This window comes from Kitasatospora sp. NPDC034533, assembly GCF_055575155.1.
In genome coordinates this window covers 1-56,341 of the sequence record NZ_JBVITE010000048.1, presented here as the reverse complement: position 1 = coordinate 56,341, position 56,341 = coordinate 1, and the positions used below count along the sequence as shown (strand labels likewise).

General features: G+C 72.2%; 54 protein-coding genes (1 of these 54 cut by a window edge). 35 read left to right on the top strand and 19 right to left on the bottom strand.

Going from position 1 to position 56,341, the window contains the following annotated elements:
- From ACZ55U_RS27820 to ACZ55U_RS27725, 20 genes are all read left to right on the top strand, one after another.
- A protein-coding gene (locus tag ACZ55U_RS27820; RefSeq protein ID WP_465530173.1) for an LCP family protein crosses the window boundary here: on the top strand, positions 1-1,065 show its 3' portion. It extends 84 nt beyond the left edge of the window; 1,065 of the gene's 1,149 nt are visible here — the last part of the coding sequence; the start codon falls outside the window, past its left edge; its stop codon occupies positions 1,063-1,065.
- A 139-nt stretch (positions 1,066-1,204) separates the two neighbouring features.
- A complete protein-coding gene (rpmE, locus tag ACZ55U_RS27815) occupies positions 1,205-1,426 on the top strand; it encodes a 50S ribosomal protein L31 (RefSeq protein WP_030057539.1) in 222 nt (73 codons plus the stop codon).
- 154 nt (positions 1,427-1,580) lie between these two features.
- A complete protein-coding gene (gene prfA / locus ACZ55U_RS27810; RefSeq protein WP_465530171.1) occupies positions 1,581-2,660 on the top strand; it encodes a peptide chain release factor 1 in 1,080 nt (359 codons plus the stop codon).
- A 58-nt stretch (positions 2,661-2,718) separates the two neighbouring features.
- A complete protein-coding gene (prmC, locus tag ACZ55U_RS27805) occupies positions 2,719-3,585 on the top strand; it encodes a peptide chain release factor N(5)-glutamine methyltransferase (RefSeq protein ID WP_465530169.1) in 867 nt (288 codons plus the stop codon).
- On the top strand, positions 3,582-3,710 hold the full coding sequence (locus ACZ55U_RS27800; protein WP_465530167.1) for a hypothetical protein: 129 nt from the start codon (positions 3,582-3,584) through the stop codon (positions 3,708-3,710). The genes prmC and ACZ55U_RS27800 overlap by 4 nt, the downstream gene beginning before the upstream one ends.
- 43 nt (positions 3,711-3,753) lie before the next feature.
- Complete coding sequence (locus ACZ55U_RS27795) at positions 3,754-4,401, top strand: L-threonylcarbamoyladenylate synthase (RefSeq protein ID WP_465530165.1); 648 nt, start codon at positions 3,754-3,756, stop codon at positions 4,399-4,401.
- A 32-nt stretch (positions 4,402-4,433) separates the two neighbouring features.
- Positions 4,434-5,075 carry an arsenate reductase/protein-tyrosine-phosphatase family protein gene (locus ACZ55U_RS27790; RefSeq protein WP_465530197.1) on the top strand — a complete coding sequence of 214 codons (642 nt, stop codon included), beginning with the start codon at positions 4,434-4,436 and terminating at the stop codon, positions 5,073-5,075.
- A gap of 121 nt (positions 5,076-5,196) precedes the next feature.
- Positions 5,197-6,477 (top strand): serine hydroxymethyltransferase, encoded by a 1,281-nt coding sequence (locus ACZ55U_RS27785; RefSeq protein WP_465530163.1) that lies wholly within the window; start codon positions 5,197-5,199, stop codon positions 6,475-6,477.
- A 171-nt stretch (positions 6,478-6,648) separates the two neighbouring features.
- Positions 6,649-7,950 carry an MraY family glycosyltransferase gene (locus ACZ55U_RS27780; protein WP_465530161.1) on the top strand — a complete coding sequence of 434 codons (1,302 nt, stop codon included), beginning with the start codon at positions 6,649-6,651 and terminating at the stop codon, positions 7,948-7,950.
- A 296-nt stretch (positions 7,951-8,246) separates the two neighbouring features.
- On the top strand, positions 8,247-8,690 hold the full coding sequence (locus tag ACZ55U_RS27775; protein ID WP_359829292.1) for a hypothetical protein: 444 nt from the start codon (positions 8,247-8,249) through the stop codon (positions 8,688-8,690).
- A gap of 267 nt (positions 8,691-8,957) precedes the next feature.
- Positions 8,958-9,788, top strand: coding sequence for a F0F1 ATP synthase subunit A (gene atpB, locus ACZ55U_RS27770; protein WP_465530159.1), 831 nt, complete (start codon positions 8,958-8,960; stop codon positions 9,786-9,788).
- Between the two features lie 90 nt (positions 9,789-9,878).
- Entirely contained in the window at positions 9,879-10,115 is a 237-nt protein-coding gene (atpE, locus tag ACZ55U_RS27765; RefSeq protein ID WP_031074289.1) for an ATP synthase F0 subunit C, read from the top strand.
- A 34-nt stretch (positions 10,116-10,149) separates the two neighbouring features.
- Positions 10,150-10,707, top strand: coding sequence for a F0F1 ATP synthase subunit B (locus ACZ55U_RS27760; protein ID WP_380697060.1), 558 nt, complete (start codon positions 10,150-10,152; stop codon positions 10,705-10,707).
- Positions 10,704-11,519 carry a F0F1 ATP synthase subunit delta gene (locus tag ACZ55U_RS27755; RefSeq protein WP_465530158.1) on the top strand — a complete coding sequence of 272 codons (816 nt, stop codon included), beginning with the start codon at positions 10,704-10,706 and terminating at the stop codon, positions 11,517-11,519. The genes ACZ55U_RS27760 and ACZ55U_RS27755 overlap by 4 nt, the downstream gene beginning before the upstream one ends.
- A 156-nt stretch (positions 11,520-11,675) precedes the next feature.
- A complete protein-coding gene (gene atpA / locus ACZ55U_RS27750) occupies positions 11,676-13,250 on the top strand; it encodes a F0F1 ATP synthase subunit alpha (protein ID WP_355671467.1) in 1,575 nt (524 codons plus the stop codon).
- Positions 13,251-13,282: 32 nt separating this feature from the next.
- A complete protein-coding gene (locus tag ACZ55U_RS27745) occupies positions 13,283-14,197 on the top strand; it encodes a F0F1 ATP synthase subunit gamma (protein WP_465530156.1) in 915 nt (304 codons plus the stop codon).
- 2 nt (positions 14,198-14,199) lie between these two features.
- Positions 14,200-15,645, top strand: coding sequence for a F0F1 ATP synthase subunit beta (gene atpD, locus ACZ55U_RS27740; RefSeq protein ID WP_465530154.1), 1,446 nt, complete (start codon positions 14,200-14,202; stop codon positions 15,643-15,645).
- 187 nt (positions 15,646-15,832) lie between these two features.
- On the top strand, positions 15,833-16,216 hold the full coding sequence (locus ACZ55U_RS27735; RefSeq protein ID WP_030057524.1) for a F0F1 ATP synthase subunit epsilon: 384 nt from the start codon (positions 15,833-15,835) through the stop codon (positions 16,214-16,216).
- A gap of 148 nt (positions 16,217-16,364) precedes the next feature.
- On the top strand, positions 16,365-16,865 hold the full coding sequence (locus tag ACZ55U_RS27730; RefSeq protein ID WP_380697068.1) for a DUF2550 domain-containing protein: 501 nt from the start codon (positions 16,365-16,367) through the stop codon (positions 16,863-16,865).
- Between the two features lie 76 nt (positions 16,866-16,941).
- Entirely contained in the window at positions 16,942-17,514 is a 573-nt protein-coding gene (locus ACZ55U_RS27725; protein WP_465530152.1) for a cob(I)yrinic acid a,c-diamide adenosyltransferase, read from the top strand.
- Here the strand turns inward: ACZ55U_RS27725 and ACZ55U_RS27720 are convergent.
- Entirely contained in the window at positions 17,511-18,101 is a 591-nt protein-coding gene (locus ACZ55U_RS27720) for a hypothetical protein (RefSeq protein WP_465530150.1), read from the bottom strand. The genes ACZ55U_RS27725 and ACZ55U_RS27720 overlap by 4 nt on opposite strands.
- A 155-nt stretch (positions 18,102-18,256) precedes the next feature.
- On the opposite strand from ACZ55U_RS27720, the gene ACZ55U_RS27715 reads away from it, so the two are divergent.
- The 5 genes from ACZ55U_RS27715 to ACZ55U_RS27695 all read left to right on the top strand — a co-directional run bounded on the left by ACZ55U_RS27715 (position 18,257) and on the right by ACZ55U_RS27695 (position 24,777).
- Positions 18,257-19,465: a sensor histidine kinase gene (locus ACZ55U_RS27715; protein ID WP_465530148.1), complete on the top strand. Its 1,209-nt coding sequence runs from the start codon at positions 18,257-18,259 to the stop codon at positions 19,463-19,465.
- The gene (locus ACZ55U_RS27710) at positions 19,462-20,112 is read left to right on the top strand and encodes a response regulator (protein ID WP_465530146.1); all 651 of its coding nucleotides are present in this window, start codon (positions 19,462-19,464) and stop codon (positions 20,110-20,112) included. Before ACZ55U_RS27715 ends, ACZ55U_RS27710 begins: the two co-directional genes overlap by 4 nt.
- Before the next feature lie 468 nt (positions 20,113-20,580).
- Positions 20,581-21,450 (top strand): 3-hydroxyacyl-CoA dehydrogenase family protein, encoded by an 870-nt coding sequence (locus ACZ55U_RS27705; protein ID WP_465530144.1) that lies wholly within the window; start codon positions 20,581-20,583, stop codon positions 21,448-21,450.
- A 352-nt stretch (positions 21,451-21,802) separates the two neighbouring features.
- Positions 21,803-22,123, top strand: coding sequence for an STAS domain-containing protein (locus tag ACZ55U_RS27700; RefSeq protein WP_465530142.1), 321 nt, complete (start codon positions 21,803-21,805; stop codon positions 22,121-22,123).
- Between the two features lie 335 nt (positions 22,124-22,458).
- Complete coding sequence (locus tag ACZ55U_RS27695) at positions 22,459-24,777, top strand: ATP-binding protein (RefSeq protein WP_465530140.1); 2,319 nt, start codon at positions 22,459-22,461, stop codon at positions 24,775-24,777.
- Here ACZ55U_RS27695 and nucS read toward each other — a convergent pair.
- Complete coding sequence (gene nucS, locus ACZ55U_RS27690; protein WP_391536284.1) at positions 24,729-25,388, bottom strand: endonuclease NucS; 660 nt, start codon at positions 25,386-25,388, stop codon at positions 24,729-24,731. The two genes, ACZ55U_RS27695 and nucS, sit on opposite strands and share 49 nt — an antisense overlap.
- Before the next feature lie 480 nt (positions 25,389-25,868).
- Between nucS and ACZ55U_RS27685 the strand changes: the two genes are divergently transcribed.
- Positions 25,869-26,261 carry an SCO5389 family protein gene (locus ACZ55U_RS27685; RefSeq protein ID WP_316526255.1) on the top strand — a complete coding sequence of 131 codons (393 nt, stop codon included), beginning with the start codon at positions 25,869-25,871 and terminating at the stop codon, positions 26,259-26,261.
- 59 nt (positions 26,262-26,320) lie between these two features.
- Here ACZ55U_RS27685 and ACZ55U_RS27680 read toward each other — a convergent pair whose 3' ends face one another.
- The gene (locus ACZ55U_RS27680; protein ID WP_465530195.1) at positions 26,321-27,469 is read right to left on the bottom strand and encodes an LLM class flavin-dependent oxidoreductase; all 1,149 of its coding nucleotides are present in this window, start codon (positions 27,467-27,469) and stop codon (positions 26,321-26,323) included.
- Between the two features lie 388 nt (positions 27,470-27,857).
- On the opposite strand from ACZ55U_RS27680, the gene ACZ55U_RS27675 reads away from it, so the two are divergent.
- Entirely contained in the window at positions 27,858-28,178 is a 321-nt protein-coding gene (locus ACZ55U_RS27675; protein ID WP_465530138.1) for an ATP/GTP-binding protein, read from the top strand.
- Between the two features lie 20 nt (positions 28,179-28,198).
- On the opposite strand, the gene ACZ55U_RS27670 is transcribed toward ACZ55U_RS27675, so the two are convergent.
- Complete coding sequence (locus ACZ55U_RS27670) at positions 28,199-28,966, bottom strand: ABC transporter permease (RefSeq protein ID WP_465530136.1); 768 nt, start codon at positions 28,964-28,966, stop codon at positions 28,199-28,201.
- Position 28,967: 1 nt separating this feature from the next.
- Positions 28,968-29,981, bottom strand: coding sequence for an ABC transporter ATP-binding protein (locus ACZ55U_RS27665; RefSeq protein ID WP_465530134.1), 1,014 nt, complete (start codon positions 29,979-29,981; stop codon positions 28,968-28,970).
- A gap of 93 nt (positions 29,982-30,074) precedes the next feature.
- On the opposite strand from ACZ55U_RS27665, the gene ACZ55U_RS27660 reads away from it, so the two are divergent.
- Both ACZ55U_RS27660 and ACZ55U_RS27655 read left to right on the top strand, forming a co-directional pair.
- Positions 30,075-30,872, top strand: coding sequence for an alpha/beta fold hydrolase (locus tag ACZ55U_RS27660; protein ID WP_465530132.1), 798 nt, complete (start codon positions 30,075-30,077; stop codon positions 30,870-30,872).
- Positions 30,869-31,189 (top strand): hypothetical protein, encoded by a 321-nt coding sequence (locus ACZ55U_RS27655; protein ID WP_380697097.1) that lies wholly within the window; start codon positions 30,869-30,871, stop codon positions 31,187-31,189. Before ACZ55U_RS27660 ends, ACZ55U_RS27655 begins: the two co-directional genes overlap by 4 nt.
- An 85-nt stretch (positions 31,190-31,274) precedes the next feature.
- Here the strand turns inward: ACZ55U_RS27655 and ACZ55U_RS27650 are convergent, their stop codons facing one another.
- The 3 genes from ACZ55U_RS27650 to mce all read right to left on the bottom strand — a co-directional run bounded on the left by ACZ55U_RS27650 (position 31,275) and on the right by mce (position 38,165).
- Positions 31,275-32,204 carry a cellulose-binding protein gene (locus ACZ55U_RS27650; RefSeq protein WP_465530130.1) on the bottom strand — a complete coding sequence of 310 codons (930 nt, stop codon included), beginning with the start codon at positions 32,202-32,204 and terminating at the stop codon, positions 31,275-31,277.
- 117 nt (positions 32,205-32,321) lie between these two features.
- Entirely contained in the window at positions 32,322-37,214 is a 4,893-nt protein-coding gene (locus tag ACZ55U_RS27645; protein WP_465530128.1) for a hypothetical protein, read from the bottom strand.
- Between the two features lie 510 nt (positions 37,215-37,724).
- On the bottom strand, positions 37,725-38,165 hold the full coding sequence (mce, locus tag ACZ55U_RS27640; protein WP_465530126.1) for a methylmalonyl-CoA epimerase: 441 nt from the start codon (positions 38,163-38,165) through the stop codon (positions 37,725-37,727).
- Positions 38,166-38,409: 244 nt separating this feature from the next.
- Here mce and ACZ55U_RS27635 point away from each other — a divergent pair, with 244 nt between their 5' ends.
- Both ACZ55U_RS27635 and meaB read left to right on the top strand, forming a co-directional pair.
- A complete protein-coding gene (locus ACZ55U_RS27635) occupies positions 38,410-39,603 on the top strand; it encodes an acetyl-CoA C-acetyltransferase (RefSeq protein WP_465530124.1) in 1,194 nt (397 codons plus the stop codon).
- An 86-nt stretch (positions 39,604-39,689) separates the two neighbouring features.
- On the top strand, positions 39,690-40,646 hold the full coding sequence (gene meaB / locus ACZ55U_RS27630; RefSeq protein WP_465530122.1) for a methylmalonyl Co-A mutase-associated GTPase MeaB: 957 nt from the start codon (positions 39,690-39,692) through the stop codon (positions 40,644-40,646).
- Positions 40,647-40,919: 273 nt separating this feature from the next.
- Here the strand turns inward: meaB and ACZ55U_RS27625 are convergent, their stop codons facing one another.
- The 9 genes from ACZ55U_RS27625 to ACZ55U_RS27585 all read right to left on the bottom strand — a co-directional run bounded on the left by ACZ55U_RS27625 (position 40,920) and on the right by ACZ55U_RS27585 (position 48,413).
- Positions 40,920-41,309, bottom strand: a complete 390-nt coding sequence (locus ACZ55U_RS27625; protein WP_465530120.1) for a hypothetical protein — start codon at positions 41,307-41,309, stop codon at positions 40,920-40,922.
- A 247-nt stretch (positions 41,310-41,556) separates the two neighbouring features.
- Entirely contained in the window at positions 41,557-42,822 is a 1,266-nt protein-coding gene (locus ACZ55U_RS27620; RefSeq protein WP_465530118.1) for an ABC transporter permease, read from the bottom strand.
- Entirely contained in the window at positions 42,822-43,577 is a 756-nt protein-coding gene (locus tag ACZ55U_RS27615) for an ABC transporter ATP-binding protein (protein ID WP_465530116.1), read from the bottom strand. The genes ACZ55U_RS27620 and ACZ55U_RS27615 overlap by 1 nt, the downstream gene beginning before the upstream one ends.
- Before the next feature lie 85 nt (positions 43,578-43,662).
- Positions 43,663-43,941 carry a hypothetical protein gene (locus tag ACZ55U_RS27610; RefSeq protein ID WP_465530114.1) on the bottom strand — a complete coding sequence of 93 codons (279 nt, stop codon included), beginning with the start codon at positions 43,939-43,941 and terminating at the stop codon, positions 43,663-43,665.
- Between the two features lie 658 nt (positions 43,942-44,599).
- On the bottom strand, positions 44,600-45,115 hold the full coding sequence (locus tag ACZ55U_RS27605; RefSeq protein WP_465530112.1) for a MarR family winged helix-turn-helix transcriptional regulator: 516 nt from the start codon (positions 45,113-45,115) through the stop codon (positions 44,600-44,602).
- Between the two features lie 39 nt (positions 45,116-45,154).
- Positions 45,155-45,967, bottom strand: a complete 813-nt coding sequence (locus ACZ55U_RS27600; protein ID WP_465530193.1) for an AIM24 family protein — start codon at positions 45,965-45,967, stop codon at positions 45,155-45,157.
- Positions 45,968-46,197: 230 nt separating this feature from the next.
- On the bottom strand, positions 46,198-46,848 hold the full coding sequence (locus ACZ55U_RS27595; RefSeq protein WP_465530110.1) for an AIM24 family protein: 651 nt from the start codon (positions 46,846-46,848) through the stop codon (positions 46,198-46,200).
- Positions 46,848-47,486 carry an AIM24 family protein gene (locus ACZ55U_RS27590; RefSeq protein WP_465530108.1) on the bottom strand — a complete coding sequence of 213 codons (639 nt, stop codon included), beginning with the start codon at positions 47,484-47,486 and terminating at the stop codon, positions 46,848-46,850. The genes ACZ55U_RS27595 and ACZ55U_RS27590 overlap by 1 nt, the downstream gene beginning before the upstream one ends.
- Before the next feature lie 129 nt (positions 47,487-47,615).
- A complete protein-coding gene (locus ACZ55U_RS27585; RefSeq protein ID WP_465530106.1) occupies positions 47,616-48,413 on the bottom strand; it encodes a DUF2127 domain-containing protein in 798 nt (265 codons plus the stop codon).
- A 266-nt stretch (positions 48,414-48,679) separates the two neighbouring features.
- Here ACZ55U_RS27585 and ACZ55U_RS27580 point away from each other — a divergent pair, with 266 nt between their 5' ends.
- Positions 48,680-48,991, top strand: a complete 312-nt coding sequence (locus ACZ55U_RS27580; RefSeq protein ID WP_465530104.1) for a DUF3817 domain-containing protein — start codon at positions 48,680-48,682, stop codon at positions 48,989-48,991.
- A 144-nt stretch (positions 48,992-49,135) separates the two neighbouring features.
- Here the strand turns inward: ACZ55U_RS27580 and ACZ55U_RS27575 are convergent, their stop codons facing one another.
- Positions 49,136-50,761, bottom strand: coding sequence for a M4 family metallopeptidase (locus tag ACZ55U_RS27575; RefSeq protein WP_465530102.1), 1,626 nt, complete (start codon positions 50,759-50,761; stop codon positions 49,136-49,138).
- A gap of 442 nt (positions 50,762-51,203) precedes the next feature.
- On the bottom strand, positions 51,204-52,823 hold the full coding sequence (locus ACZ55U_RS27570; protein WP_465530100.1) for a M4 family metallopeptidase: 1,620 nt from the start codon (positions 52,821-52,823) through the stop codon (positions 51,204-51,206).
- Positions 52,824-53,320: 497 nt separating this feature from the next.
- On the opposite strand from ACZ55U_RS27570, the gene ACZ55U_RS27565 reads away from it, so the two are divergent.
- The 3 genes from ACZ55U_RS27565 to ACZ55U_RS27555 all read left to right on the top strand — a co-directional run bounded on the left by ACZ55U_RS27565 (position 53,321) and on the right by ACZ55U_RS27555 (position 56,172).
- A complete protein-coding gene (locus tag ACZ55U_RS27565; protein ID WP_465530099.1) occupies positions 53,321-53,893 on the top strand; it encodes a MarR family winged helix-turn-helix transcriptional regulator in 573 nt (190 codons plus the stop codon).
- A 76-nt stretch (positions 53,894-53,969) separates the two neighbouring features.
- Positions 53,970-54,311, top strand: coding sequence for a DUF3817 domain-containing protein (locus tag ACZ55U_RS27560; protein WP_465530097.1), 342 nt, complete (start codon positions 53,970-53,972; stop codon positions 54,309-54,311).
- 175 nt (positions 54,312-54,486) lie between these two features.
- Complete coding sequence (locus ACZ55U_RS27555) at positions 54,487-56,172, top strand: acyl-CoA mutase large subunit family protein (protein ID WP_465530095.1); 1,686 nt, start codon at positions 54,487-54,489, stop codon at positions 56,170-56,172.
- The last annotated feature ends 169 nt before the right edge of the window (positions 56,173-56,341 follow it).

Sequence of the window (56,341 nt, the reverse complement as noted above, 5' to 3'; positions counted from 1 at the left end):
GGTGCCGGCGCGGCCGTCTTCGTGTACCTCAAGCTCGACGGGAACATCAAGAGCGTCGACATCGACTCCCGGCTCGGCGGCGCCCGGCCGCCGGCCGCCACCGACGGCTCCTTCAACATCCTGGTGCTGGGCTCGGACTCGCGGGCCGGCGACAACGCCTCGATGGCCGGCGGGAACACCGGCGACACCGCCCGCTCGGACACCGCGATGGTGGTGCACATCGGCCAGGACCACTCCCACGCCCAGGTCGTCTCGATCCCGCGCGACACCCTGGTCGCCCGCCCGGACTGCGTCGACGCCGGTGGGAAGACCGTCCCCGGCGCCAAGCGCGCGATGTACAACAGCGCCTTCGAGAGCGGCGGCGCGGCCTGCGCCGTCAAGACCACCGAGCAGCTCACCGGGCTGCGGATGGACCACTACCTCCAGGTCGACTTCGCCGGCTTCGCCCGGGTCGTGGACGCGATGGGCGGGGCCACCGTGACCACCACGGTGGCCATCCACGACAAGGACAGCGGGCTCGACCTGCCGGCCGGCGAGCACCACCTGGACGGGCAGCAGGCGCTGGCCTTCGTGCGCACCCGGCACGGCGTGGGCGACGGCAGCGACCTCGGCCGGATCGAACTCCAGAAGCAGATGGTGCGCTCGCTGCTGAAGCAGGCCGGGGGGACCGGGCTGTTCACCAGCCCGGTCAAGCTGTGGTCGATCGGCGACACCGTGACCAAGAGCGTCACCACCGACTCCGCGCTCGGCTCGGTGAACGCGCTGGTCGGGCTCGGCCAGGAGCTCAAGGGGATAGGCCCGGACCAGCTGAGCATGGTCACCCTGCCGGTGGCGCCCGCCCCCGGCGACCCGAACCGGGTGGTGCCGCAGCAGCCGGCGGCCGACCAGGTCTGGGCGGCGCTCAGGGCCGACCGGCCGTTCCCGGCCGAGGTCGTCTCCGCGCAGCCGGAGAACCCCGCCCAGGCCGCGCCCACGGCCCCCGCCGCCGCTCCGTCGACGGCCGCGCGGGACACCACCGGGAGGACGGCCCCGAAGCCCGCCCCGAAGGCCGGCACGGTGCGCTGAGCGGGCGCCCGGAATATCCCGGAACGGCCCCCGGTTTGGGAAGAAGCGGCCGGTCCTGGCAGACTGGTCCGTCGGTCCCGGTTCACGTGCGGCACTCCAGCCGCCGACCCGGTGCCCTCCCGAAACCTAGGAGATCCCCTTGAAGCCCAACGTTCACCCCGAGTACGTGGTCACCCGCGTGACCTGCACCTGCGGTGCCGAGTTCACCACCCGCTCGACCGAGACCAGTGGCGAGATCCGCGCCGAGGTCTGCTCGCAGTGCCACCCGTTCTACACCGGCAAGCAGAAGATCCTCGACACCGGTGGCCGCGTGGCCCGCTTCGAGGCCCGCTTCGGCAAGCAGCACAGCGCGAAGGCCTAGCGCTCCCTCGGCGCCGGTTCCCGGTGCCCCCGTACTCGTTGTCGGGGGCGCTCGGGGGCCGGCGCCGTTCGCGTCCCCCGCGCGTCCCTCCGCGTCCCCCGCGCGTTCCGCACCTCCCACCCACGTTCCGAGTCCCCGGGAAGAAGGCCACCCCATGTTCGAGGCAGTCGAAGAGCTCCTCGTCGAGCACGCCGACCTCGAGAAGAGGCTGGCCGACCCGTCCGTCCACGCCGACCAGGCCAACGCCCGCAAGCTGGCCAAGCGGTACGCCGAGCTGACCCCGATCACCCGGGTCTACCGGCAGTGGCGGCAGGCCGGCGAGGACATCGAGGCCGCGCGCGAACTCGCCGCCGAGGACCCGGAGTTCATCGCCGAGGTGAAGGACTCCGAGGCGCGCCAGGAGGAGCTCACCGAGGAACTGCGCCTGCTGCTCGTCCCGCGCGACCCGAGCGACGACAAGGACGTCATCCTGGAGATCAAGGCGGGCGAGGGCGGCGAGGAGTCCGCGCTGTTCGCCGGCGACCTGCTGCGGATGTACCTGCGCTACGCGGAGCGGATCGGCTGGAAGACCGAGATCATCGACTCCAACGAGTCCGACCTCGGCGGCTACAAGGACGTCTCGGTGGCCGTGAAGACCAGGGGCAACGCCGAGCCCGGCCAGGGCGTCTGGGCCCGGCTGAAGTACGAGGGCGGCGTGCACCGCGTGCAGCGCGTCCCCGCCACCGAGTCCCAGGGCCGCATCCACACCTCCGCGGCGGGCGTGCTGGTCACCCCCGAGGCGGAGGAGGTCGAGGTCGAGATCCACGCCAACGACCTGCGGATCGACGTCTACCGCTCCTCCGGCCCCGGCGGCCAGTCGGTCAACACCACCGACTCCGCGGTCCGGATCACCCACCTGCCGACCGGTATCGTGGCGTCCTGCCAGAACGAGAAGAGCCAGCTCCAGAACAAGGAGCAGGCGATGCGCATCCTGCGTTCGCGACTGCTGGCCGCCGCGCAGGAGGAGGCCGAGCGGGAGGCCTCGGACGCGCGCCGCAGCCAGGTCCGCACGGTGGACCGCTCCGAGCGGATCCGGACGTACAACTACCCCGAGAACCGCATCTCGGACCACCGCACCGGATTCAAGGCGTACAACCTGGACCAGGTCCTGGACGGCGAACTGAACGCGGTGATCCAGTCCTGCGTCGACAAGGACGCGGCGGCCAAGCTCGCCGCGGCCGCCCAAGAGAACTGAGACCGGCGCACCCCAGCCCGCGTTTCGCCCGGAGCCGGAGAGACGAGAGGTCGTACGGATGAACCTGCTGCTCGCCGAGGTGGCCCAGGCCACCCAGCGGTTGGCCGCGGCCGGCGTACCGTCGCCGCGCTTCGACGCGGAGGAGCTCGCCGCCTACGTCCACAACGTCAAGCGCAGCCAGCTGCACACGGTGCAGGACGCGGACTTCGACGCCCGGTACTGGGAGGCGGTCTCCCGCCGGGAGGCGCGCGAGCCGCTCCAGCACATCACCGGCCGGGCGTTCTTCCGCTACCTCGAACTGGCGGTCGGTCCCGGGGTGTTCGTGCCCCGGCCGGAGACCGAGACGGTCGTCGAGTGGGCGATAGACGCGGTGCGCGACATGGACGTGGCCGAGCCGCTGGTGGTGGACCTGTGCTCCGGCTCCGGGGCGATCGCCCTCGCCCTGGCCCAGGAACTGCCGCGCTCGACCGTGCACGCCTTCGAACTGGACGAGGGCGCGCTGGAGTACACCCGGCGCAACATCGAGGCCAGCCCGGACCGCGCCCGGATCACCCTGCACGCCGGTGACGCCACCAAGGCCTTCGAGGACGACCGCTCCTGGGACGGCCGCTTCGACCTGGTCATCTCCAACCCGCCGTACATCCCGCTCACCGAGTGGGAGTTCGTGGCGCCGGAGGCCCGCGACCACGACCCGCAGATGTCGCTGTTCTCCGGCGAGGACGGACTGGACACCATCCGCGGCATCGAACGGGTCGCCGCCCGACTGCTGCGCCCGGGCGGCGCGGTGGTGATCGAGCACGCGGACCAGCAGGGCGGCCAGGTGCCGTGGATCTTCAACGAGGAACACGGCTGGACGGACACCGCCGACCACCGCGACCTGAACAACCGGCCGCGCTTCACGACGGCCCGGAGGGTCGGGTCGTGAAGGATCGAGCACCGTACGACCGCCCGGAGGGTCGGGTCGTGAAGGATCGAGCACCGTACGACCGCCCGGAGGGCCGGGCCGTGAACACCCAGCGCCGTACGACCGCGCGCAAGGCCGCGCTGTGACCGCAGTGACCGCGATGAGCCACTCCGGAAGGGGACCGCACCGATGAGCCGCCGCTACGACTGTGCCGATGCCGGGGACCGTGCCACCGGTCTGCGCGAGGCCGCCTCGGCCATCCGCCGCGGCGAGATCGTCGTGCTGCCCACCGACACCCTGTACGGGGTCGGCGCGGACGCCTTCTCCCCGGAGGCCGTCGCCGAGCTGATGGCCGCCCGCGGCCGCGGCCGGAACACGCCCTCGCCGGTGCTGGTCGGCTCGCCGACCACCCTGCACGGCCTGGTCACCGACTTCTCCGAGCAGGCCTGGGAGCTGGTCGACGCCTTCTGGCCCGGCGGACTCACCCTGGTCGCCCGGCACCAGCCCTCGCTGCGCTGGGACCTCGGCGACACCCGGGGCACCGTCGCGGTCCGGATGCCGCTGCACCCGGTGGCCATCGAGCTGCTCAACTCCACCGGCCCGCTGGCCGTCTCCAGCGCCAACCGGATCGGCGGGGCGTCCCCGCGGACCTGTGACGAGGCACAGGCCCAGCTGGGCGACGCGATCTCGGTCTACCTGGACGGCGGGGCGGCCGTGGACGCCGCCACCTCGTCCATCGTCGACGTCACCGGCAAGGTCCCGGTACTGCTGCGCGCCGGTGCGATCAGCGTCGAGCAGCTGAGGGAGGTCGTACCCGACCTGGAGGCCGGCAGTTGACGCCCACCGCCTCGCTCCACGCCGGGCCGGGCATAGCGCCGTACCTGAGCGTGGGCCCCAGGCCGCTGGACCACTTCCGCATCCTGTTCGTCTGCACCGGGAACATCTGCCGCTCGCCGATCGCCGAGCGGCTGACCCGGCGCGAGCTGGACACCCGGCTGAGCCCCCGGGTGGCCGGGCGGATCCTGGTCGAGAGCGCCGGCACCTGGGGCCACGAGGGCGCGCCGATGGAGGACCACGCCGCGACCGTGCTCGACGAGTACGGCGCGGACAGCGGCGGTTTCACCGGTCGTGAACTGCTGGACGAGCACGTGGTCGAGGCCGACCTGGTGCTCACCGCGACCCTGGACCACCGCGCCCAGGTGATCTCGATGGGCCACGAGGCGGGGCTGCGCACCTTCACGCTGAAGGAGTTCACCCGCCTGGTGCGGACGATCGACCCGGGCACCCTGCCGGACCCGAGGCGCGGCGCCGACGTCACCGAGCGGGCCCGCGCGCTGGTCCGGGCCGCCGCCGCGCTGCGCGGCTGGCTGCTGGCCGCCACCCCGGAGTCGGACGAGCTGGAGGACCCGTACGGGGCACCGATCGGCATGTTCCGCAACTGCGGCGAGGAGATATTCCACGCGGTGGACCCGGTCGTCACCGCGCTCACCGGCGTCGCCGCCCACCGCTGAGGGAGCCGCCGCCCACCGCCGAGGGACGGGATGGGCCGTCCGGCCGCCGCTCGGCGGGCCCGGCGGCGACAGCGGTCCTACGCTGGGTGACACAGTCCCCGCAGCGCCCGGGAGCCCCGTCATGACCGTCACCCATGCCGAGACCGGCCCGACCGCGCCGACGGGACGCCCCTGGGCGTCCGAGGCGCTGCACCGGGCCGACCCCCAGCTGGCCGACCTGCTGGCCGCGGAGGCCGAGCGGCGCGCCGAGACGATCCAGCTGCTGGCGGGGGAGAACCTCACCAGCCCCGCCGTGCTGGCCGCGCTCACCGGCCCGCTGATCGACAAGTACGCCGAGGGCTACCCGGGCCGCCGCCACCACACCGGCTGCGCGCTGGCCGACGCCGCCGAACTGCTGGCGATCGACCGGGCCCGCGAACTGTTCGCCGCCCCGCACGCCAACGTCCAGCCCCGGTCGGCGACTTCGGCGATGCTGGCGGCGTACGCGGCGCTGCTGCGACCGGGCGACGGGGTGCTGGCGATGTCGCTGGAGCACGGCGGCCACCTCAGCTGCGGCTCGCGCGCCAACTTCTCCGGGCGCTGGTTCGAGTTCACCGGTTACGGCGTGCGCGAGGACGACGGGCTGATCGACCTCGACCAGGTGCGCGACCTGGCCCGGCGGCACCGGCCCAAGGCCATCGTGGCCGGCTCGATCTCGCACCCCCGGCACCCGGACTGGGCGGCGTTCCGGGAGATCGCCGACGAGGTGGACGCCTATCTGATCGCCGCGGTCGCGCAGACCACCGGGCTGATCGCGGCCGGGGTGGCGCCCTCCCCGGTGCCGTACGCGGACGTCACCGTGGCCGCCACCCACAAGCTGCTGCGCGGTCCGCGCGGCGGGCTGCTGCTGTGCACCGCCGAGCTGGCCGAGCGGATCGACCGGGCGGTCTTCCCGTTCAGCCAGGGCGGCGCGGCGATGAACGAGGTGGCCGGCAAGGCGGTGGCCCTCGCGGAGGCCGCCAAGCCCGCGTACCGGGCGTACGCGCGACGGGCGGTCTCCGGGGCCCAGGCGCTCGCCGAGGGGCTCGCGGCGGCCGGAACGCGTCCTCTGACGGGTGGCACCGACACCCACGTGGTGACCGCCGACCTGAGCCCGCTCGGGGTGACCGGCGCGGAGGCCGAGCGGCGCTGCGCGGCGGCCGGCCTGCTGCTCGGCAAGTGCGCGGTGCCCTTCGACCCGGCCCCGCCCGCCGAGGCCTCCGGCATCCGGCTGGGCACGGGCACGGTGACCAGCCAGGGGATGGGGGAGCCGGAGCTGACCGAGATCGCCGGGCTGATCGCGCGGGCCCTCGCCGGGGGCGCGGCGGCCCCGGTGGCCGCGCGGGTCCGGGAACTGGCGCGGGCCTTCGCCGGCCGACGCTGACGGATTCCCTCCCGGGTATCGGGATCTCCTACCCGGGAGGGCGAACCGCGATGCACGGTCCCGGCGTCCGACTCAATAAGGTGTGTGCCGTGGCGACGCACCTCGAACCCCGGGAAGGCAGGGGAGTACCTTCGGTACCCCCCCGTTCGACAGTGATGCAGGAGGCCAGTGGTGCGTGAGTATCTGCTGGTGCTGTTCTGCACCGCCGCCGTCACCTACCTGCTGACCGGCCCGGTCCGGAAGTTCGCCATCGCGGCCGGTGCCATGCCGCCGGTGCGCGCCCGCGACGTGCACCGCGAGCCCACGCCGCGGCTCGGCGGCATCGCGATGTTCGGCGGGCTCTGCGCGGGCATCCTGGTCGCCTCGCAGCTCGACAACCTGGGCAAGGTGTTCTCGCAGGGCACCGACATCCGCGCGCTGCTGTCCGGGGCGGGGATCATGTTCCTGCTCGGGGTGCTCGACGACAAGTGGGGCGTGGACGCGCTGGTGAAGCTCGGCGGCCAGATGATCGCCGCCGGCGTGATGGTCTGGCAGGGCGTCACGGTGATCACCCTCCCGGTGCCCGGCGTCGGACCGGTCGCGGTGAGCCCGACCCAGGGCATGGTCATCTCGGTCACCCTGGTCGTCGTCATGGTCAACGCGGTGAACTTCATCGACGGACTGGACGGCCTGGCCGGCGGCATGGTCTGCATCGCCGCGATGGCCTTCTTCCTGTACAGCTACCGGCTCTGGTACGGCTACACGATCTCCGACGCGGCCCCCGCCGTGCTGTTCAGCGTGCTGCTGATCGGCATGTGCCTGGGCTTCCTGGCGCACAACATGCACCCCGCGCGGATCTTCATGGGCGACTCCGGCTCGATGATGCTCGGCCTGATGCTGGCCGTCGCCGCGATCTCCATCACCGGCCGGGTCGACCCGGACCTGATCAACAACGAGACCGGTTCGCAGACCGCCACCGTGCACACCCTGGTGCCGATCTACATCCCGCTGCTGCTGCCGCTGACCGTCATCGCGCTGCCGCTGGCCGACCTGCTGCTCGCCGTGGTGCGCCGCACCTGGGCCGGCCAGTCCCCGTTCGCCGCGGACAAGCGCCACCTGCACCACCGGCTGCTCCAGGTCGGCCACTCGCACAGCCGCGCCGTCCTGATCATGTACTTCTGGGCCGCGCTGATCGCCTTCGGCTCGGTGGCCTTCTCGGTGACCAACACCGGCCGCACCGTCATCCTCACGCTCGCCGGGCTCTGCCTGGTCGGCATGGTGGTGCTGCTCACCCCGCGGTTCCGGCCGCGCGCCCCGCGGGCGGTGCAGTCCTTCGTCCCCCCGCGCTACCGCCGGCGCCAGACCGGTCCGATGGCCGAACTGTCGGCGAAGGACAAGCAACTCCTCGGTGAAGCCGGACGGGACGCGGGCGCCGGCGCCGCCAGCGGCTCCACCGCGGTCGGGAACCACGACACCGCCACTGGCCGCCGCTGACAAGGGAGTTGACGAACGCCCAGGCGAACTCACCCGAACGGCGCAACGGTTACGCCGTTGGTGTGACAGGTGCCACACATTCATGGTAAAGCTCGCATCAAATAGTTTGTGATACCGTTCACGAGTACCGGGAACACGCCGAAAGAACTGACAGGTGGATGACTTCCGTCCCTGTCGGTCTTCCCTCACCGGGCCCGCCGCTCCAGCGGGCGGCCCACGGCGACCCCTCGGTCCGGTGTCACCCGTCACCGCTGTGCCCGTCCCCCCGCCATCGACATGCCGCCGGAGCTGCCGACATGCCGTCCACCGACGCCCGGATCCTCCGAGGCGCCGCGATTCCCACTGCGGTCGCCGGGATCATCGCCATGGCGATCTCCTTCGCAGTCGCCGGTGGGAAGGGGCTGCTCGGCGCCCTGTTCGGCGCGCTCCTCGTGATGGCCTTCTTCAGCTTCGGCCAGGTCGCGCTCGACCGGCTGACCAGGTCCAACCCGCAGATCATGATGGCCGCGGCCCTCCTGGTGTACACCACGCAGATCCTGCTGGTCGGCATCGTGCTCGCGGTCTTCAAGGACACCGAACTCTTCAACCGGCAGGCGTTCGCCTTCACCCTGCTCGGCTGCGCCCTGATCTGGACGGGCTTCCAGGTGCGCGGCGCGCTCAAGGCCAAGACCTTCTACGTCGACCCCGACGCCTCCGAAAAGAAGGGCGACAAGCCCTCCGACAAGGGGCGTCAACAGTGACGAGGCCCGACTGTCCCCCCAACGAGGGGGGCGGTGTTTATGCCGCACTGACGGGCTGCTATCGTCCGTCGCAACAACGGAGTACGGGAAGAGGCCTGGTCTGTCCGCACATCGGACCGATCGCCCCCCTGATCCGCGCAGTCTTCGATGATCCCGCTGTGGTGCAGCGCACCGGCGCGCGGGGTCGGCGAGAAACCCATCAAGTACCAGTGCCGCTCCGTGGCCGCAGGCCACGCCGACACACCGAGGTTGCCGTATCCATGCGTCATGACGAAGGAGTCCGTGGTGAGTGCTGAACTCACGTCTCTCGCCTCAGGCAGTTGCCACTTCGGGGACGCTGGCTGCGGCTTCCCGGCCCCGGGTCTGAACGAGTTCCAGTTCAAGCCGATCTTCTCGATCGGCAGCATCGAGTTCAACAAGCCGATGCTGCTGTCGATCATCGTCGCGCTCCTGGTCGTGGTGTTCTTCTGGGCCGCTTTCGCCAAGCCGCGCCTGGTCCCCGGCAAGCTCCAGCTGGTCGGCGAGATCGGTTACGACTTCGTCAAGCGCTCCATCGTGCTGGAGACGATCGGCAAGAAGGGCGAGAAGTACGTCCCGATGCTGGTCTCGATGTTCTTCTTCATCTGGTTGATGAACATCATGTCGATCATCCCGTTCGCGCAGTTCCCCGTGACGGCGGCGATCGCGTTCCCGGCCGGCCTCGCGGCCGTCGTGTGGATCACCTACATGACGCTGACCTTCAAGAAGCACGGCTTCGTCGGCGGTCTGAAGAACCTGTGCTGGCCGTCGGGCATCCCCGGCTGGGTCATGTTCATCCTGGTGCCGATCGAGTTCTTCTCGAACATCTTCGTGCGCCCCTTCACGCTCGCGGTCCGAGCCTTCGCGAACATGTTCGCCGGCCACCTGCTGATCGTGATGTTCTCCATCGCCTCCTGGTACCTGCTCAGCCCGTCCCTGGGCGCGCTGTACGGCTCGGCCTCGTTCATCGTCGCCGTCGGCCTGACCGCCTTCGAGCTGCTGGTCCAGTTCCTGCAGGCCTACATCTTCGTGATGCTGGCCAGCAGCTACATCGCCGGTGCCCTGGAAGAGGCGCACTGAGCCCCGGGGCCCAGGCCCCGCCGAGAACCACCTCCCGATCGCCCGGTGGCCAATCACCACCGGTTCACCACCCTGCAAAGGACAACGTCAATGAGCATCCTCGCTGAGGGCACTGTCTACGGTTCCGTCGCCTCCCTGGGCTACGGCCTCGCCGCCATCGGCCCCGGCATCGGCGTCGGTCTGATCTTCGGTAACGGTGTCCAGGCCATGGCCCGCCAGCCCGAGGCTGCCGGTCTCATCCGTTCCAACATGTTCATCGGCTTCGCGCTGACCGAGGCGCTCGCCCTCATCGGCATCGTCATGCCGTTCGTCTTCGGCAACAAGTAATCCTGCCGCAGACCCTTTCGAGGAAGGTCCAGAAATGAGCATCGTGGCTCAGCTCGCGGCTGAGGAGAAGATGAACCCTCTTCTCCCCAACTGGCCCGAGATCGTTATCGGCCTGCTCTGCTTCTTCATCGTCTTCGGTCTGCTCGGCAAGAAGCTCCTCCCCAGCATCGAGAAGGTGCTGTCGGAGCGCCGGGACGCGATCGAGGGCGGTATGGAGCGCGCCGAGGCCGCTCAGGCCGAGGCCCAGGCCGTGCTTGAGCAGTACCGCGCCGAGCTTGCCGAGGCGCGCCACGAGGCTGCCCGCATCGTCGAGCAGGCTCGCGAGCAGGGCGCCGCCCAGCTCGCCGAGATGCGCGAGGAGGGCCAGCGTCAGCGCGAGGCCATCGTCGCCGCCGGTCACGCGCAGATCGAGGCCGACAAGAAGCAGGCGACTGCCGCCCTGCGCCAGGACGTGGGTTCGCTGGCCACCCAGCTGGCTTCCCGCATCGTGGGTGAGTCCCTTGAGGACCACACCCGGCAGAGCGGCGTCATCGACCGCTTCCTGGACGAGCTGGAGGCCAAGGCCGCCGTTGCTCAGGGTGCGGCCAAGTGATCGGCGCCAGCCGCGAGGCCCTCGCCGCCGGTCGGCAGAACCTGGAGAGCCTGACCGACTCCACCTCGGTGGACGCGGCCAAGCTCGCCGAGGAGCTCACCGCCGTCACGGCCGTCCTGGACCGTGAGGTGTCGCTGCGCCGCGTCCTGACCGACCCGTCGCGGTCGGGCCAGGACAAGGCCCAGCTGGTCACCTCGCTGCTGACCGGCCAGGTCTCCGGCGAGGCCGTCGACCTGGTCTCCGGTCTGGTCCGCTCCCGCTGGTCGGGCTCGCGCGACCTGGTGGACGCGACCGAGGAGCTCGCCGCGTACGCCGAGATCATCGCCGCGGACAAGGCCGGCTCCCTGGACGACGTCGAGGACGAGCTCTTCCGCTTCGGCCGGGTGGTGAGCGGCTCGCACGAGCTGCGCTCCGCGCTGACCGAGCCGAAGGCCGGTGCCGTCGCCAAGGCCGAGCTGATCAAGAAGCTGCTCGGCGGCCGGGCCAACGCCGGCACCGTCCGGCTGGTCACCGCCCTCGTCAACGTGCCGCGTGGCCGTAGCCTGGAGCAGGGCCTCGAGTCCTACTCGAAGCTCGCTGCCGCGCGCCGTGGCCGCGTGGTGGCCCTGGTCACCACCGCGGTGCCGCTGTCGGACACCCAGAAGGAGCGCCTGTCCGGCGCTCTGGGCCGGATGTACGGCCGCCAGGTCCACCTGAACATCGACGTCGACCCCGAGGTCATCGGCGGCGTTCGGGTGCAGATCGGCGACGAGATCATCAACGGCACGGTGTCGAGCCGCCTTGAGGGCGCTCGCCAGTCGCTCGAAGGCTGAGCACCGGAGCAGCACATCCGACCCTCGGTCGGGAAACCGGCTCCCCAAGGAGCCGGCAAATCGTACGGCCGGTTCGGAAGACCCGGCCGAGAGTCGAATACTTGCGGCCCTCAATGGCGGGCCGAGGATCGCAAACTAGGAGAGCAGGGAAGCCTGATGGCGGAGCTTACGATCCGTCCGGAGGAGATCCGGGACGCGCTGGCCGACTTTGTCCAGTCGTACCAGCCGGACGCCGCTTCTGTGGAAGAGGTCGGCACGGTCACTGACGCGGCGGACGGCATCGCCCATGTCGAGGGTCTGCCCTCGGTCATGGCGAACGAGCTGCTGAAGTTCGAGGACGGCACGCTCGGCCTCGCGCTGAACCTCGACACCCGCGAGATCGGTGTCGTCGTCCTCGGTGAGTTCGGCGGCATCGAAGAGGGCCAGACCGTGCGCCGCACCGGCGAGGTCCTCTCGGTTCCGGTCGGCGACGGCTACCTCGGCCGCGTCGTGGACCCGCTGGGCAACCCGATCGACGGCCTGGGCGACATCGCCTCCACCGGCCGTCGCGCCCTGGAGCTGCAGGCCCCCGGCGTCATGGCCCGCAAGTCGGTCAAGCAGCCGCTGCAGACCGGCATCAAGGCCATCGACGCGATGACCCCGATCGGCCGCGGCCAGCGCCAGCTGATCATCGGCGACCGCCAGACCGGCAAGACTGCGGTGGCCGTCGACACGATCATCAACCAGCGCGACAACTGGCGCTCGGGCGACCCGGAGAAGCAGGTCCGCTGCATCTACGTCGCCGTGGGCCAGAAGGGCTCCACCATCGCGTCCGTCCGCGGCGCCCTGGAGGAGGCCGGCGCGCTGGAGTACACCACCATCGTGGCCGCTCCCGCCTCCGACCCGGCCGGCTTCAAGTACCTCGCCCCGTACACCGGTTCGGCCATCGGCCAGGAGTGGATGTACGACGGCAAGCACGTCCTGATCATCTTCGACGACCTGTCGAAGCAGGCCGAGGCCTACCGCTCCGTCTCCCTGCTGCTGCGCCGCCCGCCGGGCCGCGAGGCCTACCCGGGTGACGTCTTCTACCTGCACTCCCGCCTGCTGGAGCGCTGCGCCAAGCTGAACGACGCCCTGGGCGGCGGCTCGATGACCGGTCTGCCGATCATCGAGACCAAGGCCAACGACGTCTCGGCGTACATCCCGACCAACGTCATCTCCATCACCGACGGCCAGTGCTTCCTGGAGTCCGACCTGTTCAACGCCGGCATCCGCCCGGCCGTGAACGTCGGCATCTCGGTCTCCCGCGTCGGTGGCTCCGCCCAGATCAAGGCCATGCGTTCGGTCGCCGGCCGCCTGCGTCTGGACCTCGCCCAGTACCGTGAGCTGGAGGCCTTCGCCGCCTTCGGTTCCGACCTGGACGCGGCCTCCAAGGCCCAGCTGGAGCGCGGTGCGCGCATGGTCGAGCTGCTGAAGCAGGGTCAGTACCAGCCGTTCCCGGTCGAGGAGCAGGTCGTCTCCATCTGGGCCGGCACCACCGGCAAGATGGACGACGTCCCGGTCGCCGAGATCCGTCGCTTCGAGCGCGAGTTCCTGGACCACGTCCGCCTCCAGCACAAGGACCTGCTGGCCGGCATCGTCGAGACCGGTCTGCTGGCCGACGGCACCGTCGACGCGCTGACCACCGCGATCGAGGCGTTCAAGCAGGGTTACCAGACCGCTGACGGCAAGCTGCTCTCCGAGCAGGCCTGAGTCCGGTAGCGAGGGAAAGGACGTAACGACCCATGGGAGCACAGCTTCGGGTCTACAAGCGCCGGATCCGCTCTGTCACCGCGACGAAGAAGATCACCAAGGCGATGGAGATGATCTCCGCGTCGCGCATCGTCAAGGCGCAGCGCGCGGTGGCCGCCTCCACTCCGTACGCCGATGAGCTCACCCGGGCGGTGACGGCGGTGGCCACCCGGTCCAACGCCAAGCACCCGCTCACCACCGAGAACCCGGACGCCAAGCGCGCCGCCGTCCTGCTGATCACGGCGGACCGCGGTCTGGCGGGCGGTTACTCGACCAACGCCATCAAGGCCGCCCAGACGCTCACCGAGCGCCTGAAGGCCGAGGGCAAGGACGTGGTGACGTACATCATCGGTCGCAAGGGCGTCTCGTACTACTCGTTCCGCGGTCTGACGATCGAGGACTCGTGGACGGGATTCTCGGACAAGCCGACCTATGGTGACGCGAAGACCGTGGCGGCCGACCTGATCACGGCCTTCACGGCCGAGACCGGCGGCGTGGACGAGCTCCACCTGATCTCGACCGAGTTCGTGTCCATGCTGACGCAGAACGCGGTGGAGGCCCGGCTGCTGCCGCTGAAGCTGGACGAGGTCCAGCTCAGCGACCAGTCGCCGGCCAAGTCGGAGATCTTCCCGCTGTACGACTTCGAGCCGTCGGCGGAGGGCGTCCTGGACGCGCTCCTGCCGCGGTACGTCGAGAGCCGGATCTACAACGCGCTGCTGCAGTCGGCCGCTTCCGAGCACGCCGCCCGCCGCCGCGCGATGAAGAGCGCGACGGACAACGCCGGCGAGCTCATCAAGTCGCTCACGCGGCTTGCCAACTCGGCCCGTCAGGCCGAGATCACCCAGGAAATCAGCGAGATTGTCGGTGGCGCCAACGCGCTCGCTGACGCCAGCCGCGGGAGCGAATGAGTATGACCACCACTGTTGAGCCGACCACGGCGACGGGCCGCGTCGCGCGGGTCATCGGCCCGGTCGTCGACGTGGAGTTCCCCGTCGACGCGATCCCGGACATGTACAACGCCCTGCACGTCGAGGTGGACAACCCCGACGGCTCGGGCAGGAAGACCCTGACCCTGGAGGTCGCCCAGCACCTCGGCGACGGCCTGGTCCGCGGCATCTCGATGCAGCCGACCGACGGCCTGGTCCGCGGTTCGCAGGTCACCGACACCGGTGCCGCGATCTCCGTGCCGGTCGGTCAGATCACCAAGGGCAAGGTCTTCAACGCCCTGGGTGACGTGCTGAACGTCGACCAGGCGGAGTTCGACAAGCAGGTCGAGGTCCGCTGGCCGATCCACCGCAAGGCCCCCGAGTTCAAGGACCTCGAGTCCAAGACCGAGATGTTCGAGACCGGCATCAAGGTCATCGACCTGCTCACCCCGTACGTCCAGGGTGGCAAGATCGGTCTGTTCGGTGGCGCCGGTGTCGGCAAGACCGTTCTGATCCAGGAGATGATCTACCGCGTCGCCGAGAACTTCGGTGGTGTGTCGGTGTTCGCCGGCGTCGGCGAGCGCACCCGTGAGGGCAACGACCTCATCGACGAGATGGTCGACTCGGGCGTCCTGGACAAGACCGCGCTGGTCTTCGGCCAGATGGACGAGCCGCCGGGCACCCGTCTGCGCGTCGCGCTCTCCGCGCTGACCATGGCGGAGTACTTCCGTGACGTCGAGAAGCAGGACGTGCTCCTCTTCATCGACAACATCTTCCGGTTCACCCAGGCCGGTTCCGAGGTGTCGACCCTGCTCGGCCGCATGCCCTCCGCGGTGGGCTACCAGCCGAACCTGGCCGACGAGATGGGCCTCCTCCAGGAGCGCATCACCTCGACCCGTGGTCACTCGATCACCTCGATGCAGGCGATCTACGTCCCCGCGGACGACCTGACCGACCCGGCCCCGGCCACCACCTTCGCCCACCTGGACGCGACCACCGTTCTGTCGCGTCCGATCTCGGAGAAGGGCATCTACCCGGCCGTCGACCCGCTGGACTCCACGTCCCGCATCCTCGACCCGCGGTACATCGCGCAGAACCACTACGACACGGCCGTCCGCATCAAGGGGATCCTGCAGAAGTACAAGGACCTCCAGGACATCATCGCGATCCTCGGCATCGACGAGCTGTCCGAAGAGGACAAGATCACGGTCCACCGTGCCCGTCGCATCGAGCGCTTCCTCTCGCAGAACACCTACGTGGCGAAGCAGTTCACCGGTGTCGAGGGTTCGACCGTGCCGCTGTCGGAGACCATCGAGGCCTTCAACGCGATCGCGGACGGCAAGTACGACTCCGTCCCGGAGCAGGCCTTCTTCATGTGCGGTGGCATCGAGGACCTGGAGAAGAACGCCGCCGAGCTGGCGAAGAAGTAATCGCGGCCGGTAGCAGCTGTGAGTGACCGTGAGGGGTGGCCCCCGAGCCTGGGGACCGCCCCTCACGTCGCATCGGGCTGTGATTCCGGTCAAATCCGTGCCGCCGGTTTCATGCCGGGGGCGCGGGGCCGTTATTCTTACCGAAACTCCCGAGTAATCGGGCGTTGCATGAGCCTAGGAGCCCACGTTGGCTGAGCTGCACGTCGAGCTGGTCGCAGCCGACCGCAAGGTGTGGTCCGGTGCGGCCACCATCGTCGTCGCCCGTACGGCCTCCGGTGACACCGGCATCATGCCGGGCCACACCCCGGTGCTGAGCGTGCTGGAGACCGGTCCCGTCACCATCCGCACGGTGGACGGCGGCACCGTGATCGCCGCGGTGCACGGCGGCTTCATCTCCTTCGCCGACAACAAGCTGTCTCTGCTCGCGGAGATCGCCGAGCTGGCGGACGAGATCGACGTCGCGCGTGCCGAGCGCGCACTGGAGAAGGCCAAGTCGGACCTGGACGAGCACGCCGAGCGGCGCGCCGAGGTCCGTCTGTTCGCGGCGCGCGGCCTCAAGGCCCACGCCTGAGTGCGCCGGACCCCGGCTTAGCGGGGTCGACCGACGGTCCCGGGGACGCGTGAGCGTGACCCCGGGACTGTCGTCGTAGTTGGTAGGTCAGCGCGGTCGCTTGATACGACCGCTACGGGGAACGCGGGTAGCGAGGAGGTGGGTGAGCATGGTCCTCGCGCTTGTGGTGTGTGCGGCGGTCGTGGCCCTGGGTGTGATGGGCTTGATGGCCTTCGCCGTACGGCGCCGCCTGATCCAGCGGGTCGGCGGCACCTTCGACTGCAGCTACCGGCTCAAAATGCCCGCCGACGCCTCGACGCAGCCCGACCTCGACGAGAACGGCAGACCCACCTCGGCCCCGGTCCCCCCGACCGACGGCAAGGGGTGGGTTTTTGGTATCGGCCGCTACAGCGGTGACTCCATCGAGTGGTTCCGTGTCTTCTCGTACGCCCCGCGGCCGCGCAAGGTGCTGCCGCGCCGGGAGATCGAGGTGCTCGGCCGGCGCTACCCGGAGGGCCAGGAGGAGCTGGCGCTGCTGTCCGGTTCGGTGGTGCTGCGCTGCCTCCACAACGGGGCGCCGCTGGAGCTGGCGATGAGCGAGGACGCGCTGACCGGCTTCCTGGCCTGGCTGGAGGCGGCCCCGCCCGGGCAGCGGGTCAACGTCGCCTGACCTGCCCCTCGGGGCGGTCCGAGGAATCTCGCCGGGTGCGCGACGCGAACGGCCGGACACGCCCTAGGCTGACCGCATGGTCAATCTGACGCGCATCTACACCCGTACCGGCGATGACGGCACCACCGCCCTGGGCGACATGAGCCGGACCACCAAGACCGATCCGCGGCTGGTCGCGTACGCGGACGCCAACGAGGCGAACGCGGCGATCGGGGTGGCCCTGGCCGTCGGGGAGCTGCCGGAGGACGTGACGGCGGTGCTGGTCCGGGTCCAGAACGACCTGTTCGACGTGGGGGCGGACCTGTCCACGCCGGTGGTCGAGGACCCGAAGTACCCGCCGCTGCGCGTGCTCCAGTCGTACGTCGACCGGCTGGAGGGGGACTGCGACCACTACCTGGAGCAGGTGGAGAAGCTGCGCAGCTTCATCCTGCCCGGCGGCACGCCCGGCGCGGCCCACCTGCACCTGGCCTGCACGGTGGTGCGGCGGGCCGAGCGCTCGACCTGGGCGGCGATCGCGGAGCACGGCGACAGCGTCAACCCGCTGACCGCGAAGTACCTCAACCGGCTCTCCGACCTGCTGTTCATCCTGGCCCGGGTGGCCAACAAGGAGCGCGGCGACGTGCTCTGGGTCCCGGGGGAGAACCGTTAGACCCCGGTCCGGGTCTTCTCGGTGACCACCCGGCCGTTCTCGACCGTCACGCCGGCCGGCGGCTGCTTGGGCCAGATGGAGTAGCAGCCGGCCACGACCACGTTGACCACGGCCGCGATGCCCAGCTTGACGTACCACTGGGTGAAGGTGCCGAAGTGGGCGGAGCCGCCGGAGAGCGGGACGAGCAGGGTGATCAGGCTCAGCGTGATCGCCGCCGAGACGACCGTCCGGCCGGCGATCTGCCACTCGTACCTGGTCCGCTCCGGCCCGTACTTCGGGGAGGGCAGCGGCTTGGGGCCGCCGGCGAAGCGGTACAGGAAGTGCCGGTCGGCCCAGCGGACCAGTGAGGGGCCGTAGCCGATCGAGAAGCCCGCGTAGCTCGCCGCCAGGGCGTGGGTCCAGCTCGGGACGGTGCCGCCGCGCAGGTCGAGGACGGTGAGCGCGTACAGGGTGAGGTCCACCACCGGCAGGCCGACCAGCAGCGCGGTGCTGGTGCGGCGCAGGCGCAGCAGGTAGCGGGCGGCGAGGCCGAGGCCGAGCAGGATCCAGAAGGAGATCTCGGCCGCGACGATGAGGGTGACGATCACGTTCTGCTCCCGGTGTTTCGGCGGTGTTCCCAGGCTCGCGCGCGGACGGGCCGGTGTCGTCGTCGCGGGGTGCCGTCCGGGACTGCACCTTTCGATGTAGCGGGCTCCTCCTCGGACCGGAGTCGGGCGGGTCGCCGGGATGGTGAGATGGGAACGTGCCCCTCCCGTTCCGTGCCCTCCCCCCGCGCCGGCTGGACCAGCTGATCGCCCTGTGCGGGCTGCTCGGCGGCGCGGTGCTGATCGTCTTCAAGGTGTACGACCGGGCAGAGACCGTGCCGGTGTGGGCGGTGGTGCTGCCGCTGGTGGTGATGGCGGGGCTGGAGCTGGTCCGGCGCACCCGGCCGGTGCTCGCGGTGACGGTCGGCGGGCTGGCCTTCGCGGCGAGCCTGTTCGTCGGCAGCCTGCTGGCGACGCTGATCATGTACACCGACCTGCTGTACGCGGCGGTGCTCTACGGCGGCCCGCGGATGTCCCGGGTGCTGCACCTGACCGGCGGGGCCACCGTGCTGGTGCTGTCCGTCCTGGCCTGGTACACCGGTGGCACCTCGGCCGGGCTGCTGATCGTGGTGGTCAGTTCGCTGGTCTTCCTGGCGCCCGTGTGGACCGGCGACCTGGTGCGCAGGCACCGGCAGGAGGCGGAGACCGAGCGGCTGCGGGCGGAGCAGACGGCGCTGCTCTCGGAGATGGACCGGCGCGAGGCGGTCGGCGCCGAGCGGGCCCGGATGGCGCGGGAGCTGCACGACGTGGTGGCCAACCACCTGTCGGCGATCGCGATCCACGCCACCGGTGCGCAGTCGGTGGCCCGGCGCCGCCGCCTGCCCGAGGACGATCCGCTGGTGGAGGTGCTGGCGGTGATCCGGGAGAACAGCGTCCAGGGTTTGGCCGAAATGCGTCGCATGATCGGACTGCTCCGGGACAGCGGCGGGGGAGAGGTGGACGAGTCCTACGCGGCGCCCGACCTGGCCGCCGTGGACTCCCTGCTGGCCAAGGCCCGCGCGGCCGGCCGGGACGTCGGGCTGGACTTCGAGCTGGAGGAGCGGGGCGAGCGCGGCGAGCTGCCGGTGCCGGTCGGGCTGGCCGCCTACCGGATCGTCCAGGAGTCGCTGACCAACGCGCTCAAGCACGCCGGGCCCGGTCTGGTCAGCCTGCGCCTGGAGTTCGGGCCGCGGGAGCTGCGGATCGCGGTCGACAGCCCGTACCGCGACGAGCCGGGGCGCGGTCTGCCCGGGGCCCGGGCCGGGCTGGTGGGCATGGCGGAGCGGGCCGGGCTGCTCGGCGGCAGCTTCGAGGCCGGGCCGAAGGACGGATGCTGGAGCGTGCGCGCGGTGCTGCCGCGCGCCGGGGAGAACGAGGGGCGGGCATGACGATCAGGGTGCTGGTGGCCGAGGACCAGGCGGCGGTGCGGGCGGCGCTGGTGATGATCCTGCGCGCCGAGCCGGAGTTCGAGGTGGTCGGGCAGGCCGCCGACGGCGAGGAGGCCGTCCGGCTGGCGCTGGAGCTGCGGCCGGACGTGGTGCTGATGGACGTGCAGATGCCCCGGCTGGACGGTGTCTCGGCGACCCGCGAGGTGGTCGCCGCCGGGGCCGGCCAGGTGCTCGTGCTGACCACCTTCGACCTGGACGAGTACGTCTACGGCGCGCTGCGGGCCGGGGCGGCCGGGTTCCTGCTCAAGGACCTGGAGGCGGACACCCTGGTCGAGGGCATCCGTACGGTGGCGCGCGGGGACGGCATGCTGGCGCCCTCGGTGACCAGGCGGCTGATCGGGGCGTTCGCCCGCCCGGACCGGCCGGTCGGGCCGGAGGCCCGGGCGGCGGTGGAGGCGCTGACCGGCCGCGAGCGGGAGGTGCTGGCCTGCATCGGGGCCGGGATGTCCAACGGGGAGATCGCGGCCCGGCTGGAGATGGCGGAGGCGACCACCAAGACGCACGTCAGCCGCATCCTGGCGAAGCTGCGGCTGCGCAGCCGGGTGCAGGCGGCGATCCTGGCGCAGGACCTCGGGCTGACGGTCTGACCGCAGCTGACGCGGCGTCAACTGGGCCTTCACGAGGTCGCGTTCCGGCTCGTCGGTCGGGTCCAAGGGCCTGGCTCCGGCCTCCGGGCACGGCCGGGCGGCCCGGCGGTGGGCGAAGGCCGGGCGGGAACCTGGCGCCGCCCGGTGTGGTCCGGCGCGTCCGCGGCGTTCGGCGGGCGGCCCGGGAGAGCGGGCGGCCCGGGAGAGCGGGCGGTCCGGGCCGCGAGCGCCGCCGACTCCGTCGGCTCCGGCCCGGCCGCGGGGTCCGCCCTGACGTGGTCGCGTCCGGGCGGGAGGGGCACGCCGCCGGCCCGGGTGGGTGCAGATCACACTCCCGATCGCTATTGCGGGCGGGATCCGCGCACTAGAGTCCGCCGTGAGCAGTGCGGCTCCTCCGGCGGTGATCCCTGCCCTGAGCCGCCTTCAGGGCCCGCCCGCGGGGCGGCGACGGCATCGGGAGACCCAGCCATGAGCAATGCGTCCAGCAAGCAGATCGCCGTGATCGGTGCCGGCCTGATGGGCGCCGGCATCGCCCAGGTGTCCGCGCAGGCCGGCCACCCGGTGGTGCTGCGGGACGTCACCGAGGAGGCGCTCCAGCGGGGCCTGGCGGGCATCCGCGCCTCGTACGAGAAGTTCGTCGCCAAGGGCAAGCTGAGCGCCGAGGACGCCGAGGCGGCACTGGGCCGGATCACCACCACCACCGACCTCGGCGCGGTCGCCGACGCCGACATCGTGGTCGAGGCGGTGTTCGAGAAGCTGGAGGTCAAGGAGGGCGTCTTCCGGGAGCTGGACAAGCTCGCCAAGGACGGCGCCGTGCTGGCCTCCAACACCTCGGCGATCCCGATCACCCGGATCGCCGCCGCCACCCAGCGCCCGGAGTCGGTGGTCGGCGTCCACTTCTTCTCGCCGGTCCCGATGATGAAGCTGGTCGAGCTGGTCCGCGGCTACAAGACCAGCGACGAGACGCTGGCCGACGCCCGCGCCTACGCCGAGGGCGTCGGCAAGGAGGTCGTGGTGGTCAACCGCGACGTGGCCGGCTTCGTGACCACCCGCCTGATCACCGCGCTGGTCGTCGAGGCCGCCAAGCTGTACGAGTCGGGCGTGGCCACCGCCGAGGACATCGACACCGCCTGCCGGCTCGGTTTCGGCCACGCGATGGGCCCGCTCCAGACCGCCGACCTGACCGGCGTGGACATCCTGCTGCACGCCGCCCGCAACATCTACACCGAGACCCAGGACGAGAAGTTCGCCGCGCCGGAGATCATGGCCCGCATGGTCACCGCCGGTGACCTGGGCCGCAAGAGCGGCCGCGGCTTCTACCCGTACGAAGGCAAGTGACCCGGACGCGTCCCACGGGCGGCGGGCCGCGCGGTCCCGGCACCGTACGGCCCGCTCCGCCGGGGCGGGTGAGTTTCCTCACCTCGGGTGCGCAGACGGGTGATTTGGGCGGTAATCGAGCGTAGGTGTGGGGGCGACCTGCGTATATTCCCTCGGACGGGTGAAGTTGCCTCAGATCTGGCCGGAACCAGCAACCTGTGGAGCCGGTTCACCGTCAGATGGGGGAACCCGGCATTTCGCCCGGGTCCGGATGTAAGGGGCCACGGCCCTCCCGGACGCACCCCCGCCCCGTACCCGGCACGGCCGGGGCGGTCCCACCCCGCAGCAGGCCGTCCAGGCGAAGGAGGAGAGCATGCGCATCACCGGCGACCACACGGCGCTGGCCATCGAAGGCCGCCTCGACGTGCGCACCGCCGCCGACGCGCGAGCCCGGCTGCACCAGGCGGTGGACGGCGGCCTGGGCGACCTCGTCCTCGACCTCGGGCGGCTGGAGTTCTGGGACGCCACCGGGCTCGGCGTGATCATGGGCACCCACCGGCGGGCCGGCCGGATCGGCCGCCGGCTGGTGCTGCGCTCCGTCCCGGCCCAGCTCCAGCGGCTGCTGGTGGCCACCAAGCTGCACCGCATCCTGGCCGTCGACGGCGCCGCCGAGGCGCACGGAGCCGCCTTCTGACGCCGTGCCGCCCGCGCACCGGGCTCCGGGTGCCGTGAGCCGGTCCGGCGGGATCCACCGGACGCGCCCTCCCTCCCGCGAGCCACCCGCCCTCCCGTGACCCGCGCGCCGCACCGCGCGCCCGCGCGCCACCGCCCCCACCGGGCAACGCCCCTGGTCAGCGCCGCCCGCCCGGCGGCGGCCCCGGACGCCCCTGCACGGGCGGGCCCGAATGTGCGAGAGTCTGCCCGTCAGAAGACGGCCGCCGGGGCTGCCTCCAGCCCGGCCGAGGCCGCGACGGGACGTCAGCCGGACGGCGCGGGGCGCCGACGGCCAAGCACGATGCGGAGCAGAACGTGGCACAGCCTTCCGGGGAGTTCCGTCAGGAAGCCGTCCGCCCGCGCAGCGGCGAACTGGTCTCCGGCGGCCTGCTGGTGGGCGTCGGAGCCCCGGACGGCTCCGAGGCCAGGCCGTGCCCCGAGGAGTGGCGCCCGCACCCCCGGCGGATCGAGCGCAGCGAGCCCGCCCGCGGCCCGGCCGGCGGCGTCGGCCGCGCGGTCGGCCCGCTCGCGCTCGGCGCCGGCCCCGCCGACCTGCCGATGCTGGACCGCGAGGCCGACATCGCCGAACTGCTCGCCCTGCTCGCCGAGGGCCGCTCGATACGCCTGGTCGGCCAGGCCGGCTCGGGCCGCAGCGCACTGCTGTCGGCCGTCGCCGAGGCCGCCGCCGACCTCGCCCCCGGCGGTGTGGTGCAGCTCAGCGGGCACCGCCGCACCGTCCCCGACCTGCTCCAGGACCTCTTCGCGGCCACCCACCACGCCCCCGGCTTCCGGCCCGACCCCGCGCAGCTGGCCGTCCACCTCGCCGAGGTCGACGCGATCGTCGTGATCGACTCCGCCGAGCCCTCCGGCGCCGAGCTGGAGCAGCTGCTCGCCGCCGCCCCCCGCTGCGCCTTCCTGATCTCCGCCGCCCCGGACGGCCCGCCGCTGCCGGCCGGCTCACGGCTCCAGGACCACCTGGTGGCCGGGCTCTCCCGCTCCGCCTGCCTCGCCCTCACCGCCCGGCTGGCCGGGCGCCCGCTGGACGTCGCCGAGAAGGCCTGGGCGGTGGACCTCTGGTTCGAGTCCGAGGGCCTGCCGCTGCGCTTCGTCCAGGCCGCCGCGCTGCTGCGCCAGCGCGACGTCTCGGTGGACGCCCTGGTCGCCGCCGAGGACGACCGGATGGACGTCTTCGGCGCGGTCGCCGAACCCGCCCACGACCCGGACCCGGCCGTCCGGGAGAACGCGCTGCGCCGCACCGTCCCGCTGCCCTCGGTGCCGGAGACCGCCTCGCCCGCCGTCCGGCTCGCCGAGGGGCTCAGCGAGCCCGCGCAGGCCGTGCTGCGGCTCGCCGTCGCGCTCGGCGGCGAGTGCCCCACCGCCCCGCACCTGCCGGCGCTGATCGACGTCGGGCAGGGCGAGGCCGCCCTCGCCGAACTCACCGACGCCGGGCTGGCGGTGTCCGTCGACGGGCACCACCGGCTGACCGCCGGCGCGCTCGAACTGCTCGCCCCGCACTGGCCGGCCCGCGGCTGCGTCGACGGCGCCGCCCAGCACTTCGCCTGGTGGGTCGGGCACAGCTCGGTGACGCTGGAGCAGATCGCCGCCGAGGCCGAGGTGGTGATCGGCGTGCTGCTCGCCGACCGCGCCGCCGGTCGGCACGACGCGGTGGTCCGGCTCGCCCGGGCGGCGGCTCCCGCGCTGGCGCTGTCGCTGCGCTGGGGAGCCTGGGAGCGGGTGCTCGAACTCGGCCTGGAGGCGGCCCGCCGCACCGGTTCGCCGGTCGACCAGGCCTGGTTCCACCACGAGGCGGGGGTCCACGCGATCTGCGTCCGCCAGCCGTCCCGGGCCATCGCCGAACTGGAGACCGCGCTCACCCTGCGGGCCGCGGCGGGGGAGCAGCGCGGGGTGGCCGCCGCCGGCCGGATGCTGGAGCTGCTGCGCGCCGAGGGCCGGCAGCTGCCCGCCGCCGCGCCCGCCGTGGTGGCGCCCGCCCGGGCGCCGGTGATCCGCAAGATCGCGGCCCGGGTGCCGGCCGGCCTGAAGTCCAGCAGGCGGCGGCGGGCGGCCGTGCTCTCCACGGCCGTGCTGACCCTGGGGGTGCTCGGCACGGCGGTGGCGATGAGCTTCAGCGGGCCGGACGGGACCAAGGGGACGGAGCCGCACGGCGGCCGGCCGGACTCCGGCGTCGGCACCCAGGACGCGCCGCACCCGCAGCCCTCCGGCAGCGGCGGCGCGGGTACGACCGGGGCCGGGCCGGGCAGCCCGGCGGGTCAGGGGACCGGCCCGGGGCCGTCCGCGAGCGGCGGCGCCTCGCACCCGTCGGGCACCTCGCCGACGAGGCAGCCGAGCTCCCCGCCGACGGTGGGCGGGTCGCAGGCCCCGCAGCCGTCCGCGCCGGGCCGATCGCAGCAGCCGGATCCGCAGCCGGGCCAGCCGCAGCCGCCCCAGCAGAGCGGGCAGCCCTCGACGTCACCGACGCCGAGCCACAGCCCGTCCTCCCCGGCGAGCACCCCGAGCACGCCGGCCACCTCCGGGTCGCCGACGAGCCCGAGCGGGCCGGCCAGCCCGACCAGCCCGGGGGCCGGTCAGAACAGCTTGAGCTTGTCGTCGTCGATGCCGCGCAGCTCGTCGTAGTCGAGCACCACGCAGCCGATGCCGCGGTCGGTGGCCAGGACGCGGGCCTGCGGCTTGATCTCCTGGGCGGCGAAGACGCCCTTGACCGGGGCGAGCAGCGGGTCCCGGTTGAGGAGTTCGAGGTAGCGGGTGAGCTGCTCGACACCGTCGATCTCGCCGCGGCGCTTGATCTCGACGGCCACCGTGGCGCCGTCGGAGTCGCGGCAGAGGATGTCCACCGGGCCGATCGCGGTCGGGTACTCGCGGCGGATCAGCGACCAGCCGGAGCCGAGCACCTCCATCCGGTCGGCGAGCAGTTCCTGGAGGTGGGCCTCGACGCCGTCCTTGATCAGGCCCGGGTCGACCCCGAGCTCGTGGGACGAGTCGTGCAGCACCTCCTCCAGCGTGATGATCAGCTTCTCGCCGGCCTTGTTCTCCACCGTCCAGACCCCGTCGGCCTCCTTGAGGGCGCACGGCGGGGACATCCAGTTGAGCGGCTTGTAGGCGCGGTCGTCGGCGTGGATGCTGACGCTGCCGTCGGCCTTGACCAGGATCAGCCTGGTGGCGGAGGGCAGATGGGCGGAGAGCCGACCGGCATAGTCGACTGAGCAGCGGGCAATTACGAGACGCACGGTCGACCACGCTAGCCCACCAGGGCCAGTTGATGCGATTCCGCGACGGCGGGGTGAAGACGACGCGAACCCGTCCACCATGGAGGGCGCGCGGTCCCGCTGCCGCCCGTCGACGTCTGGCGCCCCTCCCCTCGGTTCGCTACGGTGTGTGACGGCACGCTTGCGGGATCGCTGTCAACGGGGATGGAGACTTCGGATGAACGATCCAACGGGATCCGGCCAATCTGGTGCGCCACACCGGATTTCCGTGGAAATCCACAGGAACGACCAGTCTGCCGAGCCGTCGACTGACACGCTGTTCTGAGCGCGTTCGGTATCCAGGACGTCACGTCCCGTGGTGCCGTCGCTCCTCGCGAAGGTGCCGGAAACCCCTGCCCCTCCGGTGTTCCGGACGCCCCATGCGAACTTCGCCCACCCTCACTGCTTGACCTACGCACGACCACCCGGGCGCCGCGCGGGTGGACCGCGAGAGGAGAATCCATGTCGCTCGACGTCTCACCGGCCCTGCTGGAGAAGGCCGAGCGGGGCGAGGTCGACGAGCGGGAATTCGTCGACTGCGTCCGCGTCTCGCTGCCCTACGCCTGGGACCTGATCAGCTCCCTGGTCGCCCAGGCGAAGGTCGACGGCACCGACTTCGCCGACAACCAGGTGCCGCCGCCCAGCGAGCAGGCCCGCGGCCAGCTGCTGCGCGCCCTCGCCAGCGACGCCATCCGGGGCGCGCTCCAGCGCCACTTCGGCGTCCGACTGGCCTTCCAGAACTGTCACCGGGTGGCGGTGTTCCTGCCGTCGGAGCCCAACGAGGCGCGGTACGAGCGCTTCACCTCCGTCCGGGAGCAGCTGCTGAACCAGTCCGAGGAACTGCGGGACTGCTGACCCGCCGCGGCGCCGGCCGCCCCGTCCCCGGTCCCGGGGGAGGGGCGGCGGCCCGGCTCTCAGCTCAGCTGCGGCAGCACCTCGGAGCCGAGCCGGGCGATGTTGTGCAGGGTCGCCTCGTGCTCCCCGCTGCCCTCGGCGAGCAGGGCGAAGCGCCGGATCCCGGTGCGTTCGGCGGTGGCCAGCAACCGGTCGGCGCACTGCCGCGGGGTGCCCACCGCGTGCAGGTCGCAGAGCAGCTCGGTGTACTGGCGAGGGTCGCGCATCGACCGCTCGCGGCCGTCCACCGTGCGGTGCGCGCCGAGGCCGTACTCGAACCAGCCGGGCATCGCGTTCAGCAGCGTGGACCGGGCCGCCGAGGTGCGGTCGTCGACCTGGGCCACCCCGGCCGCGACGTGCCGGCGGCCGACCCGGCGCAACTGCTCCTCGCTGCGCCCGGCGGCCAGCCAGGCGGACCGGTACAGCTCCAGCATCCGCAGCTTGTCCTCGTCCCCGGAGTGCATGCCGAGCAGCATCGGCAGGCCGCGCTCGGCGGCCAGCCGCACCCCGCCCGGCGAGGTGCAGGCGACCACCACCGGCGGGCCGGCCACCGGACGCCCGGTGACGGTGAGCTCCTCGCCGAGGCCCTCGTCGTCCCGGCGCTGGCGCGGGAAGCGCACCGGGGCCGACCGCCCGCCGAGGCCGAGCCAGCTGCTCAGCCCCGCCCGCCGCACCGGCTCGGTGGCCCGCGGCACCACCGCGACCTCGGGGAAGGCGAACTGCGGGCCGTCCGCGCCCACCCGGGAGCCGCGCAGCCAGCGCAGCAGCAGGTCCAGCCGCTCCGGGAAGCCCCGCTCGAAGGCGTCCACCCCGCCGCCGAACACGTCCAGGTCGATCCACGGCCCGCCGCGGCCCACCCCGAGCGTGAACCGCCCGCCGGAGGTGAGGTGGAGCAGCGCGGCCTGTTCGCCGAGGGCCACCGGGTGACGGGTGGACAGCACGCTGACGGCCGTGCCGACGCCGATCCGGCGGGTGCGGCCGAGCAGCATCGCGGCCAGCGTGGCGGCGTCGGGACAGACCCCGTACGGCACGAAGTGGTGCTCGGCCAGCCAGACCCCGTCCAGGCCCGCGCGCTCGGCCTCGACGGCGGAGCCGACGGTGCGCTCCAGTGCCTCGCCGTGGCTCTGCCCGGGGAACTGGGCGGACAGCAGGAACAGGCCCACCCGCACCGATCCGGTGGCCGGCGGCAGCGCGCCCGCCCGCTGGGCCGAGGGCAGCGGCTCGCCGGAGACGGCCGTCACCGGGGGGACGGCGGACAGCGCCGGTCCGGTGGCGGGCGGCCGGACGCCGACGGGCCGGGCGGTCTCGACGCGGGCGGTGGTCTTGCTCATGGTGGGGCCTCCTCGGGTGCGCGCAGGGTCGCGGGCCCCGCCTCTTCCCCCTGTGGGTATCGGATGTCATGTGCCAATGGCACGCGGAACCCCCGATTTCCCCGATGATCGGGTGGATCTCTGCAAAAAGGCCGAAGTGCCGGACGGGGCCGTGGTAGTGGCCGTGCGGGAGCCGGGCCGGCCGTACGCTGGAACGGCCCACAGCCAGCAGGAGAGGAAGTCCGCCGTGCCGCGCCGCAACCGGATCAAGAGCGCCGCCCCCCGCGAGAGCGCCGAGCCGGCCGCGCCGCTCGGCGGTTCGCTGCGCCGCACCGAGAGCTACCAGGGCGACGACTGGGTGGTGCAGACGGTCGCCGGGACCTCGGGGCGCTCCTACCGCTGCCCGGGCTGCGACCAGGAGATCCCGCCGGGGGTGGGCCACGTGGTGGCCTGGCCGATGCACGGCGCGGGGGTGGACGACCGGCGGCACTGGCACCGCGCCTGCTGGGGAGCGCGCGAGCGCCGGGCCTCGAACCTGCTGCGGGGCCGCGGCGCCCCGCGGTACTGACGGGCCCCTCGCGGGAGCCGCTACGCGTCGCGCCGCTTGAGCACCACCGCGCCGCCGACCAGGGCCGCCGCCGTCCAGGCCAGGCAGATCAGGAATCCGGCCAGCGGACCGTACGGCTGGCCGTGCTGCTCGTACACCAGCAGCATCCGTGAGGCCGCGTAGTCGGGGAAGTAGTGGGCCAGGGTCCGGACCTTCGGCACCGCCGAGAGGATCGGCGAGAGCAGGAAGAAGAACGGCACCAGGACGCCGAGCGCGAGCGTCTGGTTGTGCAGCATCGCGGTGACGCCCGCCGCGAACAGGCAGAGCATCGTCAGGTACAGCGCGGCCCCGATCACCGCGCGCAGCACGTTGGGCGCGCCGATCGTGGTGGCGTGCGAGCCGAGCAGCGCCTGGCCGACGAAGAAGGTGACGAAGGCCGTCACCAGCGAGACGGCGAGGGCGAGCGCGCCGAGCACCACCGCCTTTCCGGCGAGCAGGGTGGCGCGCTGGGGGACGGCGGCCAGGGTGAGCCGGATCATGCCGCTGCTGTACTCGTTGCCGATCGCCAGCACGCCGAAGACGATGATCGCCAGCTCGCCGAGCTGGATGCCGGCGAAGGAGTTGCTGGTGGCGTCGAACGGGGCCTCCCGGCTGCCCCGGAACTCGGCGAAGTTGCTGTTGGTGAGCAGGGACAGCAGCGCGCCGATGCCGACCGTGACGACGAAGGTCAGCGCGAGCGTCCAGACGGTCGAGCGGACGCTGCGGATCTTCGTCCACTCGGAGCGCAGGACCGCGGGGAAGGACGCCATCTCAGTTCTCCTCGTGCCGTGCCGTGGTGGTCCGCCGGGCGCCGTCCGGCTGCCAGCCGGCGCCCCACCGTTCGGCCCGGTCGGCCGCTCCGGTCGTGTCCGGCTCCGGTCCGCCGCCCGCGTGGTACTCCACCGAGTCGGCCGTCATCCGCATGAAGGCCTCCTCCAGCGAGGCCTGCTGGGGGCTGAGCTCGTGCAGCACCACGCCGTGGCCCGCGAACAGCTCGCCGAGCCGGGCGATGTCCCCGTCGACCACCTCGTAGGCGCCGTCCGGGCCCGGCTCGTGGCGCAGGCCGGCCTCGGCCAGGACGTCGAGCAGCCGTTCGGGCTCCGGGCTGCGCATCCGGACGGCGGAGCGGGAGTTGCGCCGGATGAACTCCGGCATCGACAGGTCGGCGAGCAGCCGGCCCTTGCCGATGACCACCAGGTGGTCGGCGGTGACGGCCATCTCGCTCATCAGGTGGGAGGAGACGAAGACCGTCCGGCCCTCGGCGGCGAGGCGCTTCATCAGGTTGCGGACCCAGAGGATGCCCTCCGGGTCCAGACCGTTGACCGGCTCGTCGAACATGATGATCTCGGGGTCGCCGAGCAGGGCGGAGGCGATGCCCAGGCGCTGGCCCATGCCGAGGGAGAAGCCCCGGGCGCGCTTGCGGGCCACCGGGGTGAGGCCGACCAGGGCGAGCACCTCGTCCACCCGGCGCTCGGGGATGCGGTTGCTCTGGGCGAGCCAGAGCAGGTGGTCGCGGGCGGTGCGGCCGGGGTGGACGGCCTTGGCCTCCAGCAGGGCGCCGACGTACTTGAGCGGTTCGCTGAGCTGACCGTAGTGCTTGCCGTCGATGGTCACCCGGCCGGCGGTGGGGCGGTCGAGGTCGAGGATCATGCGCATCGTGGTGGACTTGCCGGCGCCGTTCGGGCCGAGGAAGCCGGTCACCACGCCCCGGGGGACCCGGAAGCTGAGCCGGTCCACCGCGAGGGTCCTGCCGTAACGTTTGGTCAGCTCGTGCAGCTCGATCATTCGTACTCCCTCAGTTCCTTGCCAGGCTAGGACAAAGGGGATATCGCGGCCCGCTGAGTGGGCCCGCGCGGCGCACCGCAATAGGTTGGGCGCATGACCCAGCTCCCCTCCGCAGTGTCCGTCCGCGAGAGCGGTACCGGAACACCCCTCGTGCTGCTGCACGCCTTTCCGTTGAACGCCTCGATGTGGTCGTCCCAACTGGACGCGCTGCCCGGCCTGACCGGGGACGAAGCGCGGGTGCTCGCCCCCGACCAGCGGGGGTTCGGCGGCACCGCGCTGGGCGGGGACGACCCCTCGCTGGACCTGGTCGCGGACGACCTCGCGCTGCTGCTGGACGCGGCCGGGATCGAGCGCGCGGTGGTCGGCGGGCTCTCCATGGGCGGCTACGTGGCGCTGGCCTTCGCCCGCCGCCACCCCGGCCGGCTCGCCGGGCTGCTGCTGGCCAACACCCGGGCCACCGCCGACACCGACGCCGTCCGGGCCAACCGGGAGCGGATCGCCGCCGCCGTCACCGCGCGGGACAGCGTGGGCCTGCTGCTGGACGAGCAGGTCGCGGCCGGGCAGCTCGGGCCGCACTCGCAGCACCTGGTGGAGCGGGTGCAGGCGATGGTCGCCGCCGCGCCGCCGGCCGCCGTCGCCTGGGCCCAGCGGGCCATGGCGGCCCGCCCGGACTCCCGGGACGTCCTGGCCGCCCTGCGGGTGCCGGTCGCGATCGTGGCGGGCGCCGAGGACGCCCTGGTGGCGCCGGAGGAGGCGGAGCTGATGCTGCGGGCCCGGCCGGACGCCGAGCTGACCGTCCTGCCCCGGGTGGGCCACCTGAGCGCCCTGGAGGCCCCCGAGGCCTTCGACGCCGCCGTGCGCGCCCTGCTCGCCCGGGTGGCCGCCGGATGAGTCAGGAGAGCCAGGACTCGGCGGCCTGGGACTACTCGGCACTGGAGGTGACCGGCCGGATGCCCGTGACCAACCGGGGCGAGGGACTGGTCGAACTGACCCTGGAACCGCTCGGCGAGGACTACTGGATGCGCCCGGGGGAGACCTTCATCGTCACCTCGTACGGCGACTACGGGCCCGGCCACCCCTTCGAGGTGCAGTACTGGCCCGACTCGGTGTCGGTCTGGTGCACCTCCTGGTTCGGCACCGTCTCGGACGACGAGGGCAACCAGCTCAGCAGCGGCCACCAGCGCCCCGACGGGGCCTACCCGCGGTAGACGCCGCCCGAGGTGATGACGGCGCGACAGCGGACAGGCCCTCACCCGGGCGGGTGAGGGCCTGTGGTGGTGCCGGGGGCGTGCGTCAGCGCGACTGCTGGGCGGGCACGCCCATGGTGTCGTCGTTCGGCAGCGAGGCGGCGGCCACGGCCGCGCCGGTCAGCGTCGCCAGCATCTCGCGGACGTTGGTCAGCTGGGCGTTGATGCTGTCGCGGCGGTTGGTGAGCGCCGCCAGCTCGCGCTCGGACTCGCTGCGGATGCGGTCGGCCTTGGCGTTGGCGTCGGCCACGATGTCCTCGGACTGGCGCTGAGCCGTCTCGACGGTCTGGCGGGCACGGCGCTCGGCGTCGGTGCGCAGCTTCTCGGCCTCCAGGCGCAGCTGCTCGGCCCGGTGCTCGATCTCGGCCAGGCGCTTCTCGGCCTTGGCCTGACGGGCGGCCAGGTCGCGCTCGGACTGCTCGCGGCGCTTGGCCAGGTTGGTTTCGAACTCCAGCGCGGCCTGGGCGGCCTTGGTGCGGGTCTCCTCGAAGAGGGCGTCCGCCTCCTCGCGCTTGTTCTGGGCGTCCTTGTTGGCCTCGGCGCGCAGCTGGGCGGCGTCGCTCTTGGCCTTGTCGACGATCCGCAGACCCTCGTCCTCCGCCTTGGCCTTGCGGTCCTTGGCGTAGTTCTCGGCCTCGGTGCGGACCTGCTGGGCGGCGGCCTCGGCGAGCTCGCGGTGCTGCTCGGCGGCGCGGTGCGCCTCGTCGCGCAGGTCCTTGGCCTCCTCCTCGGCGAGCCGCAGGATCTTCTCGACCCGGGCGCCGAGTCCGGCGTAGGAGGGCTCCTGCTCGACGACCGCCGCCTGGGCGGACTGGGTCTCCAGGTGGAGTTCCTCGATGCGCTTCTCCAGCGCGCTGATCCGGGTCAAGGCACTGTCACGGTCGGCCACCAGCTTGGTGATCCGCTCGTCGACCTGGGCGCGCTCGTACCCACGGCGCACCAGGTCGAAGCCGTGAGGGGAGTGACTGTCGCTCATGGGGTTCTGGGCTTCCTGTCGTCAAACCGCTGAGGTGGTTGAGGGAATCCTGACACGGTACCGGAGTGTCGGCGGCGATACGCCGTCCTCTCACGGACAATGACCGCCAATGTCCGCTCAATCGGGTGGTGAGCTCTTGGAGCGATTGCCACCCGACCGGGGGGAGCCAACTCCGGCACCGGCCTTGGCGCCCCCGTCCTTCTTGTTGCTGCTTCCCCCGTTGGCCTGGGCGACCGGTGACGGTGCCTCGAACGCCTCCAGGGCGGACAGCACGTCCTGGACCCTGGAGATCTCGGTGTTGATGTCCTTGCGGCGGCGCACCAGTTCGTCCAGCTCGCGCCGGCCCTCGTCGGTGACCCGCTTCGCCTCGGCCTTGGCCTCGGCGAGCAGCCGCTCGGCCTCCGCCTTCGCCAGCTCGACCTGCTCGTCCGCGGCCTCGTCGGCGTCCCGCAGCCGCTTCTCGGCCTCGGCGGCGGCCCGGTCCAGCCGCTCCTCCGCCTCGGTCTCGGCCGACCGGAGCTTGGCCTCGGCCTTCTCGATGAGCGCCTCGGCCCGGCTGGTGGAGTTCGCGAGCTTGGTCTCCGCCTCCTTCAGCAGGCCCTCGGCCTTGCGGACGGCGGACAGCCGGACCTTGCTGGCCTCCGCGGAGGCCTCCGAGGTCAGCTCGTTCGCCCGGTCCTCGGCGGCGGCGACCAGGGCCGCGGCGCGGTCCTCGGCCTCGGCGACGGTGGCCACCGCCTGCTCCTCGGCCTCGGTCAGCTGCTCCTGAGCGGCCGTCACCAGCGCGTCCACCCGCTCGCCGGCCGACTTCATGGCCGCCGCGTTCTCCTTGCGGGCGCGCTCGTGCAGCGCCTCCACCTCGGCGTCGGTGCGCTCGCGCAGCTCCTCGGCGCGCTCGCGGATCGCGGTCGCGTCCCGGCGGGCCTCGGCGAGCAGCGCGTCCGCGTCGGAGCGGCCCTTCTCGACCTCGGCCTGACCGGCCGCCTCGCCGGCGGCGACCAGCCGGTCGGCCTCCTTGCGGGCGGCGGCGACCATCGCGTCGGCCTGCTCCTCGGCGGCGGCGGTGGTGGCCAGCGCGGTGGTCTGGGCGTCCTCGCCGAGCGCCTCGGCGTCCGCGAAGGCCTTCTCCAGGACGGACTTGGCCCGCTCGCGGGTGGCCCTGTCGAACTGCTCGGCGGCCTCCCGGGTCTGCTCGTCGTAGGCGTCGGCGCGGGTGCGGGTGGCGCTCTCGTACTCGTCGGCCAGGGTGCGGGTGGCGAGGGCGTACTCCTCGGCCTCCGCGCGCAGACCGGCGGCCAGCTCCTCGGCGTCGGCGATGGTGCGGGCGCCCTGGGCCTCGGCCTCGGCCACCGTGCGGGCGGCCTGCGCCTCGGCCTCGGCGCGCAGCTGCTCGGCGGTCTCCTGGGCGGCGTGCAGCTCGGCCTCGGCGTCCGTGCGCAACTGCTCGTCGTAGGCCCGGGCCTCGGCGCGCAGGCGGGCGATCTCGTCCTCGGCGGCCTCCCGCTCGGCGGCCAGCTCCAGCTCGGTCTGCTCGCGCAGGGCGGTGGTCTCGGCCTCGGTACGGGCGCGCAGGTCGGCGGTCTCGCGGTCGACGAGCTCGCGCTGCTCGGCGGCCTCGCGCTCGGCCAGGGCGCGCAGCTCGGCGGCGTACGCGTCGGCGGCCTCGCGCTGCTCGGTGGTCTCGCGCTCGGCGAGGGCGCGCAGTTCGGTGGCGTCCTGCTCGGCGGCCTGCCGGACCTCGGCGGCCTCCTGCTCGGCGGCGGCCCTGAGCGCGGCGATCTGCTCGGCGGCGGCCTCGTGCATGCCGGCCACCGACTGGCGGACCTCGGCGGCCTCCTCCTCGGCGGCGGCGACCAGGCCGGCGCCCTCGGCCTTGGCGGCGGCGACCAGCTCTTCGCCCTCGGCCTTGGCCTGCTCCAGCTCGGCGGCGGCCTCGGCGCGGATGCCGTCGGCGGCGGCGCGGGCCTCGGACAGCGCCCGGCCGGCCTCGGCGCGGACGGTCTCGGCCTGCTCGTTGGCCAGGGCCAGCTCGGCGGCGGCCTTCTCGCGGGTGGCCTTGGCGTCCTTGGCGGCCTCGTCCCGGCGCCGTTCGGCGGTGGCCTCGGCCTGCTCCAGCGCCTCGTCGGCGGCGGTGCGGACCTCGGCGCTGTGCCGGTCGGCCGCCTCGCGGACCTCGGCGGCCTCGGCCGCGGTGCGCTCGGTGAGGTCGGCGGCGTGTTGTTCGGCCTCGGTGCGCACGCGTTCGGCGTGGGCCTCGGCGCTCTCGCGCAGCTGGGTGGTCTCCCGCTGGGCGAGGGCGCGCAGCTCGCCGGCGGCCCGCTCGGCCTCGGCCCGGGTGTCCGTGGCGTAGGCGTCGGCCTGCTCGCGGACACCGGCGGCGTAGGCGTCGGCGGTGGTGCGCTGCTCGTCGGCGTAGGCGTCGGCCTGCTCGCGGGCCTCGACGGCGTACGTCTTGGCGGCCTCGCGGACCTCGGCGCTGTGCCGGTCGGCGGCCTCGCGGGTCTCGACGGCGTACGCCTCGGCGGCGGTGCGGACCTCGGCGGCCTCGGCCGCGGTGCGCTCGGTGAGCTCGGTGGCGTGCTGTTCGGCCTCGGTGCGCACGCGTTCGGCGTGGGCCTCGGCGCTCTCGCGCAGCTGGGTGGTCTCCCGCTGGGCGAGGGCGCGCAGCTCGCCGGCGGCCCGCTCGGCCTCGGCCCGGGTCCGCTCGGCGGCCCGCTCGGCCTCCTCGCGGGCGGCCTCGGCGGCGTCCAGGTGCTCGGAGGTCTCCTCGCGCTCGCGGCGAAGCCCTTCGGCGGCGGCCTCGCGCTCGCGCCGGCTCTCCTCGCGCAGCGCGTTCGCGGCGGCCTCGGCCTCGGCCCGGGTACGGGCGGCCTCGGTGTCGGCCTCGGTGCGCACGCGTTCGGCGTCGGCCACCGCGGCGTCCCGCACGGCGTTCGCCTCGGCCTGCGCGTCGGCGGTCAGGGCCTGGGCCGCGGCGGACGCCTCGGCACGCACCCGCTGGTCGAACTCGGAGGCCTCGCGCCGCAGTTCGGCCGTCTCGCGCTCGGCGGCGGCCCGGTTCTCGGCGGCCGCGGCCTTGGCGGCGGCGAGCGCGTCCTGACCCTGCTGCTCGGCGGCGCCGGTGATCTTCTCGGCCTCGGCGCGGGCCCGGGCCAGGGTCTGCTCGGCCCGGCCCTGGGTCTCGGCGGCCTGCTCCTGGGCCTGCTCGCGCAGCCGCTCGATCTCCTCGGCGGCGCCCGCGCGCAGCTCGTCCGCGTCGGACTTGGCCTTGGTGAGCAGCTCCTCGGCGTTCTTCGCCGACTCCTCGATCTGGAGCACCGCCTGGCGGCGGGCCTCGCCGCGCACCCGGTCGGCCTCGGCGGCGGCCTGGGCGCGCAGCTCCTCGGCCTCGGCGCGCAGCCGGGCCGCCTCGTCCTGCATCCGCTCGATCCGCTCGCGGATCGCGGCGGCGTCGTCCAGGGCGGCGTTCTGGGCCTGCTCGACGGCGGCCTGGGCCTGCTCGCGCAGCCGCTGCGCCTCGGCGGCGGCCTCGGCGCGGATCCGCTCGGCCTCGGCGGCGGCCTCGCTCCGTGCGGTCTCGGCGTCCTGGTTGGCCCGGCCGAGGACCTCCTCGGCGGTCTTGGCGGCCTTGGCGAGGTGGACGGTGGCGTCCTTGGCGCCGGCCGCCCGGCCCTCCTCCTCGGCCTGGTTGCGCAGCCGCTGGGCGTCGGCCTCGGCCTGGGCGCGCAGTTCGGCGACCTCCCGCTCGGCCTGGGCGCGCAGCTCGGCGATCGCCGCCGCGGCCTCGGCCTTCAGCTCGGCGGCGACCGACTCGGCGGTGGCCCGCAGCCGCTCGCTCTCCTCGGCCGCGGCGGCCTTGGCGGCCTCGGCCTCCGCCTGCTTGGTGGCGGCCTCGGTCCGGACGGCCTCGGCCTCGGCGCGGATCGCCCCGGCCTCCTTGGTGGCCTGGGCGACCATCCGGGCGACCTCGGCGCGGGCGGTCTGCGAGCGCTGCTCGTTGGCGGCCTCGCCGTCGGCGACCCTGCGCTCGGCGGCGGCCGCGGCCTCGGCCTGGAGCCGCTCGGCGGCCTGCTCGGCCTGGGCGCGCAGCTCGGCGGCCTCGCGGCGGGTGCGCTCCGCCTCGGCGATGGCCTCGGCACGCAGCCGTTCTATCTCGGCCTTGGCGTCGGCGAGCTGCTGCTCGGCCCGGGCCTGCTCGGCGGCGGCCTGCGCCTTGAGCTGGCCGATCTCGGCCTGGGCGGCGGCCAGCCGGCCCTCGGCGGCGGCGTGCGCGGCGGCCAGCTGCTGCTGGGCCTCGCCACGGGCGGCGTCCACGTCGGCGGCGGCCTGGGCGCCGGCCTGCTGGGCCTGCTCGGAGGCGGCGCGCAGCAGGCGCTCGGCGTCGCTCTGGGCGCGCTGGAGGGCGGCCTCGGCGGCGGCGTGGGCCTCGCCGCGGGCGGCGTCCACGTCGGCGGCGGTCTGGGCGCGGGCCTGGTCGGCGAGGGCGACGGCCTCCGCGCGGGCGGCGGCGACCATCCGCTCGGCCTCGGCGCGGGCCTCCTGGAGCAGTCGCTGGGCCTCCTGCTCGGAGCCCGCCCGGGTCTGCTCGGCCCAGCCGTTGACGTGCTGCTCGGCGGCGCGGCGCAGCTCGGCGAGTTCGTCCTCCAGCTGGCGGCGGCGGGCGGCGAGCTCGGCCTCCAGCCGGGCGGTGCGCTCGGCGGCCTCGGCCATGATCCGCTGGGTGGCGGCCTGGGAGTCGCGCAGCTGGCGCTCGGCGTCGGCGCGCAGCTGCTGGGCCTGCATCTCGGCGGTGCGGAGCATCTGCTCCGCCTGGCCGGAGACGGCGTCGAAGGCGCGCGGCTGGGCGAGCATCCGGCGGGACTCGTGCAGCTTCGCCCGGAGCACCTCCACCTGGTAGGCGAGGTCCTCGGCATGCTCGACTGCCTTGTCCCGCTCCTTCCGAGTCCGGCCCATCTCGGCCTCGAACTGGGAGAGGTGATCGTCAGCCTCGTAGCGGTCGTTGCCCCGCACTCCGCGGTCCCATCCATCTCCTGGTCGCGTCCTCGACCCGGCCGGTTCCGGGCTCCCGTTGTCCGGGGCCGGTCCGACAGGCTCCTTGCATCCGCAGCCGGTGGGCGGCTCCCCGCCATGCCGGGGCCGCCCGCCGCGGTCGTCGGAGTCCGGGGCGCGGGAGCGCGGGGGTTCCGCGTTCCCCCGTCCGAGTGGACTCCTGGGCGAACTCTTGCCTTGTGGAGAATGGTGACAGATCCGTCTTGCGACTGTTCAGCCGTGCCCGCGTACCGGGACTCCCCTTGCGACGGGCCGACCGCCGGCGGGCGGACGGGCCTGTCTTCGGCCGTGCCCGTCGCCTCCGTCCCCCGGAGCCTTCGCGCACCTGGGCATTGTAGTGGGAGCGCACCGCGGGGGAATGGCCGCAGGGGGGTTTTCCGGCTCTCCCCGCCAGGTTACTGACGGGTCATGACCGACGGGCCGTCGGACGCCGCCGGGGCACCGCCCCCGCCGGGGCGGGCCGGGCGGGGATCAGTGCTCGTCGTGGGCCTGCTGGACGGAGGTGACCAGCTCGGTCAGCACGCCGCCGCAGTCCTTGGGGTGCAGGAAGGTGATCCGCGAGCCCATCGAGCCGGTCCGCGGCCGGTCGTAGAGGACCCGGACGCCCTTGTCCCGGATGGCCTCGGAGTCGCCGTCCACGTCCGCGGTGCCGAAGGCGATGTGGTGCACGCCCTCGCCGTTCTTCTCCAGCCACTTGGCCACGGTGGAGTCGGGCCGGATGGGCTCCAGCAGCTGGAGGTAGGAGGCGCCGCCGTCGTCGGTGCCGTTGATCCGGAGCATGGCCTCGCGCACGCCCTGCTCCTCGTTGACCTCGGAGTGGAAGACCTCGAAGCCGTAGGTGGCGCGGTAGAACTCGACCGTCTTGTCGAGGTCTCGGCAGGCGATGCCGATGTGGTCGATTCGGGTCAGCACGGCGACCTCCGGGTGATGGGGGAGAAGAGTGCACCCAGTGCAGCGCATCGCGCGCGACCGGCGCCAGAGCCCCGGGTGCGAGCCTGCTCACACGACGGGCGGTTCACCCGGACCGGGTCGGCACGGTGTTGACTGGATGGTGCCAGTGCGCTCGATCACACCGTCGCTCCGGTGACGGGCGGGTAACAGGTCAGTACATTGAGCGCATCCTCACCTGGCCACGACGTGCGAAGGGGCCCGTCCCATGACCAACACCACCTCTGTGATCGTTGCCGGTGCGCGGACCCCGATGGGCCGCCTGCTGGGTTCCCTCAAGGGCTTCTCGGGCGCCGAGCTCGGCGCCGTCGCGATCAAGGCGGCCCTGGAGCGGGCCGGGATCACCGGCGACCAGGTCCAGTACGTGATCATGGGTCAGGTGCTCCAGGCCGGCGCCGGCCAGATCCCGGCCCGCCAGGCCGCCGTCAAGGCCGGCATCCCGATGGACGTCCCGGCGCTGACCGTCAACAAGGTCTGCCTCTCCGGGCTGGACGCCATCGCACTGGCCGACCAGCTGATCCGGGCCGGCGAGTTCGACGTCGTGGTGGCCGGCGGCCAGGAGTCGATGACCAACGCCCCGCACCTGCTGCCCAAGTCCCGCGAGGGCTACAAGTACGGCGCGATCGCGATGCTCGACTCGATGGCCCACGACGGCCTCACCGACGCCTACGAGAACATCCCGATGGGCGAGTCCACCGAGAAGCACAACACCCGGCTGGGCATCCCGCGCGAGGCGCAGGACGAGATCGCGGCCGCCTCGCACCAGCGGGCCGCCAAGGCACAGGCCGACGGGGTCTTCGAGGCCGAGATCGTCCCGGTCGCCATCCCGCAGCGCAAGGGCGAGCCGGTGCTGTTCAGCCAGGACGAGGGCATCCGCGCGGACACCACCGTCGAGGGCCTGGCCAAGCTGCGCCCGGCCTTCACCAAGGACGGCACGATCACCGCCGGCAGCTCCTCGCAGATCTCCGACGGCGCCGCCGCCGTGGTCGTGATGAGCAAGGCCAAGGCCGAGGAGCTGGGCCTGAGCTGGATCGCCGAGATCGGCGCGCACGGCAACGTGGCGGGCCCGGACAACTCGCTCCAGTCGCAGCCGTCCAACGCGATCAAGCACGCGCTCTCCAAGGAGGGCCTGGAGGTCGCCGACCTCGACCTGATCGAGATCAACGAGGCGTTCGCGGCCGTCGCCTACCAGTCCATGAAGGACCTGGGCGTCTCCTCGGACATCGTCAACGTCAACGGCGGCGCCATCGCGCTCGGCCACCCGATCGGGATGTCCGGCGCCCGCGTGGTGCTGTCCCTGGCGCTGGAGCTCCAGCGTCGCGGCGGCGGCGTCGGCGCGGCGGCGCTGTGCGGCGGTGGCGGCCAGGGCGACGCGCTGATCGTGCGCGTCCCCAAGGCCTGATCCGCTCCGACCTCCGGGGCTGCGGACCGCCACCAGTGGTTCGCAGCCCCTTCGGCATCCGCCGGCATCTGCGCTAGGAGCTCCTGATGATCGATGTCGCCACGTTGGTCGAGCAGGCCCGGGAGGGCCGGCCGCGGGCGGTCGCCCGGCTGATCACGCTGGTCGAGAACGCCGCGCCGCAGCTGAGGGAGGTGATGGCCGCGCTCGCGCCGTACACCGGGCGGGCGTACACGGTGGGCCTGACCGGCTCGCCCGGGGTCGGCAAGTCCACCTCCACCTCGGCGCTGGTCTCCGCCTACCGGCGGCTCGGCAAGCGGGTCGGCGTGCTGGCCGTCGACCCCTCCTCGCCGTTCTCCGGCGGCGCGCTGCTGGGCGACCGGGTCCGGATGCAGGACCACGCCACCGACTCCGAGGTGTTCATCCGCTCCATGGCCACCCGGGGCCACCTCGGCGGGCTCTCCTGGGCGGCCCCGCAGGCGCTGCGGGTGCTGGACGCGGCGGGCTGCGACGTGATCCTGGTCGAGACCGTCGGCGTGGGCCAGTCCGAGGTGGAGGTCGCCGCCCAGGCCGACACCACCGTGGTGCTGCTGGCCCCCGGGATGGGCGACGGCATCCAGGCGGCCAAGGCCGGGATCCTGGAGATCGGCGACGTCTTCGTGGTCAACAAGGCCGACCGGGACGGCGCCGACGCCACCGCGCGGGAGCTCAACCACATGCTCGGCCTCGGCGAGGCCCGGGAGCCGGGGGACTGGCGGCCGCCGATCGTCAAGACCGTCGCGGCGCGCGGCGAGGGCGTGGACGAGGTGGTCGAGGCGCTGGAGAAGCACCGCGCCTGGCTGGAGGAGCACGGCGAGCTGGCCGCGCGCCGCCGCCGCCGGGCCGCCCAGGAGATCGAGGCGATCGCCCTGGCCGAACTGCGCGCCCGGATCGGCGACCTGCGCGGCGACCGGCACCTCGCCGCCCTGGCCGAGCGGGTCGCCGACGGCGGCCTCGATCCGTACGGCGCCGCCGACGAACTCGTCGCCGGCCTGACCGCGAGCTGAGCCGCGCCGCCGCGCGCGAAGCCGGCCGGGCCGAGCCGCGGCGGCGTTCTCCGAACGCTTGTCGTAGGAAGAAGTCGACTCGGCCGACTTCCTACACAGAAGAACTGGAGTGGGCTTCTCAAACAGATGGGTGGCCCTGGCCCAGTTGGGCCAGGGCCACCAAGACCGGAGCCGAAACGACCTCCACCACGTCGACGGCGCCGCCTGTGTCCCACCCGGGCGGTCGACGGCTGATGACCGACCCGCGGCGGTGAGTGGGCTGCCGCGTCGTGGTCAGCGCCTGTGGCGCGCGGGAACCAGGGTGGCTCGGAGCCAGCGTAGGCGCCAGGGCGTCGCCAGGAGCGCGCCCACTCCGGCCGCGAGACTCAGCGCTGTGAGTACCCAGCACGGGACGGAGAAGGCGGGTTGCATCGTCCAGTCCCACCACTGGTCTTGCCCGAACTCGTCCTGGCCGAAGTAGGTCAGTGGGAAGACCGTCGCCAGGGGGATGACCCAGGAGAGCGTCCAGCCGAAGAGCCGCCCGGAAACCAGGGCCAGGCCGATCCAGATGAGGTGCGATCGGACGAGGATCACTGAGAGGCCGGGCGTGGTGAGAGTCAGGTCCACGACCCCGATCAGTGCCGAGGCCAGGGCGGTGCCGGATGCCAGGTAGGTGAATTCCATCCGCCGGACGGAACGCGTACCGGCCGCTTCGAGTTTGGACATGCGGGTGTCTAGAGAGCCGACCACCAGCGCAGCGAAGACCACAGGCAACTCGCGCCTGAAGGGAAGGACGACAGCTCCTGAAGCGGATGGCAGCGAGAGGCTCACCGACCCGAATAGCGCGTCGCAGACTGTCAGAACGGCCAGGCCGACAGCGAGTGTGTAGCAGTGGTGTGCTCGTGCGTACCTGATCAGGGCGCGATGGCGTTCACGCACAGCGAGTCCTCCGAATGGTGTCCAGCCGCTCCTGGACCCACTGCCGCTGAACCGTCTCGGGTTGGTCGATGAGCTGACCGATCGCCGCCGGATCCACTCCCGGCGGACCCCCATGCACGTCGGCGGGTTGCCCGGACCCGGCGATCCGGGAGCTGACCCAGGTGATGAACTCGAAGGTGGCAGTCATTCTCCGACCCTCGGCTTCACGGTCCATAGCCGGGCAGTACGGCGGGTTCGTCGCGTGTGCGACTCCGAACGCCATCCCCTGGGCGACTTCCCACATGGAACCTTCGCGAATGTAGAAGCTCTCCTCCGGCGTGGCGCCGCGCAGACCCTGCTCGTGGAAAGTGGCCGGCGACTTGACGAGATCGGCGGGAATCGAGGCCAGCCTGCCTAGCATGGCTTCGGCTTGTGGCAGATATTTGCGGTCTTCTGGCCAGAGACAGATCTGTGGGGAGCCAGCGGTGCACGCGGGCGTGCTCGGGGCGGCCCGAGGGACCACTACCTGGCCAGCGCTGGTCAGCCAGAGCAGTGAGACGACCAACGCCAGCACCGTGGCGGCGGCAGCGATTCGTTCCTGGCGGCGGGGCCAGGTGCCCGCAGGCCGGGCCACGGTCTCGCGGGAGGCCGTCGCGGCGATCGCCAGTACCGCGCCCGCGAGCACCAGACGGGTGATGACTGGCAGGGTGGCGGGTTCCGCATCGGGGCGGCCGTTGAGCAGGAAGAGGTCCAGGTGGGCGGGATCGCCGAGCCAAGCGATGAGGACGAAGCAGCCGATGGCCGCGAACACCGAGGCCGCGATGGAGGATCCGATCCACCGACCCACGATGTGCCCGATGCCCGTGCAGATCATCAGGAGGGCAACCCCCAGCAGCAGGTACCCGGGCCAGAGGAAGCCGGGTCCCGCGTCACGCATGCTGACCAGCGCGGCGGTCACGACGCCGACTGCGTAGGCCAGAAGCCCGTAACTGGCTGTCACGGCAAGCTGGGCGGCTTCGCCGCGCCAGCGGGCTCGTGCGGAGGCGCCGACCTGCTGCTGCATCGCCGTACGGGTGACCCGACCGGCTGCCCATGCGCTCGCGGCAGCGAGGGCGGGCGCGATGTAGAAGGCCGGCGTCTGTGCCGCGACACTGGCCTGGGGCCAGATGCCGATCCACCAGCGCGCGCGCCCGAACAGTACGGCGAGGTCGAGTCCGACCAGCAGTGGAAACCACCAGCGCAACGGCGACCGGCGGAATTCGAGCCAGTAGATTCGCATCAGGAGGCAACTCCCTTGGCGCCCAATGCCGTCATGTAGCCGCGCTCCAGGGGAGTGTCGCCAGGAGTTTGCGGCAACGCGAGGTCGACCAGTGCGCCGGGCGAGCCCCGGAAGACGAACCGCCCGTCGGACATCACCGCGACGTCATCGCAGATCGCCGCGATGTCCTCGACGAGGTGCGTGCTGAGCACGACGGCGGTGTCTTGTTGCAGTGAGCGGATGAGCTCCCTGAACTCCAGTCTCTGGGCCGGGTCAAGTCCCACCGTCGGCTCGTCGAGGAGCAGTAGGCGGGGAGACCCGACCAGGGCCGCAGCCACTCCCGCCCGTCGCAGCATGCCGCCCGACAGTGACTTCATCTTCGCGTTCGCCCGGTCGGCGAGCCCGACCCCCTCGAGGGCTCGGGAAGTCGACTCCTCCGTTTGCTTTCCTGGAACCTCGCGAAGCCAGGCGCAGTAGCGAACGAAGTCGCGCACACTGAAGGATGGAAAGTAGCCAAAATCCTGTGGAAGGTAACCGATGTGTCGACGCGCCAGGCGGGCGGAGCGTTCGGAGGATACCTTGATTCCGCAGATTTCCAGTGAGCCCTGAACGGGTGGTGTGACTGTCGCTAGCGTACGGAACAAGGTCGACTTTCCGGCGCCGTTGGGGCCCAGTAGTCCGAACACGCCGACCCCGATCTCAAGGTTCAGGCCGTCGATGACGGTCCGACTTCCGTAGCCTTGTCGAAGATCGGTGGCAATTGCGATGGATTGCACGAATTCATCCTTCTGGAAGCCCCGAAGGGCACTCCCGGCGAGGGAGTGCCCTTCGGCGCGGCTTGTCCGGACTCAGTAGCCGAGGCTAGGACTTGTAGACCTGCGACCAGTTGATCTTGAAGGTGCAGTCGACCTGACCCCAGTTCGGGGCGCTACTGCCTGTGGAGAGCTGGATGTAGCCGGACCACTGGTCGGCCGAGTAGTAGCAGTTGCCGTAGTTCTGGAACTGTCCACCCGAAGTGACGTTGAAACAGTGGGCGTTGGAGCCGGTGCTGCCCCAGGTGGAGTAGCAGCCGTCGACGTTGCTGCTGGTTCCCGAGGCCATGGCGAGCGGCGCGAGGCTGATCACGGCCGCTGCGGACACACCGGCGATCGCCGCAGCCTTGGGTATGATGTGGGAAAGCTTCGCCATCGAATTTCTCCTTGCGTAGAGGGTGGCGAGGACAGGGCTCCAGCGTTGCAGCGCTGGGGCCCTGATCATTTGGTTGCCAGCCAGCCAGCCAGCCAGCCAGCCAGCCAGCCAGCCAGTCGGCCGGGGCGGAGCGATCCTGGCACTTGGCTCCGCCGGTTGACCATCCTGGTGCCGGGCGAGTAGATCGGCAAGGCGCTTGGTGTGCCACCAACACCCTTTTCGATTGGCTGTTGTGACCTAGCGTCAGGTGGGGAGCCCGGGGCTTCGAGATCGTCGCGCCTGTCTGTTTTATTGCGTGCGAACGGTCACCGAGGGTGATATGTAACGATGGTGTAACGGACTTGCGGCTCCGGTCGGGGCAATGTCGAGCTGTGGTGGCGCGCGAGTGGGTCGCTCCCGGTGGAAGCGATCACCGCCGGGCGGGGGTGGCTTGCGCATTTGGTCGAAGTGGGCAGGGTTGTCCGGTTCGAGCGCGAACCTGCCTTGCTCGCTGTGGAGCCGTGAGCTCGATGCCCCGGAGGGCGGGGCTTTGGCGGTGCCCAAAGCCCCGCCCTCCAGGCGGGGTGCTGTTCGGTTCTGGCTTTGATGGTCCCGGCTTGCCGGGCCGGCCCTACGGGCGGCCGCGGAGGCCGCGGAGGTGTTCGGCGATCGGCGCGAGGGCCTCGTACATGGCGTCCAGCTGCTCCGGGGTGAAGCGGTCGATGAAGTGGGCGCGGACGCTGCGCACGTGGTCCGGGGCGACCCGCTGCATGGTCTCCCAGCCCTGCTCGGTGAGGTGGGCGAAGAGGCCGCGGCGGTCGCCGGGGCACTCCTGGCGCAGCACCAGCCCGGCGTTCTCCATCCGGGTGATCTGGTGGGAGAGCCGGCTCTTCGACTGGAGGGTGGCGGTCGCGAGGTCCGTCATCCGCATCCGGCGGTCCGGGGCCTCGGAGAGCACGACCAGGATCTCGTAGTCGTTGATCGCCAGGTTGTGCGGCTGGAGCTCACGGCTGAGCTGGTAGTCCAGCAGCTTGGCGACCTCCAGATGGGCGCGCCACATCCGCTGCTCCCTGGCGGACAGCCAGGGGGTCTCCTCCTCGGGCTGCGACGAAGGGGTGTCCGCAGTGTCGATCGTGTGCGTATCCATGCCCCCAGCATACCCGATTTAGTTCAATCTTGTACAAGTTTACAGGCCGAAACGTCGACCGAGGTCGCCCAGGTTGCCGAGACCCGGCAGGTTCGGGTTCCCGCCGCCCTGCACGGCCGGCTGGGAGGGCACCCCGCCGACCGGTACGCCCGCCTCGGCGTCCACCTGGCCGACCGACCGCTCCGCCATCAGCTTCTCACTCGACTGGAGCAGCACCTGGCCGGCGCCGACGAACTCGAACTGGTGCTCCTCGCCGGAGGCCCCGCCGAAGCCGGTCAGCCGGCGCAGGCCGCCGATCAGCCCGTGCATGTAGTCGTGGTCGTAGTGGTGGCACGGCGCCGGGCAGTCCGCCCAGCCGACCAGCGCCTGCGGGTCCACCCGGATCGGCGGCTCGACGAAGTGCACCGGCCCGTTGGAGGCGGCGACGAAGCGGCCGGTGCCGAGCAGGGTGAGGAAGCCCGGGATGATCGACTGCTTGAGCCGCAGCGACGGGTCGAAGGCCAGCAGGTTGCCGGAGCGGACGGTCAGGTTGCCGTCGTCCAGGTCGTACGAGTTGAGGTCGAAGGCCCGGTCGGCCAGCAGCAGCTTGCCGCGGCCCTCGGCGACCACCCAGTCCGCCGCGTGCATCGGCGAGTTGAAGTGCTGCCCGAGCATCCGGTCGATCGCCCCGGCGCCGACGCCCCTGAAGCCGATGTCGCCGTAGTAGGCGACCATCTTGCCCTTCTGGAGGAAGTACGAGCCGTTCAGCTCGACCGAGAAGGCGTACGGGTTGACGTTGTCGCCGGCCGGCAGGCTGTGGGCGTCCCACACCACCGGGCCGCTGCCGCCGTGGCCGGTCGGCAGCGGGGCCACCGGGCCGCCGAACTGCTCCTGGGCGTACGGCTGTTGCCGGGGCGGCGGCGGGGGCTGCTGGGGGTGCGGCCGGTCCGGCGGAGGCTGGTGGCCGGGCGGCGGTGGCGGATAGCCCTGCGGCGGGGGCGGCGGGTAGCCCTGCGGCGGGCCGTAGTTCGGCGGGACGGCGAAGCCGGGCTGGGTCGGCTGGTCGTGCGGCGAGCCGTACGGCGGCTGCGGCGGGTAGGACATCAGAGCTTCTCCTCGCTCGCCTGGACGTACACCGCGCCCTGCCCGGACAGTTCCAGCTGGAACGCCTCGCCCGAGCCGCGGCCGATCATCTCCCGCCAGCCGATCGCGGTGGACAGCTTGTTGCGCACGTCGCCGCGGTGCGCCACGTACGCCTGCGGGTCGACGTGCACCGACTGGCCTGGGGTGATCGGCAGCTCGAAGACGCCGCCGTGGGCCATCACCGCCACCGACCCCTGGCCCTCCAGCCTGGTGGTGAACAGCCCCTGCCCGGTGACCTGGCCGCGGACCATGCCCATCACCCCGCCCTGCGAGCCCATGAACATGGTGGACTGGCGCAGCGTGCCCTCGAAGGCGAGCAGCCGGTCCGCCTCGACGTACAGGGTGTCGCCGAACAGGTCGATCACGTGGACGTGGTGGCCGCCGTGACCGAACATCACCCGGCCCTGGCCCTCGACGGTCATCAGCGGGGTGTCCTCGTTGGCCACCCGGCGGCCGATCATCGACATCACGCCGCCCTGCCCCCCGGTGATGTTCGGGGTGAAGCGGACGTCGCCGCTGTACGCGAGCATCGCGCCGCGCTGGCTGAACAGCCGCTGCCCGGGCACCACCAGGGCCTCGACCATCTTGCCGTTGATCTTCGTGAAGCCCATCAGACGTCACCCCCGAGGGTGGCCTTCTCGGAGGGCTGGACGTACACCAGGCCGTCACCGGTGAACTCGATCTGGACGGCCTCGCCGCCGCCCTCGCCGATCACCGTGGTCCAGCCCGCTCCCGACTTCAGGCTGCGGTGCAGGGTGCCGGTGTGCGCCACGTACGCGCCCGGGTCCACCCGCAGCGGCATGTTCTTGTCCACCCGCAGGATGACGGCCGGGCCGTTCGAGGTGAGCGCCGCCCAGCCGTGGCCCTCCACCTTGGTGGTGAACAGGCCGTTGCCGGAGGACATGCCGTTCAGCCCGGTGAAGGTGGTGCCGGTGTGCAGGGCGGACTCGGTGCACAGCAGGTTGTCCGACTCGACGTACAGCGTCTCGCCGTTCAGCCGCACCAGGCTGACCTCGGTGGCCTTGTCCGCGAAGTAGCAGGTGCCCTGCCCCTTGACCTCCATGACCGTCATCTTCTCGCCGGTCAGCCGGCGGGTGACCATGCCGCGCAGGCCGTCACCGCCGCCGGTGAGCTTCTTGAAGGTCATCTGCCCGGTGTAGGCGACCATCGAGCCGTGTCTCGCCTTGACGGCGTCCCCGCCCAACTCGACGGCGAGCACCCGCGATCCCTGGAGTCTGAACTGTGCCACGGCCGCAATCTAGCCGCTGCGGCCGCGGTCGGGGGAGGGTGCGTGGGGCGACTGGTACGGGTCTGGGACAAACGCGGCAGCTCGCGCCGGAGCGCACGCCCCCGGCCGCGCCGGAGCGTGCGCCCTCGCTCAGGCCCGGACGCGCGCCCCCTGCCCGGGGTGCGGCACGGCGCCGGCCGCCTCCTCGACCTCCAGCAGCGAGGCCGAGTGGCGCTCCGCCTCGAAGGCGACCACGCCGCCGCGTAGCCCGAACAGCCGCTTGGAGAGCATGATCCAGAGCACCGCAGCGATGTTCAGCACCAGCGTGCAGATCTTCAGCGCGCTGACGTGGTGGCTCAGCTCGTAGCCCTCCAGCGGCAGGAACGCCGCGGTGGCGACCACCGTCAGGTACTCGGCCCAGCGCTTGTTCAGCCACAGGCCGACCGCCTCGACGATCTCGATCACCGCGTAGGCGAGCAGCGCGCCCGCGACGATCAGCAGGGTGCTCTTCCTGAAGTCGAAGGTCTTGCGGATCGTCTCGACGATGGGGGCGTGTTCGAGGTCCCAGTGGAAGTGCTCGGTGACCGGGCGGAAGACGGTGAGGTTCTCGTCGAAGATCCGGTGCACCGCGTCCTGGCTGTTGGAGAACTTCCACACCGCCCAGGCGATCAGGATGATCAGCAGCCCGCGCAGCACCCGCTCGACGGCCAGGAAGCGCAGGATGAACAGGTCCCGCAGCGCCTTCCCGCGCGGCACCAGCGGCGCCTCCTCGGCCGGGCCGGAGCCGTGCGGGGCGCCCAGCGCGAAGTCGCCGCAGCGCAGGCAGCGCCAGGCGTCGCCGAGGGCGGTCGAGGCGTGCAGCCGGGAGGCCAGCTCGGGCTCCGTCGGCGCGTAGGTGACGTGGCCGCGCCTGGCGCAGGTCCTGCGGTCCCAGTCGAGCGTGAACATGCGGTGACTACCCCCGTGGCGTGCTGCTTCCGGCACCCGGATCGATGGGTGCGCGGGCAGCAGGATAGGGGTTCCCTGGGACGGACGGCCGCGCCCGGCGGCGTTCCGGCACACAGCTGTGACAGGGGCGCGGGGCGTGTGAGATCGGGCACGGTGGCCACCCCCGGCCGGGGGTCCGCGCGGGGGCTCGGTGATAATGGCCGCAGGCTTGTGAGTTGCTTCACAAGCTTGCCCGCGCCGCCGACCCCCGTATTGAGGTATCCATCGTGAACAGCAGCGCCGTCCACCGCCTGCGCCTGGTCTCCGGCCCCGAAGGGGTCTCCTTCATCCTGCTGCTGATCTGCTCGGTGCTGAAGCGGACCACCTCGTTCGACGCCGTCCCGGTGATGGGCATGGTCCACGGGGTCCTGTTCATCCTGTACGTGGTCTTCTGGATCCAGGCCTGGCAGGCGCAGAAGTGGGACGCCAAGCGCGGCGTCCTGATGTTCGTGCTCGCGGTGCTGCCCACCGGCGGCTTCTTCGCCGAGCGGATGCTGGCCAAGGAGGAGCGGGGCGAACCGAAGCCCGCCACCGCCTGATCCCCGGCCTCCTCGTGGACGGTCGACAGGCTGCCACGGCCTCCTCTCCCAAAGGGCCGTGGCAGCCTGTCGCCGTTTCTTACCGGGGGTGGCTCGTGCCGGTCCGGCCGGCGGCGCCGGTCAGGCCGGTGCTCGCGCCGGGGGTCAGTTGACGTTGACCCCGCTCCAGGCGGCCGCGACGGTGTTGTACTCGGTGCTGGTCGTGCCGTACAGGTCGCCGGCGGCCTTCAGGGTCGCGGTGCGGGCGGCCTTGTAGTTGGTGGTGGAGGTCATGTAGACGGTCAGCGCGCGGTACCAGATCGCGGCCGCCTTGGTCCGGCCGATGCCGGTGACCGTCGAGCCGTTGGAGGTCGGGCTGTTGTAGCTCACCCCGTTGATCACCTTCGAGCCGCTGCCCTCGGCCAGCAGGAAGAAGAAGTGGTTCGCGACGCCCGAGGAGTAGTGGACGTCCTTGTTGCCGACGGTGGAGGACCAGTAGTCGGCCGAGGCGCCGTCCTTGGAGGGCTTGTCCATGTACCGCAGCGGGGTGCCGTTGCCGTTGATGTTGAGCTTCTCGCCGATCAGGTAGTCCGGCGGGTCGGCCGGCAGGTTGGCCGACCACTCGACCATGGTGCCGAAGATGTCCGAGGTGGCCTCGTTGAGGCCGCCGGACTCACCCGAGTAGATCAGGCCGGCGGTGGCCGAGGTGACGCCGTGGCTCATCTCGTGGCCGGAGACGTCGATCGCGGTCAGCGGGTTGGCGTTGCCGGAGCCGTCGCCGTACGTCATGCAGAAGCAGGAGTCGTCCCAGAACGCGTTGACGTAGTTGGTGCTGTAGTGGACGCGGCTGGCGGCGCCGACGCCGTTGTTCTTGATGCCGTTGCGGCCGAAGGTGTTCTTGTAGTAGTCCCAGGTGGCCGCCGCGCCGAACTGGGCGTCCACGGCGGCGGACTCGCGGTTGGAGGCCAGGCCGTTGCCGAAGCTGTTGGTGGTGTTGGCGAAGAGCGTTCCGCTGCCCGAGGTGCCGCCCTTCAGGTCCGTGGTGGACTGGTTGCCCCGGGAGGCGTCCTTCAGCTGGTAGGACGTGCCGCTCTGGGTGGTGGTCAGCGTGACGGAGCCGACGTTGACGCCCTTGCCGGTACCGGTCGCGGTCTGCACCTTCTCGTCGGTGGAGAGCACCGCGCCGGTGGCGGCGTCGGTGATCACCTCCTGGCGGCTCGGGGTGCCGTCCGCCCGCTGGCCCTCGACCACCGTGCGGTGGGCGAGCCGCGGGGTGCCGTCGGCGGCCCACACGACGAGTTCGGGGGTGCCGGCGCGGTCGACCCGGCTGAGCGCTGCCTGGTCCTGGTCGGCGGTGAGGCCGACCGTCGCCCGCACCGCGGCGGTGGCCCGCTCGGCGGCCTGGGACGCGGCGAGGCCCGGGGTCAGGCTGGGCACCGACAGCTGCCCGGCGAAGGCCCGGTCGACGGACTTCACCGAGCCGTCGGCCTTCTGGTGGACGACCAGGTCGCCGCCGACCACCGGCAGGCCCGCGTAGGTCCGGTCGTAGCGCAGGTGGCGGGTGCCGTCCTGGTCCACCACCACGTCCTTGGGGACCAGCTTCTCCTGGCCGCCGAGGGCGAGGGCCCGGGCGACCGGGGCGCTCTGCCCGGAGGCCAGCGCCAGCAGCGCGGACTGCTGCTGCGCGGGCGAGGGGGCGGCGGCCTGGGCGGGGGCGGCGGCGATCTGGACGACGCCGGCCAGCAGGGCGGTGGCGGAGAGTACGGCTCCGACAGTCAGCTTTCGCTTCACGTACGGGGGTTCCTTCCACGAGACCCGCGGGTGCGTGCGGGTGCGCCGCGTACCGGGGCGCCGGGGTTGGCACCTTGGGGGCGGTAGGGCGCGGACGTGCCGTCCCGTGCGGTTCCTGACCCTCCGCCGGAATCGGGTGGGGCGGTGAAGGGTCGGACGGGGCTTGGTCAGAAGCATGACAATCGTTGGCAGGGATGGACAGGCCGCCTCCGGGGATTGGCAAGGAACCGCCAAATCCCGGTAACGGTGGTTCGGTTGCCGCCCGTTGCCCGTTTTCCGGCGGTTGGTTCCGCTGGCGGGACCCCGCCAGCCGAACGGGCTTGACAGCGGCTGTGACGCGCGACACCCGGGGCCGTCGCGCGGCCTCCCGGCGGCGCTGACGCGCGGGCGCCCGGGTCCTCCCGCCGGAGGCCCCGGGCGCCCGGTGCGCCGGTGCGGTGCGTCAGTTGACGTTGACCCCGCTCCAGGCGGCCGCGACGGTGGTGTACTCGGCGCTGCCGGCGCCGTACAGGTCGGAGGCGGCCTTCAGGGTCGCGGTGCGGGCGCCCGCGTAGTTGGTGCTGGAGGTCATGTAGACGGTCAGCGCGCGGTACCAGATCTGCGCGGCCTTGTCCCGGCCGATGCCGCTGATCGAGGAGCCGTTGGAGGTCGGGCTGTTGTAGCTGACCCCGTTGATCGTCTTCGCGCCGCTGCCCTCGGCCAGGAGGTAGAAGAAGTGGTTGGCGACGCCGGACGAGTAGTGGACGTCCTTGTTGCCGACGGTGGAGGACCAGTAGTCGGCCGAGGCGCCGTCCTTGGAGGGCTTGTCCATGTACCGCAGCGGGGTGCCGTTGCCGTTGATGTCGATCAGCTCGCCGATCAGGTAGTCCGGCTTGTCGGCGGGCAGGTTGGCGTAGAACTCGACCATGGTGCCGAAGATGTCCGAGGTGGCCTCGTTGAGGCCGCCGGACTCGCCCGAGTAGTTGAGGTTGGCGGTGGCCGAGGTGACGCCGTGGCTCATCTCGTGGCCGGCCACGTCGAGTTCGGTGAGCGGGTGGGTGTTGCCCGAGCCGTCGCCGTACGTCATGCAGAAGCAGGAGTCGTCCCAGAACGCGTTCACGTAGTTGCTGCCGTAGTGGACGCGGCTGGCGGCGCCGACACCGTTGTTCTTGATGCCGTTGCGGCCGAAGGTGTTCTTGTAGAAGTCCCAGGTCACCGCCGCGCCGTACTGGGCGTCCACGGCGGCGGACTCCGCGTTGGAGGCCAGGCCGTTGCCGAAGCTGTTGGTGGTGTTGGCGACCAGCGTCCCCGAGCCGGAGGTCTTGTTCTTCAGGGTGTAGGTGGCCTGGCCGCCGCGGGTGGCGTCCTTCAGCTGGTAGGACGTGCCGCTCTGGGTGGTGGTCAGCGGGACGGAGCCGACGAAGACGCCCTTGCCGGCGCCCGAGGCGGTCTGCACCTGCTCGTGGCTGGAGAGCACCCGGCCGTCGGCCGCGTCGGTGACCAGCAGCTGACGGCTCGGGGTGCCGTCGGCGCGCACGCCCTCGACCGTGGTGCGGTACGCCAGGCGCGGGTCGCCGTCGGCGGCCCAGACCACCAGCTCGGCCTTGCCGGTCTGGTGCACGGCGGCCAGCGGCGCCTCGTCCTCGTCGGCGGTGATGCCCACGGTGGCCTGCACGGCGCCGGTCGCCTGGGCGGCGGCCTGGTCGGCGGGGATCTTCGGGGCGAGGCTGGGCAGCGCGAGGCTCGCGCCGGTGGCCTTGTCCACGGAGGTGGTCGAGCCGTCGGCCTTCTGGTGCACCACCAGGTCGCCGCCCAGGACGGGGAGGCCGGCGAGGGTGCGCTCGTAGCGCAGGTGGCGGGTGCCGTCGGCGTCCACCACGGCGTCCTTGGCGACCAGCTGCTCCTTGCCGCCCAGGGCCAGGGCGTGGGCCACCCTGGCGGCCTGGCCGTTGGCCAGGGCTATCGGATCGATGGCGGCACCGGCGTGCGGGCCGGGCGCCGCCATGGCCGCGGTGCCTTGGACGACGCCGGTGAGCAGGGCGGTGGCGGAGAGTACGGCGACTGCGGCGAGCTTTCGCTTCACGAACGAGTCCTTCCGGGAAACCGCGGTGGGCGCGGTCGCGCGGCGTTCCGGGGGCCGGGGACGGCACCTGAGGGGCGGAACGGGCGCTGACGTGCAGGTCCCCGTGCGGTTCGGAGCGGCTTCGCCACCGGTGGGTGGGGGTGGTGGCTACCGAACGGGGTGATCGAAAGCATGACAATCAAGCAAATCAAATGACAGGTCTTGCTCATCAATTGGCCAAGTCCCGCCAAGGTGAAGGACTGTGAACGAGCGGACAAAAGGGGCGGATCACCCGTTCTTGCAGCGGGTTACCACCCGAACCGAGGCCTGGTTGCGCGGCGGTGGGCCGGTCCGCCGCCAACCCCGGTGCTTCGGACGGGCGTTGCCGCTCGTTCACACCGGCGCAATGTCCTGGTATGGACCTGGCCGTCCGATTGGCGGGATCCCGCCACGTGTCGCACTTGTCCACCATCAGGACGGCTGGTAGCACACGTCCCGTCCGCCGGTACGGTAAGGAGGTGGCCAAGCCCCTCGCTCTCGACTTCGACCCGATCGCCCGCGCCGACGAGCTGTGGACCCGCCGCTGGGGCGGAGTCCCCTCGATGGCGGCGATCACCTCGATCATGCGCGCCCACCAGATCCTGCTGTCCCGGGTGGACGCGGTGCTCAAGCCGTACGGGCTGACCTTCGCCCGCTACGAGGCGCTGGTGCTGCTGACCTTCAGCCGGACCGGGGAGCTCTCGCTCTCCAAGATCGGCGAGCGGCTCATGGTCCACCCCACCAGCGTCACCAACACCGTCGACCGGCTGGAGCGGGCCGGACTCGTCGCCCGCCGCCCCAACCCGCTGGACGGGCGCGGCGTGCTGGCCGCGATCACCGAGCGCGGCCGCCAGGTGGTCGAGGAGGCCACCCGGGAGCTGATGGCGATGGAGTTCGGGCTGGAGGAGTACGGCGCCGAGCAGTGCCGCCAGGTGTTCGACCTGCTCCGCCCGCTGCGGGTCGCGGCCGGCGACTTCACCGAGCCGTCCGGGGCGGCGGCGCCGGCCGGCTCGGCGGCGCCGACCGAGGGGGCTGCGAAGGAGAAGGCGTGAGGACGGCTACCCTCGTGTGAGCGGTGCCCGGATCCGGGCGTACCGGCCGATACTGCCGAGCGAGGCGAGGAAGATCATGAAGGCGACCCCCCTGCTGGGCTGGTACCGGGCCCTGGCCATTGCGACCGGTGTGGCACTCCTGGTGTTCTGCGGCTTCATGGTCGCGAAGTACGGCTTCGGCACCGCCAAGGAGGTGACCACGTACGTCGCGATGCTGCATGGCTACCTCTACATCGGCTACTTCGTGGTGACCTTCATGCTCGGGCAGAAGCTGAAGTGGCCGCTCGGCCGGCTGGTGCTCACCCTGGCGGCGGGCTGCATCCCCTTCCTCTCCTTCGTCTTCGAGCGCAAGGTGGCCGGCGAGGCCGCCGCGAAGCTCCCGGCGGGCGCCGGAGCCCGCCAGCCGGCCGGGGTCTGATCCCGGCCGTCCCGCGCTTCGAGAGCGCCCCTCCCCGATCGCGGGGCGGGGCGCTCTTCCGTGTCGCCGGCCGGACGTCCATCGACAACTGCTAGGACGTCCGAGTAAATTGGTAGGACGTCCTACTAGCTGTGCCGCCCTCGCCGTGGCGGCCGTACGGAGCGGAGTTCGGGTCATGGACGCCGAGGAGATCGAGCGCGGCCGGCAGCGCTGGCAGCAGCGGTACGACAAGGCCCGCAAGCGCGACGCGGACTTCACCACCCTCTCCGGCGACGAGGTCGAGCCGGTCTACGGCCCGCCCGCCGGGCAGGCCTACGAGGGCTTCGAGCGGATCGGCTGGCCGGGCGAGTACCCGTACACCCGGGGCCTGCACCCGACCGGCTACCGGGGCCGCACCTGGACCATCCGCCAGTTCGCCGGATTCGGCAACGCCCGGCAGACCAACGAGCGCTACCGGATGATCCTGGACGCGGGTGGCGGCGGCCTCTCGGTCGCCTTCGACATGCCCACCCTGATGGGCTACGACTCGGACGACGCCCGGTCGCTCGGCGAGGTCGGCCACTGCGGCGTCGCCATCGACTCGGCCGCCGACATGGAGGTGCTGTTCGCCGGCATCCCGCTCGGCGAGGTCACCACCTCGATGACGATCAGCGGCCCGGCCGTGCCGGTCTTCTGCATGTACCTGGTCGCCGCCGAGCGCCAGGGCGTGGATCCGGCGGTGCTCAACGGCACCCTCCAGACGGACATCTTCAAGGAGTACATCGCGCAGAAGGAGTGGCTCTTCGCCCCCGAGCCGCACCTGCGCCTGATCGGCGACCTGATGGCCTACTGCGCCGAGGGCATCCCCGCCTACAAGCCGCTGTCCGTGTCCGGCTACCACATCCGCGAGGCCGGGGCGACGGCCGCGCAGGAACTCGCCTACACCCTCGCGGACGGCTTCGGCTACGTCGAACTCGGCCTGTCCCGCGGCCTGGACGTGGACGTCTTCGCGCCCGGCCTGTCCTTCTTCTTCGACGCGCACGTGGACTTCTTCGAGGAGATCGCCAAGTTCCGCGCCGCGCGCCGGATCTGGGCCCGCTGGATGCGCGACCACTTCGGCGCCAAGACCGAGAAGGCGCAGTGGCTGCGCTTCCACACCCAGACCGCCGGCGTCTCGCTGACCGCGCAGCAGCCGTACAACAACGTGGTCCGCACCGCGGTCGAGGCGCTGGCCGCGGTGCTCGGCGGCACCAACTCGCTGCACACCAACGCCCTGGACGAGACCCTGGCGCTGCCCTCCGAGCAGGCCGCCGAGATCGCCCTGCGCACCCAGCAGGTGCTGATGGAGGAGACCGGCGTCGCCAACGTGGCGGACCCGCTGGGCGGTTCCTGGTACGTCGAGGCGCTGACCGACCGGATCGAGCAGCAGGCCGAGGCGATCTTCCAGCGCATCCTGGACAAGGGCCGCGAGGACCACGAGATCGGCCCGATCACCTCCGGCATCCTGCGCGGGATCGAGGAGGGCTGGTTCACCGGGGAGATCGCCGAAGCGGCCTTCCAGTACCAGCAGTCGGTGGAGAAGGGCGACAAGCGCGTGGTCGGCGTCAACTGCCACCCGCGCAGCGTCACCCCGGAGCTGGAGATCCTGCGGGTCAGCCACGAGGTCGAGCGCGAGCAGGTCCGGGTGCTGCGCGAGCGCAAGGCGGCCCGCGACGAGGCGGCCGTCCGGGCCGGGCTCGACGCCATGCTGGCGGCGGCGCGCTCCGGCGAGTCGATGATCCCGCCGATGCTGGACGCGGTGCGCGCCGAGGCGACGCTGGGCGAGATCTGCAACGCGCTGCGCCAGGAGTGGGGCACGTACCGGGAGAACGCGATGTTCTGACCGGCCGCCGCCGGGCCGGCGCGGAGCCGCCCGTACGGGATCCCGTACGGGCGGCTCCGCCGTGTCCGGGGCCGGTCAGCCGGTCCTACGTTGTTGATGGGTTGGACGGGCCAGTCGTATGGTCCTGAGGCCCAGAGACGCCGGGTATGGCTTTCAGTCGGTTGCCCTC

What these genes read in the sequence shown, in the direction of transcription:
- ACZ55U_RS27650 (WP_465530130.1), bottom strand. Translation starts at nt 32,204, where the DNA reads ATGAGCGACAGTCACTCCCCTCACGGCTTCGACCTGGTGCGCCGTGGG.
- ACZ55U_RS27725 (WP_465530152.1), top strand. Translation starts at nt 16,942, where the DNA reads ATGGTCAATCTGACGCGCATCTACACCCGTACCGGCGATGACGGCACC.
- atpA (WP_355671467.1), top strand. Translation starts at nt 11,676, where the DNA reads ATGGCGGAGCTTACGATCCGTCCGGAGGAGATCCGGGACGCGCTGGCC.
- ACZ55U_RS27665 (WP_465530134.1), bottom strand. Translation starts at nt 29,981, where the DNA reads ATGATCGAGCTGCACGAGCTGACCAAACGTTACGGCAGGACCCTCGCG.
- meaB (WP_465530122.1), top strand. Translation starts at nt 39,690, where the DNA reads ATGATCGATGTCGCCACGTTGGTCGAGCAGGCCCGGGAGGGCCGGCCG.
- prfA (WP_465530171.1), top strand. Translation starts at nt 1,581, where the DNA reads ATGTTCGAGGCAGTCGAAGAGCTCCTCGTCGAGCACGCCGACCTCGAG.
- atpD (WP_465530154.1), top strand. Translation starts at nt 14,200, where the DNA reads ATGACCACCACTGTTGAGCCGACCACGGCGACGGGCCGCGTCGCGCGG.
- ACZ55U_RS27595 (WP_465530110.1), bottom strand. Translation starts at nt 46,848, where the DNA reads ATGGGCTTCACGAAGATCAACGGCAAGATGGTCGAGGCCCTGGTGGTG.
- ACZ55U_RS27705 (WP_465530144.1), top strand. Translation starts at nt 20,581, where the DNA reads ATGAGCAATGCGTCCAGCAAGCAGATCGCCGTGATCGGTGCCGGCCTG.
- ACZ55U_RS27670 (WP_465530136.1), bottom strand. Translation starts at nt 28,966, where the DNA reads ATGGCGTCCTTCCCCGCGGTCCTGCGCTCCGAGTGGACGAAGATCCGC.
- ACZ55U_RS27635 (WP_465530124.1), top strand. Translation starts at nt 38,410, where the DNA reads ATGACCAACACCACCTCTGTGATCGTTGCCGGTGCGCGGACCCCGATG.
- ACZ55U_RS27655 (WP_380697097.1), top strand. Translation starts at nt 30,869, where the DNA reads ATGAGTCAGGAGAGCCAGGACTCGGCGGCCTGGGACTACTCGGCACTG.
- prmC (WP_465530169.1), top strand. Translation starts at nt 2,719, where the DNA reads ATGAACCTGCTGCTCGCCGAGGTGGCCCAGGCCACCCAGCGGTTGGCC.
- ACZ55U_RS27685 (WP_316526255.1), top strand. Translation starts at nt 25,869, where the DNA reads ATGTCGCTCGACGTCTCACCGGCCCTGCTGGAGAAGGCCGAGCGGGGC.
- atpE (WP_031074289.1), top strand. Translation starts at nt 9,879, where the DNA reads ATGAGCATCCTCGCTGAGGGCACTGTCTACGGTTCCGTCGCCTCCCTG.
- ACZ55U_RS27660 (WP_465530132.1), top strand. Translation starts at nt 30,075, where the DNA reads ATGACCCAGCTCCCCTCCGCAGTGTCCGTCCGCGAGAGCGGTACCGGA.
- ACZ55U_RS27700 (WP_465530142.1), top strand. Translation starts at nt 21,803, where the DNA reads ATGCGCATCACCGGCGACCACACGGCGCTGGCCATCGAAGGCCGCCTC.
- ACZ55U_RS27585 (WP_465530106.1), bottom strand. Translation starts at nt 48,413, where the DNA reads ATGTTCACGCTCGACTGGGACCGCAGGACCTGCGCCAGGCGCGGCCAC.
- ACZ55U_RS27710 (WP_465530146.1), top strand. Translation starts at nt 19,462, where the DNA reads ATGACGATCAGGGTGCTGGTGGCCGAGGACCAGGCGGCGGTGCGGGCG.
- ACZ55U_RS27730 (WP_380697068.1), top strand. Translation starts at nt 16,365, where the DNA reads ATGGTCCTCGCGCTTGTGGTGTGTGCGGCGGTCGTGGCCCTGGGTGTG.
- ACZ55U_RS27785 (WP_465530163.1), top strand. Translation starts at nt 5,197, where the DNA reads ATGACCGTCACCCATGCCGAGACCGGCCCGACCGCGCCGACGGGACGC.
- ACZ55U_RS27795 (WP_465530165.1), top strand. Translation starts at nt 3,754, where the DNA reads ATGAGCCGCCGCTACGACTGTGCCGATGCCGGGGACCGTGCCACCGGT.
- ACZ55U_RS27775 (WP_359829292.1), top strand. Translation starts at nt 8,247, where the DNA reads ATGCCGTCCACCGACGCCCGGATCCTCCGAGGCGCCGCGATTCCCACT.
- ACZ55U_RS27760 (WP_380697060.1), top strand. Translation starts at nt 10,150, where the DNA reads ATGAGCATCGTGGCTCAGCTCGCGGCTGAGGAGAAGATGAACCCTCTT.
- ACZ55U_RS27605 (WP_465530112.1), bottom strand. Translation starts at nt 45,115, where the DNA reads ATGGATACGCACACGATCGACACTGCGGACACCCCTTCGTCGCAGCCC.
- ACZ55U_RS27620 (WP_465530118.1), bottom strand. Translation starts at nt 42,822, where the DNA reads ATGCGAATCTACTGGCTCGAATTCCGCCGGTCGCCGTTGCGCTGGTGG.
- ACZ55U_RS27745 (WP_465530156.1), top strand. Translation starts at nt 13,283, where the DNA reads ATGGGAGCACAGCTTCGGGTCTACAAGCGCCGGATCCGCTCTGTCACC.
- ACZ55U_RS27560 (WP_465530097.1), top strand. Translation starts at nt 53,970, where the DNA reads ATGAAGGCGACCCCCCTGCTGGGCTGGTACCGGGCCCTGGCCATTGCG.
- atpB (WP_465530159.1), top strand. Translation starts at nt 8,958, where the DNA reads ATGACGAAGGAGTCCGTGGTGAGTGCTGAACTCACGTCTCTCGCCTCA.
- ACZ55U_RS27625 (WP_465530120.1), bottom strand. Translation starts at nt 41,309, where the DNA reads ATGGAATTCACCTACCTGGCATCCGGCACCGCCCTGGCCTCGGCACTG.
- ACZ55U_RS27555 (WP_465530095.1), top strand. Translation starts at nt 54,487, where the DNA reads ATGGACGCCGAGGAGATCGAGCGCGGCCGGCAGCGCTGGCAGCAGCGG.